Raw genomic sequence first — 57,671 nt, forward strand, 5'->3', positions numbered from 1 at the left:
GATTTATACAACAATCCCTTGCTACAAAACTGGGCGAAACGAAAGGGTACCTGCTCTCCACGCTTTTCTATACAGGAGTGCATATCGTCACCGGTAACTTTATGTTGATTATCGCAGCTCTGGTATGCGGTGCATTTTGGGGCTTTATGTACAAAAAAGAAAAAAGCCTTGTTCCCGTCATCATTTCACATGCTCTTTGGGATTTCACTATTTTCGTACTATTTCCATTGATCAAATAAAAGGAGGTGTCATTCATGATAGAAACGACTACAGGGATTGATTCTATATTTACTTCCATCGCGAGTAAATATGAACAATTGAATTCCATTTTAACATTCAATATAGATAAAAGTTGGCGAAAAAAAGCGATTAATCTTTGTCAGCTGAAAGCAGGCGATACGGTATTGGATTTATGCTGCGGCACCGGGCAAATGGTCGAGTATGCTTGTAAAATTGTAGGAAAAAATGCTCAGGTGATAGGTCTGGACTTTAATGATGCAATGATTAACGAGGCTCATAAGAAATTAAAAAAGCCCTTAAAGGGATACACCTATCAAATTATGAAAGGTAATGTACTAGAACTGCCCTTTTCAGATCATTCTTTTGATTGTATTACGATTGCTTTTGGAATAAGAAATATAAAAGATAAACGAAAAGTATTATCAGAAATGTACAGAGTGGTAAAACCGGGCGGCAATGTAATCTGTTTAGAATTGTCAAAGCCTGAAATGCCAATTATTAAAAACATCTATGCTATTTATTTCAATCACCTATTACCCATAATAGGATACGTAGGAACACAGGATAGAACAGCCTATTATTATCTTAGAAACTCCGTCAATGGTTTTATGAAAAAGAATGAACTGAAACAAGAATTTGATGCGGTCGGTTTCCAAAACACGGATTATATATCGTTAACGTTCGGTGTTGCATCCATCCATTACGGAAAGAAATAAAAAATTATTGAAGATAAAAATATAGCCTATCCCTCCCTATAGGGTATCTGAAAACGAATTTATTTTGCTAGTCAACACTTCAGGATTCATTTTCGGAATAAATCTTTTAGTAAATTTCGTTCTCGGCTTTCAGATAGAAAAGCAAACTCGCTGTGCTCAAACAGTGCTTTTCTTTGCATTTTATGCTCGCTGAAAGCCTTGTTCACAAAATTTGAAAAGATTATTATTCCTCAAAATATCCATCAGTATTGACTAGCAAAACTGTAGGCTTGTTTTCAGATACCCTACACAGAGGCATAGGCTAAAATATATTCTGAAAAATTGAGCAGTTTTTGTTTATAAACAGTGTCTTCCAGAACACCCAAAGAATTTTTAGCTTCCTTGATGTATTCTTCTGCTTCCTTCAATCCATCGTATTGGATGGAAACGATCTCTTGATCAATAAAATCATCGATCAATTGATAGGCCATACCTACATTCATCCCATAATTTTCTAGAGCGGTTATTTCCTTTTCGCTGCCTCCGGCAAGCATGGCACCAAATCGACAGCTATTCCCTATAAACACTGCTGTTTTCCCATTTATAATTTTTAAATATTCCTCTTTCGTAGGAATCGTTCCGGTTGATTTGAGCTGCTCTATTTCAGCTAAACCCATTGTTTCTATCATTTGAGCCAATCGATCGTGATAAACAACCGGCAATTGCCTCGATATAATTAAAAAAGCACGGGAATTTAAAATATCGCCGGCTAATACGGCTATCTTATTTCCAAATACATTATTTAACGTTTTCTGCCCTCGGCGTATACTGTCTTCGTCAATCACATCATCATGAATTAAACTTGCCGTATGTATCAGTTCTATGGCTGCGGATAATTGAATCAACTGGGCCTTTATATCCAGAGAAATTTTTGGGTTGACAGCACTTGCAGACAATAAGAGTAAAGCCGGTCTCATTCGCTTGCCCGGAATCTTAAAGGCGTGTTCAAGCACCTCTTTATTATTTGTCCCGCAAAGATTTTGAATGACATGGTCTAATTGTTCCTCTAAAAGTCGTAAATGATTGGATACCGGAGCATAAATTTCTTCAAGCTTTATTTGTTCGTTCATGATAATTCACCTATCCTATTTATTTAATCTAACAACTTTCTAAGCAAACTACTCATCATTTTGTGCTTATTCAGTCGATTAGTACTCATAGGTTCATCTTAATCAAAAGATATGAAGATTTCATGAAGCAAGGAATAAATGAGCCTTTATTTACAATAATTTTATTATGTATACTTTATTATTGTACCATATAGCAGCTGCTAAAATTTATATTCTATATTTTTTCTAAAATTGGAAAAGAATAAAAGATGAGAAAAATAACGGAGGTGAGTAAATGAACAATATGAATCATAGAAATGCAGTTCATAATATTAATTCAAGCAACAACATGCAGCAAACGAATTCCAGCAAAGAGCAGTCTGATGAAAATAATCATGAAGATCAGAATACTGCACAGAGCAAAATCAATATTAATAGCAGCACAAGATAATTAATCCAATAAAAAGTCCACTTTAAAAGTGGATTTTTTATTGAATTATGTAACAATGGTTTCCTGTTATGCTCATACCACGCAGGAATTAACTGTTCAAAAGTATTTCCAAATCCGATACCGACACATCCATGCGTTTGGAGGTTTCCGTCATTGATAACCCAGAATCAAGGAACCGTTTTACAACCATCTTCATATTCTCGCCAACTTCAATAATGTGGCCATCTAAATCGTAAAAACGTATGGAGCGTTGTCCCCAGTCAGCTTCCTTAACGCCATCCCCTATATACCTAATATCATTGCGTTGCTGTAATTTCGCAATAAAGTCATCAAATTTGTCTTCCTCAAAGTACAACTCCATATTGTGAGATTCTTTTAATATGCTATTCTTTGGAATATCTAACAGCCAGTCAAAGTCCTGCTGTAAAAACAATCCACCAAAGGAGACATTTCTGCCATAGTCTTGAAATACCTCCAGCTCAAATAAATCCTGATAAAACTTTTTGGAAAGACTTATATCTTTTACTGCAATGCAAACCCCTTGATATTTCATTTAAATTTCCTCCAATAATATAAATAATCCGCAGTTAAAAATTGCTCGACAAATTCCTGTTTGTCTGTATGCATAAGTCTTGAATCATAATACCACGATTTACAAAATAAAGAAAGGCATAGCCTCCACCAGGGGGAATCTATGCCTTTCTTTATGGCTCCAAGGGTGGGGCTCGAACCCACAGCCTATCGGTTAACAGCCGAGTGCTCCACCATTGAGCTACCTTGGAATAGTGTACAAAATTAGTTACTTATCTATTTTTTCTATTATTTAAAAATATATACTAAAAACTTGTTTTTGTTACGCTATTCACTTTATTGTAATAAAAAAGAACCTTAATTGCATTCTATTAAAGTTCTCTTTTACCTTGTATCATCTATTTGACTTTTAGTTTAATGATAACGCTTTATAAGTCTCATAACGTTGTTTTGAATACTCTTCAGCTTTTTCAAATAAATCATCTGCCTCATTCGGGAACAATCGTTGTAAAGAACTATATCGAACTTGCCCCATCAGGAAATCCTGAAAACTTTCAGTAGGCTCCTTAGAGTCCAGAATAAATGGATTCTTTCCCTCTTTTTTCAATTCCGGATTATAACGGTATAGATGCCAATACCCTGCTTTTACAGCCTTTCTAATGGTCTCCATGCTTCTTCCCATTCCTTCTTTGATCCCATGGTTGATACACGGTGCATAGGCGATAATGAGAGATGGTCCTTTATAGTTTTCTGCCTCACGGATAGCCTTTATTAGTTGGCTGTTATCGGCATGAATACCTACTTGTGCCACATAGACATTACCATATGTCATCATCATCATGCCAAGATCCTTTTTACCTAATTTCTTTCCGGAAGAAGCAAACTTCGCCACCGCAGCGGCTGGGGTTGATTTTGATGCTTGTCCGCCGGTATTGGAATAAACTTCCGTATCAAACACTAATACGTTAATGTCTTCTCCGGATGACATCACATGGTCCAGTCCTCCAAATCCAATATCATACGCCCATCCGTCTCCTCCAATAATCCAATGAGATCGTTTCATCAGATAATCCTTACGCAAAAGGATCTGGTGAATCAGTTGTTTTATAGTAGAATCTGAAGATTGATAGCTTTGCATGGTTTGAATCAGCTTTTCACTTATTTCTTTCGTTTTTTCTCCATCTTCTTTATATTTTAACCATTCTGCCATTAAAGTCTTTAAATGATCTTCTATATTGGTTTCTACTAATTGTTTCATGTTGTCTTCCAGACTTTTTCTTAGCTGCTTGGTAGCAAGATACATACCATAGCCAAACTCTGCATTGTCTTCAAACAAGGAATTCGCCCATGCCGGACCTTTCCCCTCTTGATTGCTTGAATAAGATGTGCTGGCCCCACTAGCTCCCCAAATAGAGGAACAACCTGTTGCATTGGCAATCATCATCCGATCCCCAAATAATTGGGTAACCAACTTAATATAAGGGGTCTCTCCACAGCCTCCGCAAGCGCCGGAAAATTCCATTAAAGGTTCTTTAAATTGACTATCCTTAAAGGAGTTGCTCAGCGGCAAATTTGATTTATATCCGATTTTGTCATGTGCAAATTTCCAATTTTCTGTTTGATCGTCTAGCTGCGAGTTCACCGGTTTCATGACTAATGCTTTTTCCTTAGCCGGGCATATATCGGCGCAATTACCGCATCCGGTACAATCCATCGGACTGATCTGCATTCTGAAATGATAACCTGCCAATGCTTTTCCGGAAGCTTCTATCATCTTAAAGGAAGAAGGCGCTTCGGTTGACTCCTCTTGAGTAAGCAGAAACGGTCGAAGCACGGCGTGAGGGCAAATATAAGAGCATTGATTGCATTGGATACAGTTTTCTTCAATCCATTCCGGTATATTTAACGCTATTCCGCGTTTCTCATAGGCACTCGTGCCGGAAGGAAACGTTCCGTCTGCTCTGTCTTTGAAGGCACTCACCGGTAATTTATTCCCTTCCTGTGCCTGCATCGGCCGCATAATATTTTTTATAAATTCCGGCTCTTCCTCCATATTTAATCTGTCGGTTGCAATACCATCCATCCACGCTTTCGGAACCTGTACTTTATGAATTGATTCAACCCCTTTTGCAATTGCTTCTTGATTCATTCGGACGATCTTTTCCCCTTTATTGTTATAGGAATAGGTAACCGACTTTTTTAATTCTTTAATAAACTCATCCTGGGGAAGAATTTTAATAAGCTTGAAAAAAGCCCCCTGCATAATCATATTAATGCGATTTCCCAAGCCGATTTCTTCGGCGATTTGAACGGCATTAATCGTATAAAACTCTATTTTCTTTTTCGCAATTATATTTTTATATTCAGCAGGCAGATACTCTTCCAATTCGTCCTCTGTCCATTGACAATTGAGTACAAAGATACCGCCAGGCTTAAGATCCTCTAACATATGATATTTATTGATATAGGATTGATTGTGACAAGCAACATAATCTGCATTTTCAATAAAGTAAGTGGATTTTATCGGTGTTTTGCCAAATCGAAGGTGGGATACCGTTAAACCTCCTGATTTTTTAGAATCATAATCAAAATAAGCCTGCACATAATGATCGGTCTTATTACCAATGATCATAATTGCCTGTTTATTGGAGCCAACTGTTCCATCGGAACCCAACCCCCATATTTTACATGAGATACGGTTTTGAGGTTCCGTTAACACTTTATTTTTTATATCCAGTGAAGTATCTGTCACATCATCTACAATTCCAAGTGTAAAATGCATCTTCGGATTTTCTTGCTTTAGATTTTCATAAACTGCTGTGATGTCACTTGGTGTTGTATCTTTCGAACCTAAACCATACCGTCCACCGATGATCAGCGGTGCTTTTTCTACCTTACTGTAACTGGTGCATACATCCAGATATAAAGGCTCACCGATAGAGCCGGGCTCCTTGGTCCGATCCAGTACAGCGATTTTTTTAACGGTACTTGGGATGCAATTTAAGAAATGTATCATTGAAAAGGGACGATAAAGATGTACCTTTACCAAACCATATTTCTCACCTCTTTTATTGTGATAATCAATGGTCTCCTCTATGGTTTGTGTAACCGATCCCATTGCAATGATTATATATTCCGCATCAGTCGCTCCATAATAATCAAACAAACCATATTTTCTTCCGGTTCTTTTACTTACTATTCCTAAATTTTCTTCAACGATAGAGATCAGATTTTTATAAAAAGGGTTGCTTGCTTCTCTTCCTTGAAAATAGATATCCGGATTTTGTGCCGTGCCGCGAATGACGGGATGATTTGGAGATAAGGCTCTATTTCTAAAATCATTGACCGCATCGTAATCAACCATCTGTGCATAATCGGAATATTCAAGAGCTTCGACTTTCTGAACTTCATGCGAGGTTCGAAATCCATCGAAAAAATGTACAAAAGGTACTCGGCCTTTAATAGCCGATAAATGAGCAATCGGAGCCAAATCCATCACCTCTTGTACGGAGCCGCTTGCTAATAAGGCACAGCCTGTCTGCCGCACAGCCATCACATCTTGATGATCCCCAAATATACTGAGCGCATGTGTGCTAATCGCTCTTGCGCTGACATGCAAGACGCCGGGTAACAATTCTCCTGCCATCTTATATAAATTAGGTATCATCAATAATAGCCCTTGTGACGAGGTGAAGGTTGTTGTCAATGCACCTGCTTGCAAGGATCCGTGTAAGGCTCCCGCCGCACCTGCTTCTGACTGCATTTCAACGATGCTGACCTCTTGATTAAAGATATTTCTTCTTCCTTTCGCAGACCAGTCATCTGTAAGCTCAGCCATTCCTGACGATGGCGTTATGGGATAAATCGCAGCCACTTCTGTAAAGGCATAGGATACATAGGCTGCCGCAGTGTTACCGTCGAGAGTTAAATTAATTGTAGACATAACGTTTCCCCGCTTCCTTAAAGTTGGCTTCCATTATCAACCCAATTCTTTGCCTTTTCGACACTATACTCTGATGTAATACTTAAATTGGTTGCTCTATTTATTTCATCTACATTGGACCAAGCTGCTGTATATTCACTGTTTGTCGCACTCACACTATTGAGTCTCTCATTTTCAAATCCAGTTAACGTGTTGTTCAATTTTTTATCCATTTTAAACCTCCTACTCTATAATTAAATAAAATTTCCAAAAAATTAGTTATTATTCTACCAGTTTAAATTTACTGAATAAATTATTATTCTTGTTCGAATACTACATTTAAAATTACTGTTAACTTCTCATTAACAGGTCATTTTTCTCCACACAAAAATAAAAAGCTACTTGTAGCTTTTTATTTTCTTATCCGACAATTCATTTTTCAAATTCTCTCATAACTCCTTTTCTAAAAAAATCATGTTTCGTGCAAACGCCCGAGCATGCGCTTCCTTTTCATCATCCATGAAAGTATGCTGATATCCCAGATGGCGTTCAGAAAGTGCACCGATAAATTGTAAATGCGAATGCTTGCAATACCGCTCTATCCCCGTTTGAAACAGATCAGCCCCTTTTTCCGGGCGATAACCGCAGGTGGTGATTAAAGCAACCCTCTTCCCTGCCCAAAGCGCCGGTCCTATTTTATCTCCATAGTATTTATTCATCCCATATACCAAACGGTCCAGAATAGCTTTCATCGGCGGCGTGCAATACCATGAATAAATCGGTGTCGCCAAAACAAGCGTATCACACGCCATAATTTTATCAAAAATCTCCTGTGCATCGTCATCAAATTGACAGCCAAACTGCGACCAATCTGCCTGACAGACTCTGCAGGCTACACATGGAGCGATCTTTTTATCATATAACCAAACTACCTGGTATTCATCTCCATGAGACGCCAGTTCCTCAAGAAAGGGTTTCAATAATGCGGCTGTGTTTCCGCTTTTTCTCGGACTTCCCATCAGTATGTAAACTTTCATTCTCGTTCTCCTTTCAAAACAATTATTCAGATACTATTTAATTTCTTTCGTACTTACTGCCATTAGTAATTTAAAGGAGAAGGCTATGGAACCTACCGCCATCAATAGACCTCCTGCAAAATAAAAAAAGATTGTATAGGGGGAAGAAGTCCCCGCTATTTCCAGTATTCCGTTCAAAAAACTGCCTACTGTCAGCGTTGCAATTCCGGAATTGTATAAATTATAGAATTTCCTATATCCGTTGATTCTATTGGCGGTCGGAATCAGCACGCCCATCACCACATAAAAAAATGCTCCTCCCAGCAATGGATATAGAAACATCCATGTCATTGCACCGGAACTTACACCATGGCTGAAGATTCCGTAAACACTATTCACCACTAGCGCCACTATAGATGCGATTATATAAACGAATACCGTTTTTCTATTGGACCGAACTTTAATATCCGATATAGACAATGTCACTCACCTCACGTTCTTTCATGCTTCTGCCATCTGTAGGATGATTCATTACTTTTCCATTAAAATACATGGTCGAAGACCCTCCTCCATCTAAATTATAGGCCGTAATGCAGCCTCTTTCTTTGAGTTCTTGGGCTAATTCAAGGAGGGAAATGCCTGCACTTTCTTCTGTTCTTCCGTCCGATACGATAATTATGTAATGTCCTTCTGAAATTTGACCAATGGCAGTTCTTGGGTTGCTTGTTTTGGCTCTTGATACTTCACTGGTTTCGTTGACCGTCAGCTGACCGTTTTCTACAAGTGAAGGTCCAAAGGATAAAATTTGCCATATGTTGTCATCGTTTAAAAGGGTGTTTATACTTACTTGATTTTCATGAATAATGGAGAAATCCCCATTTTCATCAATGACTAGATCTTCATCACTTTTATCGGATCTAGCGGTTTCCCTATAAACTTCACCATTACGTAAAACATATCCCTCCTCTCTAAACCCATAATAATCACCATTGATAGCGAAAATAGCATGATTTTCTTCTGCTATATTCGAAGTCTTATCTTTAATATTACGGCCATACGTATTATTGGCCAGTGCCGTTTTTAAATATTTCGGATCAGAGACCCAAATATCTGCAATATATAGGATCGAGTTATATTTTTGCTCTGTGTCAATCGTTATTTTGATCCAGTCATCTTCATAAGAACGATCTGTAACAACAGCTTCGGTTTTTGATTCAGATTGAGCCCATTTTGGGGAATTGTCTTCGACTTTTGTAAGGGATTTTTGAATGACAAAAGTATCTAGCAATACATAAGTAAAGGAAAAAATCAATAAAAAAGTAAATAGGACAGCCCAGCTATAGGGTCCTGTAAATCTTCTTATCATCTGTCTTCCACTTCTTTCTTTTTGATACGAAAATATATTTTTTTTGAATATTGTAACTCAGTATAAATAAAATACTGTCTACTAATATCTTAATAAAGGTTAGATTTAACGGTACATTCTTTAGCAGCGAAACAAATAACCAGCTTAAAAACATCTGCGAACAGAATAACGTAAAATAAGTTAACGTTTCACCGCCATACTTGTTTTTACTTTTAAAAACCCAGTGCTTATTCACTAAGTAATTAAAACTCCCTGATGTCAAGCGAGCAATAACAGTAGCAGCCAATAAACCGATCGTTCCTCTTCCGAAAACAAGATGCGCCAATATAGTAAAAAGCGAAAGATCTAACATGGCTGAAAGCAATGATGAAAAACTATATTTAAAAATATTTAAATAGATACGTACCGAGTCTTTCACCGGATGAAAGTGAGAGGATGCATTATCAGCCAGATATATTGTGTCAATCGGCACATAAATAAAAGGAACACCTTCACGTGCCATTTTAAACAGCATGTTCATTTCAAATTCATATCTGTCCCCCTCTACAGATAAGCAATTTTGCGAATAAGCCATAGGGATTCCGCGAAGTCCCGTTTGCGTATCAGGGCATTTTTTTGCTGTGCTCAATAAAAAGACAAACGAGGTGATACGGTTTCCCAAGTAGCTTTTTAACGGAATATTCTTTCCGCTAAAATCTCTTTTCCCTAAAATTAAACCGGACGAATTATTTTCTAGAAATTCAGCAACTTTGTATATATCCTTGGGACTATGCTGCCCATCCGCATCTGCTGTAACAAAGCCCGGCAAATTGGGGAAATGGGATAGTACATAAGAGATTCCTGTTTTAAGGGCTGCACCTTTGCCCATATTTTTCGAATGTGTACATATCATACATTGAAATTCTTCTTCTATCGTTTCAAAAATGCTTGAGCATTCCTGTTTACTTCCATCATTTACGACAATGATCTCTAAATCTAGTCTTTTCAAATCTTCTACTAGTGTAATTAATTTATCATCTGGATTAAACGCGGGAACTATGATTACTGGCTTCAAATTTATGACCCCCTCTTTCTTATAAAATATCCTATCAGAAACATGTGATGGAAGGTTGATTAAATAATGTTTATTCTATCAAATTATCCGTCTATATGGATATTTATTTTTTTATTTTACACACATTATACACGGAACATTCAAAAGCCAACAAAAGGATACCTATCAACGATGAAACATAACATCGTTTTAGTGTATCCTTTTTAGCTTGATTAGAAACCCTTAATTGAATAATCTCTTATTCAACAGTGATTTTTATTGTTCCTGTGAAACTTTCTCCCTCCGTATTGTAACCTGTATATGAAACTTGAGGTCACCTTTGAATCATAGTCTGACGACGAATTATGTAGGGCTGTTCATTATATCCAAAGGTCTATTCACTATAGTAAGGAATGGATATGATCTGTCCCGGATAAATGCTGTCAGCAGAAATACCATTTAAGGAGCAGATTTCATAAACCGTTTTTCTTGGATCGGTATGAGCCGGCCCATATTCAGCTGCAAGATTCCAAAGGGTATCTCCGGATTCAATTTGAATTTGAATCATCTGATTCTTTGTTAAGCTGCTCGCGTCATTTATGCCTAAAACGTTATTCACCATAAAAACAAATAAAAGAATGGTTATCGTAATAGATGTGGTAAATCTCAGCTTGGACTTAATTCTATAGGATTTTTTTGCGCTTCTCATAATACATTCCTCCCATTTCCATCCAGAACTTATGTTCTTAATCACATATTATACGAATACATGTTCTTTGTCAATAATTATATAAACATTTGTTCTTTTTTAATCGATAAAATTAAAAAGGCGGACTTTCGTTCCGCACTACTGTTTAACTTATTGATTAAACTTTCATTTTTTCCGCCATTTCAATCGCGTACTTAGCGATGCTTCCGGCATAAAAAAACACCGACAGTTGAACCGCCGATGTTTCCTCTTTATTTATCATTAAATAACGTATTACATACGTATGAGTTTATTATAGCATTGATCTATATACTTGGTGAGGTTTTCATGAAATTTGATACCAAGAACACATAAAACGGCTGCTATGAATGCTAGGATACCGATTCCTACATAACTTCCCTTGTTGAACATACTTCCTATCATAATGGAGCACATCATGGCCGGACTTCTTCCTATCAGGGATATCAGCAGGAAGGCTTTTAACCTCATATTTGAAACACCTGCTGCATAATTCAGCAAATCTTTTGGCAGTCCGGGCACCAAAAAAATGACGAACACGATAGTAAATCCGCGTTTACTATTGATACGTTTAACAAATTTGTTTATCCGCTCTTCTCCAAAGATGAGGTGAAGCGCATCCCTTCCAAGAAATCTCGCTAAATAAAAGGTAATGATTGCCCCTACTGCAGCACCAATGAGCGAAAACAGAAAGCCTAACCAAAAACCATAGGCATAACCCGCTGTAAACTGAAGGCCTTGTCCGGGAATAATGCAAATGATAATTTGTACGATCTGAAGCGCGATATAGACAAATATGCTTGCCGTTTTGTATTGCTCCAAGTATGCATTGACAGAGTCTAAGGTTTTAAACTGGCTGATAAAGTCTGCATGAAATAGTACAATATATATCGGTATACCAACAATAACGAGCAGCAAGAGTGCAAATTTTACAATCGTTAGTAAAACTCTTATTCTTCCTTTCGCTTTTTTTCTTTTTTTATTAACTTGCTTCATGCAGCCACAAACACCCCTTCTATTTTGACTTCAATAGTTTCCTATCATAAAGAGTTTGCAGGGCCTTTATGACACCAAATTTGGAATGCTCATAAGTAAGGCCGCCTTGAAAATAGATAATGTAAGGTTCTCTAAGAGGACCATCTGCACTTAACTCAATAGAAGATCCTTGTACAAATGCTCCTGCCGCCATAATCACTTGGCTTTCATAACCGGGCATGTCCCAAGGAATCGGTTTTACGTGTGCATCAATCGGAGCCGCTGCTTGAACGCCTTCCGCAAACGCACATAAAGCATCCGGATCGTTCAGCTTCACGGCTTCAATGATATCACTTCTTTTTTCAGTTGGTGTAGGACACACCTCATAACCTAAGTTCTGAAACGCCTGAGCGCATAAAATGGCCCCTTTAACAGCTGCATTGACCGTTTTAGGCGCAAGGAATAACCCTTGAAGCATGGTTCTGGTTTGTCCGAACATCAGGCCGCATTCGCCGCCGATTCCCGGTGAGGTCATCCGATAGGAAATGTTTCTTATTAAATCTTCTCTTCCCGCAATATATCCTCCGGTTAAAGCCAAACCGCCTCCCGGATTTTTGATGAGAGAACCCGCAATCACATCGGCACCGACATCGGTCGGCTCTTTGGTATCCAAAAACTCGCCATAGCAATTATCCACCATGCAAATGATGGACGGATTAATCGCTTTTACAAACTTCGCCCATTCTTCGATCTCCGGTATCGTAATCGCTTTTCGCCAGCCATAACCCGTTGCCCGCTGAACGGTTATCATTCTGGTTTGAGGGGAAATGGCACTTTTTAAAGCTTCAAAATCGATATTTCCATCCGCAGTAAGTTCCACTTGTTTGAAGGTGATCCCGAATTCTTTCAGGGAACCTTTTCCCTCTCCGCGGATTCCGATCACTTCTTCCAACGTATCGTAAGGGGCTCCCGTACAATAAATCAATTCATCGCCGGGTCTTAAGATGCCGGTAAGGGTCAGCGTCAACGCGTGGGTACCATTTACGATAATAGGCCGTACCAATGCTGCCTCTGTGTGGAAAATATCGGAATACACTTTTTCGATCGCTTCACGCCCCGGATCATCATAGCCATATCCGGTATTCCAGCTGAAATGCATATCGGATATTTTATTCTTCTGAAATGCTTCCAACACCTTATATTGATTGTACGCCATGATATCGTCCAGTTCTAAAAAGGTATTTTTGATCTGTTCTTCCGCTTCATCAATAATCTCAATAATTTCAGGAGAAATCCCCATCTTTGTTGTTAATAAATCATATGTATTTTTCTGCATGTTTCCCTCCGGTATATCGTTTAAGTCATTCAAGTCTATAAGTTTACATCACTTATCTATCGTTATCTTTGCGTTCCAATTCCCATTCCATATTATTGACCAAATTTCGTTTTACATTCTGTTTATGTTTCGCATAAAGCTGTGTAGTCGTTACCTGTTCATGATCCAGAAGGGCTTGAACGTCATAGATATCTTCCCCGCGGCCGATTAAACTGGTTGCTGCGGTTGCTCTTAATTTATGCGGGCTATATCCGGCTTTCTGTGATGTTTTCAGACCGAATGCAGAATATTTTTTAACAAGCTCCCTGATTTGGCGCTCGGTCATTCGCTTGCCCTGTAAAGATAAGAATAACGCATCTTTATCTTCTTCCGAAATGGAATCCGGCGACGGCCGTTCTCCCTCCAAGTACTCCATGATGACAATTTCTGTCGATTGATTAATCGGCATGATGGATTCTTTGCCTCGTTTTCGGTAGATTTTAAATTCTCCCCGATCAAAATTGAAAGAAGATACATTGAGCTGCTGCAATTCAGACAAACGAAGTCCATACGTCAAAAATAGAATCAATATGGCTTTATCACGCTTCTTGGTTTTCTGCCAGAATTCCTTCTGCTTATTAGTCAGTCCTATTCCTGTCGAAACAATATCCAGCATACGCATGACTTCATCATCCTGTAACGCTTTAATTTCATGTTCGCCGGGTTTTGGTACCCGAATCGGATCAAGACCTGCCGTAATATTGTGTGTCAAAATCTCATCGCGATAGAGGTATTTAAACAGCACAGATAAGGATGATTTCTTTCTGGCTAATGATTTATTGCTGTTTTCATATATGGTTACCGCTTTTTCGGTTTCTTTTTGATATTTTCTGGCATAATCCAAAAATACATTCACATCTTTTGCCTTTATTTTTTCAAAATCGGCTACCGTTATATCTTGCCTAACGGAGGCTGAAACAGCTCCCGATTCCATCAAATAGCCACAGAAGAAATGTACATCCCGGAGATAAGCCAATCGAGTAAGCGGCAGCACGTTGCCTCGAAGATAGATAAAAAAACCCCTCATAAAGGCAGGAAGCTCTTCTTCAATCGCCGTACACTGCATAAAAAGTTCCAGTTCTTTTTTGATAATATTATCGGGCTTCCCTGTTTTATTCTGAAATTTTATCTTTTTTCTCTCAGCCATGTGATAATCTCCTCAATTACATCTTCATCACTTGGATAATTTGAAATGTTAAACCATGTTATATCTTCATATCTTCTAAACCAGGTCATTTGCCTCTTGGCATAATGCCTTGTATTTCGCTTTACGAGATAGATCGCGTGTTCCAAATCATATTCACCTTTTAGATAGCCGATGATTTCTTTATAGCCGATCCCTTTCATGGAAATATTTTCTTCAGTCAGCCCCATGGATAAAAGAGAGCTGATTTCTTCGATTAACCCCATTTCCAAAAGCAAATCCACCCGCTGATTGATTCGGTCATACAGTTCTTCACGATCCCTGCTTAAACCGATTAATGTATAGTTGTAATCGTTTGTTTTCACGAAAGATTCTTCAAAAGGCTTGATACCGCTCTCTGTATTTTCAGCCACTTCAATGGCTCGAATCATCTTTTTTAAATTGTTTACATGGATGCGCTCCGCCGCTTTCGGGTCCACTTCTTTTAATCGATTATAAACTGCTTCGTTTCCCTGTTCTTCTGCCAATTTTTCAAGCTTTTCACGATACGCATTTCCCACCGGAGGTGCTGAAAAGTTCATATCATAGAGTAACGAATTTACATACAGGCCTGTCCCGCCTGATACAATCGGTGTTTTCCCTTTGTCAAAAATTTCAACAATCGCCGCCTTCGCTCTTTTTTGATATTCTGCTGCCGAAAACGGCTCTCTCGGATCAATTTGATCTACTAAATAGTGCTTGACCTCCGCCTGTTCCTGGGTGGTCGGTTTCGCACTTCCGATATCCATAAACCGATATAATTGCATCGAATCACACGATACGATTTCACCGTTCATGGCTTTTGCAATCTCAATGGCATATTTTGTTTTTCCAACTGCAGTAGGTCCTGCAACAATAATTATTTCTTTTTTCATCTTATACACGTTTGAACATTTTCTCCAGTTCATATTGAGTCATTTTTATAAACGTAGGTCTGCCGTGAGGGCACGAATAAGGATTCTCACACTTGGCTAAATCTGCTATCAGCTGCCTGCATTCCTCATCCGAAAGAACGTCATGTGCCTTCACCGCACTTTTGCAGGCTCTCATAATAATTTTATCGATTTTCGAGGCATTCTCTATGTCCACATTCTCTTCAATATTCTCCAGGAAATAATCGATAAACTGATTCGCTTCCTCCATTTCCATAAACATCGGAATGGCTTTGATGATATACGATTTTGTACCGAATGCCTCAATATCAAATCCCATTGCTTGCAGCAAATGTACCCAAGAAGATTCGCTGGATTTGATGGCATAATTCGCTTCCGCCACGATCGGTATCAAGATCGTCTGCTGCAATTTCTCTTCTGCTTTATACTGATGCAATAGCTGCTCATAAAAAATACGTTCATGAGCCGCGTGTTGATCGATGAAATAAAAACTGTTTTCATCGACAGCTGTAATATAGGTATGAAATACCGTACCAGTTAACTGTAAGCTTCCAAAAAAAGAAACTTTCTTTTTCTCTACTACTTCCGGTTCTACTTCTATATTTACCGGCGTTCCTACGGTACCATCATATGCTTCTTGTCGTTCTTTCGCTAGGCTTGACAATATCAATTTTATGTCAACTTGTTCTTGTTTGTTCTCTTCTGCCTTTATTTCTGTCCTGTTTTCGCTTAACTTATCCTGAATCTGCACATTTACTTGTTTCTGAGCCACTGATTTTATAGACATCGGTGCTGTATTTGGTACTTGAACTTCTTCCTTTTCCGTCTGCGCTCTAAACACATCAGAAGGTCCTTTTTCAGCCAACGGCTCCGAAAGCGCAGTTTTCGGCTTTTCCGAAAAGAGTGTTGCTTCGGACGTGAAATTTTTCTGAATCGGTGGAATAGCCTCTTTGGAAAGCAATGCTCTTTTGATAGACTGCGAAATAAAGATCTTTACTTCCATATCATCATGGAAGCGAACTTCCTTCTTATTCGGATGGATGTTTACATCCACTAAGTTAGGCTGAATCGTAAAGAACAGAAATGCAATCGGATATCGGCCTTCGAACAGCCTTTCCGTATACCCTTCCTGCACGGCTATATCCATAACTTTATTAGATATGACGCGTCCGTTCACAAAGAAAATTTGTTGTCTTTTATTTGTTTTACTATAGTCCGGCCTTGAAATATACCCTTCCAGCTTCATTCGTTCATTTTCACTTTTCAGATACATTAAGCCTTCTCCGACCGACCGGCTATAAACCGTTAAAATACTTGTATAACGATCCCCTTTTCCGTTGGTGGAAAATAAGATATTGCCATTATTGATTAAACGGATTTTTATATCGGAATAAGCCAGCGCAATCTTTGACATAAAATCAATAATGAGATTGCTTTCCGCCGAATCCGTTTTCATAAATTTTAATCGAGCAGGCGTATTATAAAATAGGTCCGAAACAATGATAGTCGTTCCTTCCGGGCAACCGGTTAAATTTTTTTCAAAAACCTCTCCGCCGTTTATTTTTAATGAAATCCCCGTTTTTTCATCCGCCGTTTTCGTGATGAGTTCTACTCGGGAAACAGCAGCAATGCTGGATAGAGCCTCTCCTCTGAAACCCAACGTTAAAATGCTGTTCAAATCCTCATCTGTAGCAATCTTGCTGGTAGCGTGACGCAAAAAAGCCATTTCCGCTTCTTCCTGAGAAATTCCGGATCCGTTGTCCGTCACACGGATATAGTTTTTTCCGCCGTTTCGAATTTCTACCGTTATGGAATCTGCACCTGCATCAATGGAATTTTCAACCAATTCCTTTACAATGGATAAGGGTCTGTCTACGACTTCACCTGCCGCAATCTTATCCGCTACAGACTTGCTCAGTAATTTAATCATTTGCAGCCACCTGTAATTCTTCCAATACTTTAAGAGCTTCCCAAGGGGCAAGCTTCATTAGATCAATATTTTTTAATTTTTCTATAACAGCGTTTGGAGCAAAATCAAAGAAAGAAAGCTGCTCGTTTGCTTCTGCAGATTTGCTCCCTTTTTCCTCACTAGTTTTAATCAGCGTATGTCCTTCTTCTGCACCGCCGGATTCCAGCGCAGTCAATTTATTCGCAGCAGCTTCGAGCACTGCTTCCGGAACGCCGGCCAATTTCGCTACATGAATGCCGTAACTTCTGCTGGCACTGCCTTCCACAATCTTATGTAAAAAGATGATATTCCCGTTTTCTTCCGCCACATCTACATTTAAATTCTTAACCCCCGGAAGCTCCTCCTCCAAAGCGGTCAATTCATGATAATGTGTCGCAAATAAAGTTCTGATCTTATTTTTTGCATTGCATAAATGCTCCACAACCGCCCATGCAATGGATAAACCGTCGTAGGTACTGGTCCCTCGACCGATCTCATCCAAGATAATCAGGCTTTTAGCTGTCGCCGTATTTAGGATATACGCTAATTCACTCATTTCCACAAAGAAGGTACTCTGTCCCTGTGCCAGGTTGTCAGAAGCACCTATTCGTGTATAAATCCGATCCACAAGTCCGATATTGGCCGTTTCACAAGGGACGAAGCAGCCTGCCTGCGCCATCAGCACAATCAGCGCCGTTTGACGCATATACGTCGATTTTCCCGCCATATTCGGCCCTGTAATCAGCAGCATACTGGAATTCTTATCATCTACATAAATATCATTTGAAACAAAAATACCGTCCTTAATCATTTGTTCAATAACCGGATGTCGTCCTTTTGTAATCGCAATGCTGTTTCCGTCATGTACTTCCGGTTTCGTATAGCCTAAAGCCGCCGATACATGGGCAAAGGAAGCCAATACGTCAATAATTGCAATCGCCGATGAAGACTTTTGAATCAAGCCGATATACGTCTGAATTTTATTTCGGATTTCTGTAAACAAATCATATTCCATTTGATTGATTTTGGATTCGGCATTTAACACCAGACTTTCCATTTCCTTTAATTCCGGCGTAATAAAACGCTCACAGTTCACCAGTGTTTGTTTTCGAATATAGTTCTCCGGTGCCATTTCCAAGTTGGATTTTGTAATTTCGATATAATACCCGAATACTTTATTGAATCGAACCTTTAAGTTCTTGATGCCGGTTCTTTCCCGTTCTTTGCCCTCCAGCTCTGCGATCCAAGCCTGTCCATCTTTAATGGAAAAACGAAGATGATCCAATTCCTCGGAATAAGACGCTTTTATTAACCCACCTTCTTTGATCGTAAAAGGAGCTTCCTCCACAATAGAAGCATCGATCAGGTCATAGACCTCCATCAGGGAATCTTCGATTTCCCCACACAAGGAATGAAGCAGTTCATTATCCAAGGATTTTAATTCAGCTTTGATCTCAGGCAATATGTATAAAGAATTGCGAAGTGCAATCAAGTCTTTCCCATTGGCGTTACCGCAGGCAATTCTACCGGATAAACGCTCCAAATCATAAACCGCCTTCAAGGCTTCTTTGATATTATTTCGGATGATGATTTCATCCATCAATATTTCCACGGCAGATAACCGCCTGTTTACTTCTTTGCTGTTGTTTAAAGGCTCCCGAAGCCACTGTTTCATTTTTCGTGAACCCATCGCGGTATGCGTCTTATCTAAAACGCCTAGCAACGAGCCTTGTACTTTCTTTTCGTAAAGGGTTTCGGTGATTTCCAAATTTCGAATGGTCGCCTTGTCTAACGACATATGACCGTCCAATTGATACACTTGGATCGTTGTAATATGGCTTAGATTATGCTTTCTGGTTTCAAATAAGTAGCTGAGCAGCGATCCCAGCGACACCGTAGATAATTTCAAATCCGCTAGTCCAAGTCCGACCAGCGATTTTGTCTGAAATTGTTTCAATATAGTCATTTCAGCCGTTGCCGGGTTATAATAATGCTCATTTAAAATATTAAAATATGCATTCGTGATTTTTTTCATTTCCTCAATAGAAAAGATGGCTTCAGCCGATTCGTTCATCAGCACTTCTTTCGCTTTGATCTTTACCAATTCATTGAGCAGATTCTCTATGGTATTGTTGCCTAAAAATTCCGTCGTATATAATTCGCCGGTAGAGATGTCCGTATAAGCAATTCCGGCGCCTTCCTCAGACAGATAAACAGATGCCAAATAGTTATTTTCTTTCTCATTGAGCATCGTCTGATTCACAATCGTACCCGGCGTAATGATCTGAATGACTTCACGCTTAACGATGCCCTTTGCAGTTGCAGGGTCTTCCACCTGTTCACAGATGGCTACCTTGAATCCCTTTTCCACCAATTTCGCAATGTACGTATCGACGGAATGAAAAGGAACCCCGCACATGGGGGCCCTCTCCTCTTGACCGCAGTTTTTACCCGTTAGGGTAATTTCCATTTCCTTCGATGCGACGATGGCATCGTCAAAAAACATTTCGTAAAAGTCCCCGAGTCTAAAAAACAGAATACAATCCTGATAATTTTCTTTAATCTCCATATATTGCTGCATCATCGGTGTTAGTTGCATAGTTTCTCTTACCCCTACCCTTTACTAAATCTCAATTTATCTCTTATTGTATGCTTCGAGGCCTAATCGAATCAATTCTACCCCTCGAACCATGTCTTTTTCATTTAAAACATAGGCGATACGCATTTCACTTCTTCCAAGCCCAGGCGTTCCGTAAAACCCTTCGGCAGGAGCGAACATAACAGTCTCGCCGTTATCATCAAATTCTGTCAGCATCCAGATGAGGAACTCTTCTGCATTTTCTACAGGAAGCTTTGCTGTGATATAGAAAGCACCGGACGGTTTTTCACAAACCAATCCTTCAATTTTGCAAAGTTCATCGTATACTACATTTCTTCTTCGTTCATATTCTGCTTTAATCTCATTAAAATAAGATGGATCCAAGTTGTATAAAGCAACAGAACCCACTTGATCGATAGTTGGGCAGCATAATCTTCCTTGGGCCAGCTTTAACAAATTAGAATACAGTTCTTCATTTTTAGTTACGATGGAACCGATTCTGGCTCCGCATGCACTGAAACGTTTGGACACGCTGTCTACTATAATCACTCTGTCCGCCACATCTTCATATTGACCAAAGCTTGTCATCTCGCCATTATCATAGATAAATTCTCTATATACTTCATCTGCGATAATAAAGAAATCATGTTTCTTGGCCAAATCACAGATCATTCTCATTTCATCTCTTGTAAGAACAGAACCTGTCGGATTACCTGGATTTACAAATACCATTGCTCTTGTTCTAGGTGTAATTAAGGCTTCGATAGCTTCCTTTTTTGCATAATGGTATCCCTCTTCTGCTTTAGTCGTTAACGGAACCACTTTACCATCTGAGAAACCGATGAATGTCGTATAGTTGGTGTAGTATGGTTCAGGTACGATCACTTCATCACCGCTGTCTAATATCGCTGTCATAATAAATGTCAAGGCTTCACTTCCGCCGTTTGTGATAAGAACATTTCCTCTGTCATAGTTCATGCCATATCTTGCATAGTATCCTCGAATGGCATCAATTAGTTCAGGAATGCCCTCTGACGGTGCATAAGCAAGGACTTTTTCATCATAGGCTCTCACCGCTTCCATAAAAGCTTTTGGTGTTTTGATGTCCGGCTGACCAATATTTAACTGATACACCTTTTTCCCTTGTTTTTTCGCCTCGTTTGAATAAACGTAGAACTTTCTAATTGGCGAATGTTGCATTTCCTGAATTCTTTTTGATAGTTTCATCTTTAGACAATCTCCTTTTTCTTTTTTTCGAATAACCTTAAAATGATAGTAATTTTTAGGTTATTATTGAAGAAATAATTAAAAATCAGCTATAACGAGGTGGATATAACCTTCCTCGTTGAAACGTACAGAGGTAAGAAAAATTTCTACATTCGAAATTTTTCTACTTAAACGTTATAACATTTTATGTGAACTGTTTACCACCTGCTCGATTAAGACATTGGTAAACAACTCATTTTCTGTCTTTTTCAGATAAAGCAAATATTCAATATTGCCTTTTGCTCCGGTAACCGGAGAAAATGTCAGTCCATGAGGATAAAGTCCCGATGCTGCAGCATATCCAATCACCTTATATAGCACCTCTCGGTGAACCTGAATATCTCGAACAATCCCTTTCTTGCCGACCTGTTCCCGTCCTGCTTCAAATTGAGGCTTGACCAGGCAAACGATACTCCCGCCTTCAGCGAGCAGCTTGCTTGCTACCGGGAAAACCAGCTTCAACGATATGAAAGATACATCAACGCTGATAAAATCCACATCTTTATCAATCATATCCACATCAAGATATCGGATATTTACTTTTTCCATATTCACGACTCTTGGATCGTTTCTTAATTTCCAATCCAATTGTCCGTACCCTACATCAATGGCAAAAACTTTCGATGCATTGTTTTTTAGCATGCAATCGGTAAATCCACCTGTTGACGCGCCGATATCAACTGCGACTGCGCCGTCTAAATGAAATTCGAACTCCGCAAGAGCCTTTTCCAGCTTTAAACCTCCGCGGCTTACATAGGGACAAAGATCCTCTTTGATTAAAAAGTCAGAAGAATCACTGACCTGTGTGCCCGCTTTATCAATTCGCTGTCCGTCTACATAAACGATCCCTGCCATGATAGAGGCTTTTGCCTTTTCCCTGGAAGCGAATAATCCCTTTTCAACTAGTATTACATCAAGCCTGTCTTTCAATAAAGTCACGCACCCTTTCATAAATTCCTGTTGCATCCAAACTGTATTTTTTGAATAACTCTTTATCTTCGCCGTGTTCCACAAAACAATCCGGCCATCCTATTACCCTGCATGGAAGATGAATATTGGAATCGGATAATAACGAAAGCACTTGTTGTCCAAATCCGCCTTCGATTACATTGTCTTCCAATGTCACAAGTGCATTGGTCCGCTCTGTTGCCTCTAAAATGGCCTCTTTATCCAACGGTTTCACGGAACGTACATTGATAAGCCCCGCATCTATGCCATATGATTTTAGCATCGTACAGGCTTCCATGGCGATAGAAACCATCTTGCCGACTGCTAAAATTTCAACTTGAGTGCCGGTTTGAATAACCTTGCTTTTTAAAATATTCCCATACTCTCCGCCATATACGCCGGATAAATCTATGGCCTCTCCCCGTGGGTATCGAATGGCACAAGGACCTTCCAAGGTTAAAGCAGAGGCTAACATTTCAGCCAATTCTCTTCCGTCACTTGGTGCAAGTACAGTCATGTTCGGCATATGATTCAAATAAGATAAGTCAAATACGCCATGGTGGGTTTCTCCATCCGCCCCTACATTTCCTGCCCTGTCAATGGCAAAAACAACCGGAAGATTTTGCATACAGACATCAATCATCATCTGGTCATACGCTCGCTGCAAGAAAGTGGAATAAATCGCGACTACCGGCCGGAAGCCGGATACCGCAAGACCGGCTGCAAACGAAACCGCATGTCCTTCGGCAATTCCCACATCGAAAATACGATCGCTGAACCGCTCCGAAAATTTATGGAGTCCGGTCGCTTCAATCATCGCTGCACTGATCGCCACTACATTTTTGTTTCTGTCCGCCAGTTGTATCATTTTACTGCCGAAAACCTGCGAATACGTAAAATTCGCCGCCGATTTTAAAGGAACGCCTGTCGTGGGATTAAACGGTCCGATTCCATGAAATTTATTGGGACTGGTTTCCGCATTTTTATATCCCTTGCCCTTTTTGGTCAGAACATGTAATACCACCGATTCTTCTGAATTTTGTGCAAGAGAAAAAGCAGCTATTAAATCTCTTATATTATGCCCGTCAAACGGTCCCATATATTTAAATCCCAGTTCTTCAAAAAGTGCTCCGTCAAACATCGCATATTTTACGGAATCCCTTACATGTTCAATGCCGGAATATAAATTTTCTCCGACCCCCGGAATCCCTTTTAAGGTCTTTTTGACTTGTTTCTTAAAATCCAGATAAGCAGGTGACAGTCGCAGCTTTCCTAAATGCTGAGATAAACCCCCGGTATTTTTAGAAATCGACATGCCATTATCATTAATGACAACGATGATTTTGGATCCGGATATGCCGACATTGTTCAGCGCTTCATACGCCAGACCTCCGGTCAATGCGCCGTCTCCGATCACCGAAATCACCGAAAATTGTTCACCGGCTAAATCTCTGGCCGCAGCTATTCCTGCTGCCGCAGAAATGGAATTACTGCTGTGCCCCGTATCAAAACAATCGTGAGAGCTTTCTTCCCTTTTAGGAAACCCGCTTATCCCACCGTACTGACGTAAATTGGAAAATCCATCGATACGCCCGGTCAGTATCTTATGAATATAGGACTGATGTCCTACATCCCATATAATTTTATCTTTAGGACTTTCAAATACAGTATGCAGCGCAATGGTAAGCTCCACTACCCCTAGGTTGGAGGCCAAATGTCCGCCTGTTTTTGAAACATTATCTATTAAAAAATCTCGAATTTCATACGATAGTAAATCCAATTCATTACTGGACATTTTTTTTAAATCGTCTGGGTAGTCTCCCCCTAACAGATTTGGTTTTGCTCTATATACCATTTACAATCTTGAGCCCCTTTGCTTACGTTATTTTACACGAACAGCCATGTCCTCAGCAAGCTTTGTAAAAAACTCCGCTTCATCATAATAGGATTCAAGGAAAGAAACCGCTGTTTCAGTCAGCTCACTCAAATATTCCTTACAGTCCTCTAAATCATATAGACAAGGATAGGTCGACTTATTTTTCTTTTGATCGTTATGTGCTTTTTTGCCCATTTCTGCTTCATCTCCACAGATATCTAAAATATCATCTGCAATTTGAAAAGCAAGTCCAAGATTTTCCGCATAACCGGTCAAATCTCGCAATTGTTGTTCATTCGCTCCGCCTAAATAAGCGCCTGCTCTTACGGCCCCTATAATTAAGGCCGCTGTTTTATTTAAATGAATGTAATCCAGCATTTCTTTCGAACATTGCTTATTCTCTGCTTCGATATCCGCAACCTGGCCTGCGATCATGCCACGGCATCCTGCACTTTTAGAAATTTCATAAATCGCCCGGATTCTTCTCTTCAGTTTAACAGGATCATCTAAGTATAACAGCATATCCTTATTCATTGCCTCAAATGCAGTCGACAGTAAGCCATCCCCTGCAAGGACCGCCATCGCTTCTCCGAATACGACATGATTTGTCGGCACTCCTCTGCGAAGCTCGTCATCATCCATAGCCGGCAAGTCATCATGAATTAATGAATAGGTGTGAATGTATTCTAAAGCACAAGCATAAGTAATTGCACCCTTTACGTCAGCTGAATTGCCGCCGACAAATTCACATGCTGCCAACAGCAATACGGGTCTTATCCGTTTGCCTCCTGCCGTCAAACTATATTTCATAGACTCATAAACAGTAATACTTTTATGATCAATCTCTGGAATAAAATCTAAAATGTGATTATCAATAAGATTTTTGTACGTAGAATATGAGATATTGTCCATGGTATATTTCCTTCTTTCCTACTCTTTTGAATATACTTCTATTTTTTGCTTCGCATTATTCAATATTGAACTACATTTATTATAATATTCGATACCTTTTTCAAAGCTTTTTAAAGCCTCTTCCAATGATATCTGGTCACTTTTTAAACATTCCGCAGAAGCTTCCAATTTTTCCAAAGCTTCTTCAAATGAAAGATTCTTCTTCTCAGCCATTAGTCCTCCCTCCTGATCTTCTCAACGGTACAATCCATCTTACCATCGGCAAGAACAGCGGTAAGCTTATCCGCTGCCTTAAAATCATGAATCGAATTTTTCAGCCGGCCGTCACTGCCTATAATAGCGCTATATCCTCTTTTCATAATATTTCTGGGATTAAGCGCTTCCAATTCGGCTAATACAGCATCCAACTTATTTTTTCTGTTGATTAGGAACAGATTCATCGCCGTCATCACTTCTTTATGATGATTTTCTATCTGCTTTCGATGCAGCTGAATCCTTTTTTCTAAATTTAATGACATCGCTTCTATATTATAATACCGCAGTTCCAGTTCTTTATGCCGAATTACCTGATGAAGCTGAACCTGAAGTTTGTCCCCTAACTGCGACACGTATTCTTTCAGAGCAAACACATCGGGAACTGCCATTTGAGCTGCAGCTGTGGGTGTTTCCGCTCGTTTATCGGCGACAAAGTCGGCAATGGTAAAATCAATTTCATGTCCGACAGCGGAAATAATTGGAATCTTCGACTCAAAGATACTGCGCGCCACCATTTCTTCGTTAAACGCCCATAATTCTTCAATCGATCCTCCGCCTCGTCCAACGATAATCGTATCCGTTTCAGGAAAAAGTAAATTTACTTGCCGGATCGCTTCCGCAATATCCGGTGCCGCACCCGGACCCTGTACCAGAACAGGATAGATTAACACATCTACAAGGTTATTTCTATTCTTTATAATTTTTAGGATATCTTTTACGGCTGCTCCCGTTTCAGACGTAATCACCGCAATTCTTTCAGGAAAGGACGGGATCGGTTTTTTATATTTTTCGTCAAACAGGCCTTCTTTGAATAGTTTTTCTTTTAATTTTTCAAAAGCGATACTCAGATTGCCTAAGCCCGCCACTTGAATATCTCGGATGTTTAAAGAATAGCTGCCGCCTTTTTCATACAGATAAATGTAGCCCTCCGCAGTAATCTCCATTCCATCCGCTAATTCGAAACGTAACCGCTGAAAATGCTCCGAAGGTAAAAAACAGCTTATCTTACTGTTTTCATCTTTCAACGTAAAATAAACGTGCCCCGTCCCGTGAAATTTGAGGTTTGAAATTTCACCAATGACCGATACGCTGTTTAAAAGTGGATCGGATTGAAGCACTCTCTTTATATAGGAATTCAGTTGCGAAACCTTTACGGGCTTTATAGCCATAGGCTTTTACCTCCCAACAAGGCCACCCCGACTGCATTATCACTTGCCAGTTCTTGGTTGCCAAAATCGATTTGAACAGCTGTATTTTCAAAGGCCTTTATTATTCTCTCACTAATGTACTTACTGCTTGATACGCCTCCTGCAAAAATGACATTTCGGATGCCTGTTTTTTCACTGGCTTTCTGCGTGGTTAAAATGATACAATCGGCAATTTGATCAAAAAGTTCTTTTATGAGCTTCCAATCCGGAATGAATTCACCGCTTCGGTCGTTTTCTGACTGGATCCATCGAGCACACTGGGTTTCTACTCCGGATAGGTTGAAAGATAAGCCGTCTAACTTAATTTTAGTCAGTCTTTCTTGTTCTCTATTGACAATAAATTCATTACGTAACCCACAGACTTTTACATCCATCGCTTCTCCGCACGGAAAATTCAAACCGTACAATACGCCGATTCGATCCAACACTTGTCCAAAAGAAATATCTTTACTGCCTCCAATGATTTCTATGAGGTGGTTGTCTACTTTTAACAGTTCACAGGTTCCACCGGATAAATGCCACGCCAACACCGTATCTTCGTTGTTAAAATGGCTATAAGCTTTTACCGCTTCTATATGACCTTCCTGATGTGAAAAGCAGTAAACAGGTACCTGCAATATTTTCGCAATGGATTGAGCAAAGGAAATTCCTGCTTTAAAACAAGGCATGTAAGAACCCTCTATCGGTCTGGGTTTATCAGAAACTGCTACCGCAGCTATTTGACTGCTGAGCGTTTTTTCAAAAACCTGATTGATTAAATTAGGAAAGTTCTCAATATGTTGAAAAAAGGCTTCTGATTGTCTCAAGCCTCTTGTTCCCTGTTTTACGGCCAGCAAGGTTCTGGCATCTTTTATGATTTTCCCTGATCGATCGACAACAGCCAGCGAAGTTTTATAATTACTTGTATCGATTCCGAGAACACAACCTTTGTCCATTTTATCCTTCAGTCACTTTCTTTGCAACCTTACCTAATAGGCCATTAATAAACTTGCCGGACTCTTCCGTTCCAAACTTCTTCGCCAGATTAATCGCTTCATTAATAGCCACGGAAGTCGGAACACTTTCAATATAAAGCATCTCACATACAGCCAGTCTGGAGATGGCTAAGTCTACTTTGCCCATTCGGCTGATTTTCCAGTTTTCACTGGACTCTTCAAGGATCTGATCGATTTGACTAATATGTTCTTTCACCGCATTCAACACTTCATCCATATAGGTTTGTTGATTGCCGAACTCTCCTTTATCCGATAGAAATCGGTCTTTAATTTCCGTATTATATTCATTCTGTGCTTCCATTTGAAATAGAAGCTGCATCATCAGCTCTCTTGCTTCGCTGCGAACCATATTTTTTCTTCCTCCTATTCCGGAAAGTTGATGCCCTGAACATGTATGTTCACCGCTTTTACCGGGATATCTATAATATTCATAATTTCGTTCTTCACATTTTTTTGAACATCCCAAGCAACTTCCGGTATCTTCCTGCCGTATTCCACAATTGCATATATATCTATCGTTATTTCATCGTCTTCCTTAGACAACTTAACACCTTTTTTCAGAGGATCCTTACCTAGAATATTTTTTGAAATGGTATCTGTCAAACCACCGCTTAAGCCTGCAATTCCTTTGGTTGATAACGCGGCGTTAATCGCACATATAGCAATCACATCGTCTGAGATTTTAACAGCTCCCAATTTTTCTTCTTGTTCCATACTCATTTTATTCACCTCCCATTTATTATAACAGAATTCATAAAAATACACAACAACTGCGAAATAAAATCCCCGCCGCACTGACGTGCGACGGGGGCTTTCTAAACTTTACTTTGTATAACAATTTGACTGGCAGGTCTTCCTGTTTCGCGGATAACAATATCACAAATTTTAGCGACATCCGTCTGTTCCAATTGCTGCTTATTGACCGTTACATTCACCGCATTGTCTGTAATCAATACTAAAGTTTCCGGCAGACCTTTGGTTGAGATAAGATTTTCAATGACTTTTTCTTTTTCCATGTATCCGATGATCTTTAGTTTTTGCTTGGTTGCATTTTCTTTTTCAACCGTGCTGTCGGTTTCCTCCAATACATCCGTAAGCATCGAAATCACTTGATTTCTATCTAGGTCTATCGTTGCTCTGACTTCCTCAAAGTATGTATTTGCATTGAAATCAGATATGTCGTCGGAAGTAACCACTTTCGAATCGGAGGCCTCCGATTGAACCGCACTATTTGTCGCCGGTATTTCTTTTATATTTAAGCTGTCTACCAGCACATCTCCGTCATGTTTCTGCATTTCTTTCTCTTCATAATTCGTGTATTCCGTTGAAGTAACCAAGCTCTGCTGATTATTGAGTGCTTGATTTGCCACTGCTAAACATAACACCAATCCCAACATACTAAACAGCACAATTTTTTTTCTTTTTGATAACTTATTCATTACTAGTTCCTCCATTCTCTTTTTCAAAGACCATCACATTGGAAACTGGAATATTGAATATTGCTGATACAGCATTCGTCAGTTCTCTTTTTACTACAGGACTTCCGGCTCCCTTAGCGGTGACAATTACACCGGTTACGGCATCTTTATCACCATAAGTAATCATCACATCAACATCTCCAACCCCTTTTATGTCTGATAAAATCATTGATAGACTTGCTTCTGTACCGCCGTCCTCATCAACAATTTGCTGTCTTCCGTCCTTATCATTTGTCATTACCTCAAACACCAGTAATGCCAGTGAGATTACCACAATCACAGTGATAAGCTTATATATCATTTCCTTGGCATTAAGAACGCCTTTGTACTTTTCCCACATGAAAATCCTCCACTATATATATATTTTCGAGTTGGTTCATTATTCCAGAAATATGATCAGTGGTGATAAAATTGTCGCCATGATGATTAATGAAAAAACGAATTTGATGTATTTTTGCATTTCTGTAGACGGAAGCAAGGTTTCTATAAAAGACAAAGCAACTACAATGATAAAAATGTTTCGAACCCACTCTTTTACAATTTCCATAAATTTATACGGCTACCTTATCAGACTGCCCCCTCCTATTCCGATGATAATAGTTAAAAAGATTAAGAACATCAATGCCCCTAAAAACATAACGACTGCCATTGATATGACCGAATTGCCCATTTCATTGATGCAATTTGAAATCTGTTTGTTTCCGATTGGTTCAATGATGATAGCGGTTACCTTATACAAAAATGCAATGGCTAAAATCTTAAGCAGCGGTATGGCAAGAAGCACAATAATCAATATGACACCGAAAATACTGATTCCATTTTTGATAATCCCCATACAAGATAACACCATATCAATGGAGTCTGCCGCAAACCCTCCCACTATCGGTACGAAATTGTTGATCGAATACCTTGCCGTATTAATCAAAATACCGTCCGCAGACTTGGATACAAATCCCTGTATAACAGTTAATCCGGCAAAGAACGTGACACACAGTCCTGTAGCAAAAGTGGCAATTCCTCTGATAAATACAGCCAATTTATGTACGTAATCTCGATCTGTCATGCTGTTAATCAGAATAAAGATGGATGAAATAAATATGGCCGGAAGGATAAACTTTTGCAGTACAGTGTTAAACATCGTGATTGAGCCTACAATGACCGGATTTAAAATACTCCCGCTTGTAAATCCTCCCATACTGATCAGCAACGGTATAAGTATCGGTAAAAGTAATTGCATGGTCAGCGTCATGGTATGAAGGGAATCCGCGCACAGTTCATATGTGTAGGAAAAATTCTTGAGACACAGGGCAATAACAAAACAGCTGCATACGATGATTCCGAGATTGGATACGGTTTTTTCACCAAATGAATTGGATAAATTCGTTAAAAGCCCCGTGACTATACAGATAAGTATTAGTTCGACTCCCAGCAGTAAGCTGCTTTTTATCTCATATAGAAACAAATCCATCATACTGCTGATAATGACCTGCGAGTTAAATAACGGCTGGCCATTTAAAGCCGAATAAATGACATCTTCAATAGACATACCGGAAAATATCCCATTGCTTGACCTTGCCGTCTCATTCATGATGTCTTGAAGCTCGCCCAGATTCAATTGCTGAAGCTGCTCGGCTATAATACTTTGGTAATCCATACTGACCTTCCTTATCTAAAGTAATGAGTTGATTAAGTCTAAGATAGCCATTAGAATCGGCGTGGCGAGATAAAAGATAATAATTTTGCCCGCCAGTTCTACTTTTCCCGCAATAGCCGATTCGCCCGAATCTTTGCATAGCTGTGAAGTAAAATCAGCGATATACGCCACGACCAATACCTTCATGATAATAGGGAAAAAAGTTTTGCCATAAGTGATTTCATCATAAATTGACTCTAAAAAGGCAAATACAGCGACTAGTTTTTCAATGGCCATAGAAAAGATGATAACGACTGTTGCTAAAACTACATAAATTGCAAACTCAGGCTTAAAACCTTTCACTATAGATGCACAGATAACACCGACAATTGCTATGACAGCGATCTTAATAATGTCCATGAAATCACCTACAATTGGAACAATGTCTTGACAGTATCAAAAAAGTCGCTGATCATTTGTATGATGAAAAATAAAACAACCACTATTCCGGCTAACGTTGTCATCAGTGCGTAATCTTCCCTGCCCGCCTTGTTTAAAATCTGATTGATCACAGCAATTGCAATACCAATTCCCGCAATCTTGAAAATAATATCAACATCCATTATCATCCGTACTCCTCCTAACTTTGTCCATGTTTCATGTATATTAGCAGTCCAAAATTATATGAATAAAAATTTGTCCACAAAGGAAAATTAGCGATAAAAAAAACAGACCTTGATAGGTCTGTTTAAATCAGTATAATCACAATCACCAGCCCGACCGATATTCCCAGGCTTCTATACATCTTTCCCTTTGTTTTGCAATTTTCCTGAGCCTGCTCAATTTGAGCTTCCAAAAGCTGATATTGTCTGGAAAATAACCGTCCCTGACTCTGGAGATCACTTTTCCCTAAGTCTAGGCCAATGTCTTTGATGATCTTTATATCCTGCTCGGTAAGGCTCCGATTCTTATACGCGTTATCTACAGCAAGGCACCAAGATTTGAAAAAATTATTTTCTTTTGAATCAGACAGCCGCTGCTGCAGTTCAGAAAAAAATAAAGTCGCAGTATTCTCTTTGTTTTGACTTAATCGATACAAGCAAACTTGTATCGTGTCTCGACGATACTGCATTTCTGATTCTAACGAAATCATTCCTTGAAGAAATTCTTTTAAATCCGTCTCCCTTTGGGAATAATTCAATGCAATAAAATATCCCAAAAGAGAACAAGACAGAAATGTGAATATACACAGTAAAATTTCAAACATGTTGTACTCCTTTAATGGTGCCGGTGCAAGGTACATTGGTCAGGTAAATAATTCGTTTAAAAGCTCCTTGTTTTATCACCTTTGCAATATTTGAATTCAAAATATCCTCAAAGCTATTGCCGTGTATTGTCGTTAATAGCTTCGTCCCGGCGCAGAGAGCCGTTTCAATGGCGCCTATATCTTCTTGTTTCCCGATTTCATCCGTTGCAATGATGTCCGGAGCCATCGAACGAATCAGCATCGGGATTCCGATACTTTTGGGGCATCCATCCAATATGTCCGTTCTGGGTCCTACATCAAAAGTAGCATTTCCTTGATGCATTCCGGCGATTTCCGACCTTTCATCGCACAGACCTACCCGTAGCCCGTTCGTGCTCAGATGCCTTACTATATCCCTTAAAAGAGTTGTTTTCCCGCATTTGGGGGGAGATACAATTAACGTGTTATACAGGAATCCGCTCTGTGGATCGATAATTTTATCCAAACATTTCTTTGAAATGCCGATCAACTCTTTGCTTCTTCGTAAATTTAAAGAGGAAATATCTTTTATCAATTTTACGTTTCCATTATCCAGTACGGCTTTGCCGCATATACCGACTCGATGACCGCCTTCTACCGTAATATAGCCCTTTGCAAGCTCTTCTTCATACGCATAGTAGGAATAGTCTACCAAAGAATTCAATACGTTCCCTAAATATTTTGAATCAATACTTAATTTGTTTTGAGTATCTAAAACATATTCTTTATTTCTTGCTATAATACTTATCGGGCTGCCCTGTCTCAGCCGTACCTCCTCTAAATTTTCCAGTATATTTGCGGGCATCACCATCAACGTTTCTTGAAGCTCAAGAGGAAGTTTCTTCAATACAATATTAAAACTATTCATCCTTCTTACCTCACCCATTACTTATCCATACAGTATCTTACCATTCAACTATATTAATGGGACAAGATTTTATGCTAAAAAATATGAAAAAAGTGGCTTCGCCACTCCGCACTTCCTTTTTTTATTCACTAGAAAACGATATTTCCTATTGAATAAAAAAACGCACCCTACTAGAGTGCGCTTTTATTGCCGCTTAAATTTACCATAATTTTATTAAGTAAACAGTCGATGGTTTACTCTCTATTTCTTCGTTCATAAGCAAGTCTGTCTAAATATCCTTGTAAAATTAAAATGGCCGCTTGCTTATCGATCACTTGTTTTCTTTTTTTTCTGCTGACATCCGCTTCAATCAAAACTTTTTCCGCCATAACAGTCGTCAAACGCTCATCCTGAAATACAACGTCAATTTTACCCAGACCGGAACTTTTCAGTTTATTATCCAGCATGGTTTTAAATTCATATACTTTTTCCGTTTGAATACTGTCCGACCCATCCAATTTTTTCGGCAGTCCTACTACCACCGTATCACAATCGTATTCTCGGATATAATCCATTACTTTGCCGGCATCTTTCCGGATACCGACACGTTCTATAGTAGTAACTCCATTTGCGGTCAACAATAATTCGTCGCTTACTGCAACGCCTATCGTCTTATCCCCAACATCCAATGCAAGTTTTCTCATTTTATTCATCCTTATAGTAAAAATAAGGCGGACTAACCGTCCGCCCTTACCACTTCATATGCAGAAAATCGCAAGCGATATTTCTATAAATTCGAGTAAGCCTCTTTAAAGAAATCTGCTATTTCTTTAAAAATGCTCTTAATAGTTCTTCTACCAAGTCATCTCTCTCAATGTGCCTTATGATATTTCTAGCATTATTATGACCAGTTATGTAGGAAGGATCTCCTGAAAGAATATAGCCCACCATCTGGTCAATTGCATTATAACCTTTTTCTTCTAAAGCATCATATACCGTCTTCAATATATCTTCTGTAGTCTTTTGTTCGCTTTTTTCTAAACTGTTAAACATTATGGTATTTCTATCCAATCCTACTCACCTTCTTTCTTATAATATATTATACACAAATTGCCAATCATAAAACAACTAAAAACGATTTATTTAATATTGTTGTAATATTTAAAACTAAATAAGCGATTCAGCCACTTTAAATGCATCCATAATTTTAGAAGCATCTTTTGCACCAGCTTGAGCCATATCCGCTTTTCCGCCGCCGCCGCCGCCTGCTGCTGCTGCAATTTGCTTAATCATATTTCCTGCATGGTAACCTTTTTCCAATAAATCATCTGTTACAGATACCATGAACGTGACTTTTTCGCCAACCTGAGAAGCAAACACAACGATAACGCCTTTATTATTCTTCTTGATATCATCTGATATGGCACGAAGATCATTGATATCATAATCTGTAAACGCTTTTGTAAGAAGCTTTACATTCTTGATTTCTTTTGCTTCCGCCAAAATGGAATCAAGTGAAGAACTGATTGCACTCTTCTTTAAGTCCTCCAGTTCTTTCTTTAAAGACTTCGCTTCTTCAGAGATGTTGGTAATCTTTGCTAACACACCGGACCTATTTGTTTTTAGTATATCCGAAGCAGCATGAATTAATTCCTCGGATTCCTCCACTTTTTTAAGAACACCCAATCCGGTCACCGCTTCGATTCTTCGAACACCCGCTGCTACTCCGGTTTCGCTGACAATCCGAAGCGCACCGATCAATCCGGCGTTGCTTACATGCGTTCCTCCGCAAAGTTCTTTACTGAAATCACCGACCGATACAACTCGTACTGTATCCCCGTATTTTTCACCGAACAATGCTGTTGCTCCGCTGTCTGCAGCTTCTTTCATAGACATTTCTTCCACTTTTACAGGTAAAAAATGTAGGATCTTATCGTTTACCAGCTCTTCTACTGCTGCAAGCTGTTCTTTGCTTACTGCCTCATAATGACTAAAGTCAAAACGAAGTCCCTCCGCCGTCACGCTGGAACCTGCCTGATGTACATGATCTCCCACTACTTCTTTTAATGCTTTTTGCAGCAAATGCGTAGCCGTATGGTTTCTTGCAATGCTGTTTCTATTGGTTACAGAGATTGCCGCAGTAACGGTATCACCGACATGTAACTGCCCCTTCAACACTTTAATTTTATGGGCAAAGTTTCCTTGTACTTTGGTGACATCAAGCACTTCCGCCATAAAGCCGTCGTTGTAAATGGTTCCGCAGTCATAAATTTGTCCGCCGCTTTCTGCATAGAAAGGAGTCTTGTCTAAGAAAATCTTAGCATCTTCCCCTTCTCCCACAGAGGCTGCATTCGGTTTAGCAGAAATAATCGCTTTTACAACTCCTTGATCTGTCACCTTTTCGTAACCGGTAAATTCAGTTGTTCCTTCCATGCTCACACTTAGATTGTCTTCAGCCCAACCGTCTTCTTCAGCAGATTTTCTTGCAGCTCTTGCCGTTTCCTTCTGCTTGTTCATGTGCTCGTCAAATTCTTCAATATCTACACTGCACCCGTTTTCCTCCAAAATTTCCTGTGTCAATTCCAGCGGGAAACCATACGTATCATGCAGCTTAAATACCTTCTCGCCAGATAAAACGGTCTGTCCTTCTGCCTTTAATTCTTCTACATACTGAGCGATAATGGCCGTACCTTGATCAATAGTTGTACTGAATTTTTCTTCTTCAATCGTAATAATCTTAAAAATATAATCTTTCTTTTCTTCCAATTCAGGATATGCCTGTCCGGAAGCTTCGATCACTTTTTTCGAGATTTCTGCCAAGAAAGCACCTTCAATATTTAAAAGCTTTCCATGCCGAGCGGCTCTTCGCAGCAGTCTTCTTAATACGTAGCCTCTCCCCTCATTGCTTGGAATAATACCGTCTCCGATCATAAAGGTTACCGAACGGATATGATCTGTAATAATTCGAATGGAAACATCCGTAGGAAATTGACCGTCCCCGTACTGAACGCCTGATTTAGCCACAATTGCATCTAAAATATATTTGATCGTATCAATGTCAAAAATAGAGTCTACACCCTGCATGATGCAAGCCAGACGCTCGAGGCCCATACCTGTATCAATATTTGGATGTGCCAAATTGGAATAGGTTCCGTCTTCTTCTTTACTAAACTGAGTAAATACATGATTCCAGAACTCGATATATCGGTCGCAGTCACAGCCGGGTTTACAATCTTCACTGCCGCAGCCGTATTTTTCACCTCTGTCAAAATAGATTTCAGAACAAGGTCCGCATGGGCCTGTACCAATTTCCCAGAAATTATCGTCTTTGCCGAGTCGGACGATTCTTTCTACTGGCATACCGATAACTTCTTTCCAAATAGTAAAAGCCTCATCGTCTTCTTCATAAATGGTTGCCCAAATTTTATCTTCCGGCATTTTTAGTACCTGAGTGATAAACTCCCATCCCCATGTGATGGATTCGGTCTTAAAATAATCACCAAAAGAAAAGCTTCCAAGCATTTCAAAAAAAGTGCCGTGTCTCGATGTGTATCCAACATTTTCGATATCGCCTGTTCGGATACATTTTTGACAAGTCGTCATTCTTTTACTTGGCGGCGTTTCCAGCCCGGCAAAATATGGCTTTAATGGGGCCATTCCTGAATTTATAATCAGTAAACTCTTGTCCTTTTCCGGAACAAGTGAAAAACTCTTCTTCTTATAATGTTCCTTGCTTTCATAAAAGTTCAGAAACATTTCTCTCAATTGATTCAGACCTAACTTTTCCATATATAATTTTCCTCCCGAAAATAATTTTATTCCGTAGAAAATATCGTAACCGATATTTTCGTAGTATCAAAAAAAGCACCTTAATTGTTGGCTAATAGTCAACATCTGCAAAGAGCAATCTTTGATTTCGTCATTTGAACTTTTTTTACAAATAACCCTGATATTATACCATATTCCATGTTACAATTAAAGAAAAAAACGTTAAAAGATGTTTTTTCGGAGGTTTTATGCAGAAAAATATTCTTGGAAATACAAAATTAGAAGTGACGCCCGTCGGTTTAGGCGTACTAACGGTAGGACAAACTCAATTGAATCTATCCTTGAATGAGGGAGCATCGGTTCTGCGTTATGCGCTTGAAAGCGGTATTAACTTTTTAGATACGGCACAATATTATAAGACATACCCTTATATGAAGCAAGCGTTGAAAGGTACTAACTTTGAGCCTGTCATTGCTTCTAAATGCTTAAGTCCTTCTTATAGCGATATGAAAGAAGCTATAGAAGAAGCGCGCAGAGAATTAGATCGGGATGTTATCGATATTTTCTTGATGCATGAAGTACGTAACGATCCGGACTTTAGTAACCGCGTGGGAGCATGGGAATATCTGAATGAAGCAAAAATAAAAGGACTCGTCAATGCCATAGGGATTTCTACGCATCATGTTGATGTTGCGGAAAAAATGGTCAACATCCCTGAGTGTGATATCCTTTTCCCGATTATTAATTTTAGAAGTATGGGTATCCGAAGAGGTTTCAATCCGGGGACAAAGGAAGACATGGCTGCCGCAATAAAGAAAAATGCCGATGAAGGGAAAGGGGTCTTCGCGATGAAAGTCTTTGGCGGAGGAAATCTTACCGGTCACTATTTAGAAGCGTTGGATTATGTAACTTCTTTAAAAGGAATTTCATCCATGATGATTGGATTTGGCTACAAACACGAAATTGACCGAATTATTGAATATGTAGAAGGGACCATTGACAAAAACTACTCGCCTGATATAAAAGATAAAAAAATACACATTGACGCAGGAGACTGTGAAGGCTGCGGAGCTTGTATACAGCGGTGCCCCAATAAAGCTCTTCGGTTTAATACGGACGGTCTCGCAGAGATGGATTATAAGGCTTGCTTGACCTGCGGCTACTGCGCCCCTGTCTGTCCTGTCAGAGCAATCATCCTATTTTAACATTTCCATTTTAAAAGCCGAAGGAAAACCCCTTCGGCTTTATATATAATAGTAAGAATTTATTCTACACCACAATGATCGTGCTCGTCTTCTTCGGCATTCGGATCAAAACCTTCTAAGCCTTTATATTCTTTACCGTTTTTCTGTGCATAATCATAAATAGCGGACTTGATCGCATGGTCTGCTAAAACAGAGCAATGAATTTTTATTGCCGGTAAGCCACCAAGCTCATCAATAATCTGCTTGTTAGTAATAGCAAGAGCTTCATCAATTGTCTTACCAATAATCATGTCTGTTGCTACGCTGGAGGATGCAATTGCTGATCCGCATCCAAATGTTTTAAATCTTGCATCAATGATGACATCGTTTTCCACTTTAATTCCAATTTGCATCATATCTCCGCAAACCGGGCTGCCATAAGTACCAGTGCCATCTGCATCGTCTAATTCTCCGACATTATGTGGATTCATAAAATGATCCATTACCTTATCATTATACATTGCCATAGTTTATATTACCAACCTTTCACACTTGAAACTGAAGAAATGCTTCTCAATTTATTGACAACTTCTACTAAGTTTTCTACTACATAATCAATATCTTCTTTTGTCGTAGGTTCTCCAATAGTAAATCTTAAAGATCCGTGGATTTTTTCTACCGGAATCCCTAAAGCAGAGAGGACATGAGATGGTACTAATGATGCTGAAGAGCAGGCAGAACCAGTCGAAACGGATATGCCTTTCATGTCTAAATACAGCAGCATTGCTTCCCCTTCTATGTACTCAAAGGTTAAGTTTGCATTTCCAGGATGTCTATGCTCTTTGCTTCCGTTAAGCGTTACATGTTCAATTTTTTCCATAACTTGATTGATAAAATAATCTCTTAGTTCACTTACTTTTTTGATATGTTCATCAAGATTTACTCTTGCGAATTCCGCAGCTTTACCGAATCCAACAATTCCCGGTAGATTCTCAGTACCTGCTCTTTTCTTGCTTTCCTGCGCACCGCCATGCATATAATTGGACAGTCTTACGCTTTTTTTTATATAAAGAGCCCCGATACCCTTCGGTCCATAAATTTTATGGGCAGACATGGACATCAAGTCAATACCTAACTCCTTCACATCAATGGGTACATTTCCAATTGCTTGTACCGCATCCGTATGAAAAATAATGCCATGTTCTTTCGCAATAGCCGCTAGTTCCTTAATTGGTTGAACAGTTCCAATCTCATTATTAACAAACATAATGCTGATGAGAATCGTTTTGTCTGTAATCGCTTTCTTTAAATCCTCCGGATTTACTCTACCGTCGGAGTCTACACCCAAATAAGTGACTTCATAGCCATGTTTTTCAAGATATTCACAAGAATGAAGCATCGCATGATGTTCAATTTTTGTAGTGATGATATGATTTCCTTTGTTTTTTAAGGAATCTGCTATTCCTAATACGGCCCAATTGTCGGCTTCCGTACCGCCGGATGTAAAAAAGATCTCTTTTTCTTGAGCGTTGATAAGCTCTGCAACTTGAACTCTTGCTTTGTCAATCGCTTCTCTTGAAGCTGCACCAATTGTATATAAGCTAGAGGGGTTTCCATACATCTGCGTAAAATATGGAATCATCTCTCGCATTACTTCTTCCTTAACAGGAGTAGTTGCTGAATAATCTAGATATACCTGTCGCATAATTAGCTCCTTCTATATTATATATATAAAATTAAAAACCCGATATAATATTATACCAACATTTTTTAAAATATAAACAATTTTTTTTACATTACCTAGTAAATAAATATGATATATATATCAGCAGCCAATAACGCGCGACTAAATGGCATTTAGACAAGAAATTTTATACAAGCCGTCACTCTTCTTTAAGACAATATTATAATTGCCTTCCATCGTATAATCTTTATCCAGACCGCTCATCTCCCACAATATTTTGACTTTATATGTACTATATTCTAATAAGTTTTTCTCTTGCTTTATATCAAGAAATTTCATTGAATTTACAACATCTATTTCTGTATTATCCCAATCTCTCAGTTCTTCAATATCTTTGGTAATTAAGGGATATGTCTCAATCTTCTCTAATGCTTCTTCTGCTTTCTCCTTGCTGATCTGATTATAAAAAGCTTTCTGCAAGATGCTTGTCCTCTGCTGCAATAATTGCTCTACATTGCTGTCACCGGATACAGATGGATCTGCAAAACCCGAAAAAACGCTGATTATGATAATCAATAAAGCCATTATCACAACCAGACTGCTGTATTTCTTCATAATTCTTCTCCTTATTGTAAGTAATTGAATTTACAAGAAATACTATAATAATAAAACGGCGAGAAATTTGTTACTTCCCGCTGTTTTTTTTAATTAAATTAATTCACTTTGATGTCAATTTCGACATCTTCTTCAATGGTATCAACAATTTCAATGTTTTCCAACTGAGCTTTAAAGCTTTCTCTAAACTTAGCTAAATATTCTTGTCTAAGATTGTTTTGTTCTATTTTTTCTTCTTCTGATAATCCTACCACTTTTGACTTTCGGGCAAGCTCATTAATTCGATCAATTTTTTCTTTTGACAGCATCTTCGTTTTTCCTCTCTATTTTATCATTCACTTTCTTATGCCCTTTTTGCACGTATCAGCGTACTTTTGCTGATACCCGTTTTTTCTTCTACTATTTTATAGCTGTTCGATTTTAGTAAATCTAATGCTTCATCAATTTCACTTCGGGAAAATTTCTTCGGCCGGCCTTCTTTAAAACCTTCCTTTGTTTTTGCAATGGCTTTGCCCACTTGAGTTCGCTCTATAATCATTGCCTTTTCAAATTCGGCAAGAGCATATAATATATTGAGTATCATTTTCCCGTTATGGGTCGCATCAATCATTCCCATGTTTATGACATTCACTCGAATGTTTCTCTCCATAGCAGTCTCAATAAACAGAATTCCATCTTTAATTGTACTGCAAAGCCGGTCCAATTTCGCTACGACAAGTGTATCTCCACCGTACATTTTGTCAATCAATTCGCATAATAAGGGGCGTTCTTTCAAATCGTCATATTTTTCAACCAAAATTTCGGCACTGGGATACCGCTGTTTAATTAATTTCGTTTGATCTTCAATAGATTTTGCCTCAAATTGTCCTTTTGCGGAAACGCTAGCATATCCATAAATCATATATAGTAACCTCTTTTACTTTTGAGTATAAGTTTTGACACATAAGATAGGATTTATTATATAATATTTCGATATAAATTGTCAATTGTATTATTTTATACAATCGGCAAAAATTAAAACCTCCATTTTTCTCCATACAAAATGGTACCTAAACGGTATCATTATTCTCGCCCATGTCACAGATATTTTATCATTTCATACTATAATTAGAGGTGATATAATGCCAAATAATAAACTTCACACTCATAGTTACGCTGGATCAACTACACTAGTAAATAGGCATGACCATGCATACTCTGGTAAAACAAGTATAGATAAAGACACGACCAATCATTCTCATTATATAGAAGGTATAACGTCATCTAGTAATGGTCATACGCATCACTATACGGTACAAACAAGCCCAGCCTATAAAGTTCTGGGCGGTCATTACCACTTTTACAGATGTACCACGGATACAGATACGCATGCTCACATTTTACAAGGTTATACCTCTGTTTATAGGGACAATTTATTAGAGACTACACTAAAATAAAAGAAGTTGAATATATGTATTCCAAGAGCATAGATGCAATCTATGCTCTTTTTTTAATATACAAGTTTCCTATTAAAAAGCTCCTTTTATTTAGTGGAGTTATCCAATAAATAAAAGGAGCTTATAGGTTACTTATTATATATTTATGTAATAATACCGACCAACATATAATATAAATTGTTTTTATTAGTGAAAAATACTGAAAAAGAAATAGTTAAGAAATTTTTCGTTCTAATCTCAGTTTGTCTGCTATAATTGCGATAAATTCAGAATTGGTCGGTTTGCCTTTATCGTTATGAACCGTATAACCGAATAAACTATTAATGGTTTCAATTTTTCCTCTATTCCAAGCAACTTCGATAGCATGCCTGATCGCACGTTCGACTCTGCTTGGGGTGGTATTGTTCAGTTTAGCTATTGCAGGATATAGTTCTTTGGTTACTGCACCAAGCAAATCCATATCATCAACAACCATGGTAATTGCATCGCGCAAGTATTGGTACCCCTTAATATGTGCAGGAACACCTACTTCATGAATGATATTTGTGATGTCAATTTCTAAATCATTGCTTGACTTTTCGGAATTATTAACTACAGTTCTTGTTACAGCAAGCTTTGTTATTCCCTCCGTTTCATCTTCTCCGAAAAGTCCGTTAATTCTTTTAGTCAGTACGCCGAGGTTGAAAGGCTTTACCACATAATACACGGCCCCTAATTTAATAGCTTTTTGGGTAATCGATTCTTGCCCTACAGCGGATAGCATAATGGTTTTGGGATATTTAGCTAATTCTAAACTGTTAATGTTCTCCAAAACACCTAATCCATCTAAATGCGGCATAATCATGTCTAGTATTAGGACGTCTGGCAAATATTTTTTAATGTTTTCTACAGTCTGAATTCCATCATTTGCTACGAAGGCGATATCAATATTTTCCTGTTCAGCAAAGTAATCGCTCAAAATTTCACAAAAATCCTTATTGTCATCTGCGATTCCTACACTTATTTTCGTCATCACTTATCCCCCTTAATTTCTAATAATCTGCTTGATTATTAATTCTTTAGCAATATTCATGCATAAACTCTAACATATATACTAATTTATACTTTTTAGGCAGGATATGCAACAGAAATAATTAGAAATATTAAATAATTATCCCTATTGCTCGACAGAATTCGACTTCTCCTCTTGCAGCATCCACTCGATGAATATGCCATATCCCTTCTGTGGATTCTTTACAAATACATGGGTTACAGCTCCTATGATCCTGCCATTTTGGATAATTGGGCTGCCGCTCATACCTTGAACAATTCCACCGCTTTTCTGCAAAAGTCTAGGATCAGTTACTTGAATCACCATTGATTTTGTATCCGGTTTGCTTTGTCTGTTTACCTTCTCTATTTCAATTTCATAGCTTTCAATCTTATCACCATCTAATGTCGTCAATATATAAGCCGGCCCGACTTTCACACTGTCCTGATACCCTACTACCAATGGTTGGTTATAAAAAGGATTCTCAATTTTTTCATACATCTTTCCGAAGATGCCAAATTCCGTATTGGTGTCCAATGTTCCTAACGGTTTATCTGCCTCATAAAAAATCCCTCTTATTTCTCCAGGATCGCCAACCTTTCCTTGTTTAACGGACTCTACCTTTGAATTTAATAGTTCACCTTCTGCTACAGGAAGTAAGGCTCCTGTTTCAGGATCTGTAATGGCATGACCTAACGCACCGAATGTATTATTGCTTGGGTCATAGTAGGTGAGCGTACCGATACCTGCAGTCTTATCCTTCACCCAAATTCCCAGCTTATACATATGATCATCTTTTGCTATAACAGGATCAAGCGTTATGTTGATTATTTCATCCTTACGCTGAATTTTAAGAAGGACTTCCCCCTTTATCTTATTGACCAGTTCCTGAACTTCAGAAGCTCTATATACCTTTTTACTGTTTATCTCTAAAATGGTATCACCGATCTGAAGTCCTGATAATAGTCCGGGATTTACAACTTCACCTGTTATGGTCTCGATCTCTTGAAGTCCTACGATCAATACGCCTTTCACATCCATCTTAACCCCTATGGAATGTCCTCCGGGAATAAGAACTTTTTCTGTCAGTACATTGACTGTTGCAGGTGCCGGTTCCGTGTTTGTGCCGCCATTAACAGCAATGGAAATGCCGGTTACAGCAATAAGCAATAGTAAGAATACACTTACCGCTTTCGCAATAGCATGATTTTTTTGATTATTCATATGCAAAATAACTCCTAGCTTTCAAAATCTTGTAATAATTCAAGTAACTCATCTTCACTATTCACAATGATACCTTTTCCGAACATCTGTTGATCTTCTTCACTCAATAAAGAGAATAGTATATCTGTTGTACGCAATAAGGTTTCTTTTCCCTCGCTGTCATAATGAAAAACTTTTATGAGTCCATCTGATTCCTTCACTAAATAATATTCACTACTTGAATCTTTTTGCTCATCATTCTGCATATTACTATCTAAATTTTGTTTTGTATCGTTATTTACTGTTTCTTGATCTGTTTTTGTGGAAGGTTGATCCGTAGGAGTTTCCAAATTCGTGCTTATTTCTTGATTTTCAGAAACACTTCCTCCCCAGTCTGTTACTAGATATCCCAGGGCAAGCACTACTGCTATCACAATATAGAACCCTTTTCTTTTTATAAAGCTTTTTTTTCTTGTAAACATAAAACCACCTCTAAAGATAGTTTTAACTGTTTTTTCTATTTTAAACCATAATTTTTGTTTTAAATTTTTGAAAGGTCTTTTCTCCTATGCCGCTGACCTTTGTAATGTCCTCAATTTTTTCAAATTTCCCTTGTTCCTGCCTATATACTATTATTTTTTCAGCTGTAGCAGGCCCTATTCCGGAGAGAGTCTGCAATTCCTCCGATGTTGCTGTGTTAATATTGATTCGATTGTCATTATTATTTCCTGTTACTGCATATTCATTCCCATTGCTTATCCCTGTAGATCCTCTTATAATTCCAGTGTTATTTGTTTTTGATGAGTTTGATTGAACATCTGATTTCGTTGGTACGACAACTTTATCCTGATCTTGTAATACTTGCGCCAAATTTAATGTACTCGTATCCGCATCTTCCGTCATTCCGCCTGCCTTTTGGATGCCTTCAAAGACTCTCGATCCGCTTGGCATTTCATAGACATAAGGTTTTTCTACAGCTCCGCCGATATCAACAAAAATGACCGAATCTTGATCTTGTTCCTGTTCATCCTGTGCTGAATCAGTCTCAGTCTCATCTTCTTCTGTTTGATTTTTAATTACTGGAGCGTTACTTTCCGCCAATTCAAATTTTGTTGTTTGATCATCTTCTCCTCGAATACAAAAAACAAAAAAGGCAGCTGCAAAAAATAATATTCCTGCACATGCCTTTACGATTGCTTTTTTATGATATTTAATAAAATTTTCAATATAATCCCTATTTAATATTTCCTTCAACATCCATACCCTCTTATAATTAATTTCCTTAATTTTACAATAGTATCGAGTGGATGTCAATAACTTATTTGGTATTATATGGTAAATCCATTATTGAAAATTAATTTGTGCCGAGTTACTTCGATGGAATCTCTTGAAATATCCAATCGGAGAAATTGCAAAATTGCTTCAATAAGCAATTCGGGACTTGCGTTTGATTCACTGCCTGCATCCAGCGTTACAGAAACCAGGAATCCTTCATTTTGACCGGTAAATTTTAATTCTCTTATCTTATTTTTAATGTCTACTTCCATCAGCTCTTTTGTCTTTTTCTGTTTTTTCTTCGCAACAATGTGTTCTTGTGCTAAAAACTCATTGCATAGCTGCTCAGCAGATAAGTTTTCCTTACCGACAGGGATCTTAATCCTATATTCAGCGGCTTCCGTTAAAGCGGCAAGGGTCTTGCTTTCCTTTGTATAGTCCACACACTCTAAGATATCCAACCCTTCCGGCATGATTGCGCGAAGTTTTTCCTTGATGTCAGCAGCATCAACCGGTATTGCCGTCTCAAATTCAAGAATCTCTCCTATACTGGAATAACCAAGAGACAGCGGCTGGGCGAATCCCATTTTCGGATGAGGATTGAAACCCTGCGAATACTGCAATTTCACACCGATTCTTTTAAAACTCCGTTTAAATAAACGCAATAAATCCAGATGAGACGTATATTTACAAAATCCTTCTTTAGAGAATTTCAACACATATTTAGCCATTGATACCCTCCATTTCACACTTCACATTGTTATTCATTCCGCAACCTACGCAGCCATTTCTGCAATCTTGGGTCGTTTCTTCCTTCCTAGCCTTTTCGTTTTCACGGATCAGAAAGTCCTTTGAGATACCTGAATCAATAATATCCCACGGCAAGACTTCCTCATAGCTTCTTTCTCTTGTGGTATAAAAATCCGGATTCACTCCAGTTTCCTCAAAAGCTTGCTTCCAGGCCGGATAATTAAAGTGTTCTGTCCAACCGTCAAACTTACAGCCCAGCTCAAACGCCTTGATAATTACCTTGCCTACTCTTCGGTCCCCTCTTGCAAATACGGCTTCTAAAACGCTCGTGTCTGTACCATGGTAATTAAACGTTACCCCTTTAATCGTTCTTAACTTGTCTTTTAAATACTTATGCTTTTCACTGAACTGCTGCGCGGAATCTTGAGCCATCCATTGGAACGGCGTATGCGCTTTGGGAACAAAATTAGATGCACTCACTGTCACATTAAAACGGCCTGACTTCGCATTAATCTTTCGATTCAATTCAATGATATTGTACGCGATATCATAAATACCATCTAAATCCTCCACGTTTTCCGTTGGCAGTCCAGTCATAAAATACAACTTAATGTTCTTCCAACCTAGTTCTAAAGCTTGTTCAACAGCACTATAAATATTTTCTTCAGTAATACACTTATTAATCACATCTCGCAGCCGTTGAGAGCCCGCCTCGGGCGCAAAAGTCAGTCCTGATTTTTTGTAGCCCTGTATCTGCTCCAACACTTTAAAAGAAAATGAATCCAGTCTTAAAGACGGCAAGGATAATGAAACATTATTATTTTTGCACATAGACATTAAGTTCATCGCAAGCTCTTCAAATCTTGAATAATCACTCGTCGATAAAGACAGCAAAGACAGTTCTTCATGTCCCGTATTTTCAAGTTGTTTTCTTGCTAATTCCTCAATGAGTTCCATTTTTCTTTCACGGACCGGCCGGTAAATCATACCGGCTTGACAAAAACGACATCCTCTCGTACATCCTCTAAACGTCTCCACTACCGAACGGTCATGCACCGTTTCAATGAAAGGGACAATCGGATTCGTCGGAAAGTCAACCGCGTTGATATCCGAAATAATACATCGCAGCACCCGATCCGGAGCGTCGTCATACAACTTTTCAATTCGTTCAATTTGACCGTTTTCTTCATTGTACATCGGCTCATAAAACTTAGGGATATATACGCCTTGAAGCTTGACCACACGTTTATAAAATTCTTCTCGAGTTTCCCCTGCGCCCTTTGAGGCCTGATATTCATTAAATAATGTTACGAGAATTTCTTCACCGTCTCCAATAAGAAAAATGTCAACGATATCCGCAAGAGGTTCCGGATTAAAAGCACAAGGTCCCCCAGCTATTACAATGGGGAACGCATCTCCGCGCTCTTCACGAAGAAAAGGAATACCGCTTAAATCCAATATATTTAATATATTCGTAAAGGAAAGTTCATACTGCAAGGTAAAGCCGACAAAATCCATTTCTTTTATCGGCGTTTTAGATTCCAGTGTGAACAGAGGAATGTGTTCTTCTCTTAATATGGCTTCCATATCGAGACCGGGGCAGTACGCCCGCTCACAAAAAATATGTTCTTCTTTATTTAATATATGATATAGAATTTGCATGCCCAAATAAGACATGCCGATCTCATAGGTGTCCGGAAAAGCGAAGCAAAACCGGGTAGTCGTCTCCTGCGGTTCCTTCGAGACGGAATTCAATTCCCCTCCAATATATCTGGCAGGCTTTTCCACCCTTTTCAATATGTTGTCCAAATTTAAATTCAAGCTCATTCAAACGACCCTTTCTTTTTCTTTCATTAGTTCATCTATTGTCATGCCAATTGTATCTTCAATCTCAGCCAAAAGAATTCTGGTATCCGCTATTTTTTGCGTAATTCTTCTTTCAGCTTCTTTATTTCCTCTAACCTTTTCCAGTATATATTGCATCCGCTCTTCAAAACCGACATATTGATCTTCTTTAACAACTCGGTCTCCTAAGCATACTAACTCCGTTTCCGTAAGCTCTGCAACCGTTTTCGGTAATTCATATGTCATATGAACAGCTATAATATTTGCTTCCGCTTCATAGCCCAGATTGCGGGCAATTTCAGCCCCTTTTTCCCAGTGCTTGTCCTCTACTCGGAGTATGTCATGAATAAGAGCTGCACCTTGAATTAATCGAATATCTAAATGACTGCCTGCACGATTCAATGCTTCCGCTAATGTCATGGCAGCATATGCCACTGCGTGGCAATGCCGTATCACATGCGTCGGAGTATGATATTGTTTTAGAAGGTTCTCACATTCCTCTACTGTTAAATGCTTTTGCCCCATCTCTTTCCACCAAACCTTTCAACAGACAGTATAACATAAAGTAAAGCTAATCCTCAAGTTCTCTATAGGAATCCAATGTGTCCTGTGTATACGCTATTGCAGCCTCTGCTTTTTGTTTTAACCCGGCGATGGTCTCAACAGTAGTCACTCCCATTGTTTTAATTTCTTCATAAGAATAGTCTTCCATCACTATGCTCTGAGCCTTCACCAAACAAGATTTTACCTTATTGTTATCGATCTGATTGATACCGATAGCAATAGCAGCTATGATCAAGCAAGCTGCAATTTGTTTTATAAATACCATAAGATACCTTCCATTTCTTAATAGATCCTTATTACGATACTATCCTCTTTCTAATCTATTAATATTGAAACTGATCCTTCTTTATACCAAAAAGCTGCCGGCTCCAAGAGGTTTTGGAACCGGCATCATTACATTCTACTGATTAAAATTCTTCCCAGTATTCAAATTCGTAATCAAATATTTTGATGGTATCGCCTTCATCAAGGCCTATTTCTTTTAATTGCTCAATAGCCCCATTCTTTTCAATATATTTGTATAAATATCTTAAAGAACCGCTATCGTTGAAGTTGGTAGAGTCAAAAATCTTCTTCAGTTGTTTTCCGTTCAGCACATACACACCGCTCTCGTCAACAGAAGCATAAATTTCTCTATAGTCTTCATCCACTTCATCCTTTTCAAAATCGAAGAATTCATAAGTCTCTTCTTCCGGTGCTTCCAGCTCAAGTTTCTCAAGCATATGATAGGCTTCTGTAAGCAGCTCATACGTACCTTCATTGAGCGGTGCAGCAATAGGAAATACCTTGATGCCTTTTGCCTCAATATATGCTTTAAATTGTAGAAATTCTGAACTGTTTTCGTCTACCATGTCCATTTTATTTGCAGCAACAATCTGAGGTTTCTGCGCAAGCTTTTCATTATACATTTTTAATTCATTATTAATTTTTTCAAAATCCTCCATCGGGTCACGGCCTTCTGAACCCGATGCATCAATTACATGAATCAGCAGCTTGGTTCGTTCAATATGCTTTAAAAATTCATGTCCCAGTCCGGCCCCGGTATGAGCCCCCTCAATGATGCCCGCGATATCTGCCATAACAAATCCGTTGTCAAAAATCTCTACTACTCCTAAGTTTGGAGTGATTGTCGTAAAGTGATAATTTGCAATTTTAGGATTTGAATTGGTAGAAACGGATAAAAGAGTTGATTTTCCTACATTAGGAAACCCTACTAATCCAACATCAGCAATTAATTTCATTTCTAGCAGAATGGAACGCTCTTTTGCAGTTCCTCCCGCTTCAGCAAAATTGGGTGCCTGACGAACAGAGTTTTTAAAGTGAACATTTCCCCTTCCGCCTTTTCCGCCTTTTGCCGCAACAAAACGGTCTCCCGGATTCACCAAATCCTTCATGACAAGTCCTGTTTCTTGATCTATTACAACAGTTCCAGGCGGCAGTTTAATGATAAGGTTTTCTCCGTGTTTTCCGAACCTTTTCTTTTTCATGCCGTTCTGTCCATCTTCAGCTTCATATTTTCTTTTATATCTAAAATCCATTAAAGTTCTAAGGCTGGCATCGGCCATGAAAATGACGTCCCCGCCTTTTCCGCCGTCGCCACCATCCGGTCCGCCTTCCGGCACATATGGTTCTCGTCTAAAAGAAACACAGCCATCTCCGCCTTTTCCAGATCGAATTGTTATTTTGGCTCTATCTACAAACATTAGCCCTCTCTCTTTCTGATTTTTTTGTACTACTGTATATGATGTTCAAAAAAATCATAAAACTCCATATATCTTTCTTCTTTCTAAAAAATATTTAAAAAAGTGGCTTCGTCACTCCGCCGGAGAACTCTCTGCACACCTCGGTTTTAATTCAATAGGGAAGGATATTCCTATTGAATTAAAAAGCCCCTATAAAATAGGGGCTCATGAATCAATTTAAGCTTCTTTCGGATAAACGCTTACTTGCTTTCTTGTTTTGTCATATCTTTCGAACTTTACAGCTCCATCAATTTTAGCAAATAAAGTATCGTCTCCGCCAATTCCTACGTTATTGCCAGGGTGGAACTTTGTTCCTCTCTGTCTAACTAAGATGCTACCAGCACTAACGTACTGACCATCGCCTCTTTTAACGCCTAAACGTTTCGACTCACTATCTCGTCCGTTTTTGGAGCTTCCTACTCCTTTTTTACTTGCCATAGACCACACCTCCTTTTTTCTTGTGCTGTCTTCGCTAAATAAATAGCTCATATTATAAGTTAGCTTATCAACAAATTATTCTGCTGCTTCAACTGCTTCAGTTTCAGCATCTGCTGACTTCGCTGACTTTCTTGCTTTTCTTGCAGAAACCTTTTCAATTTTGATCATTGTATAAGGTTGTCTGTGTCCCTGTTTCTTTCTATAGTCCTTCTTTGACTTGTACTTGAAGATGATAACCTTCTGTCCTTTACCATGTTCAACTACAGTTCCGGCTACATTGCAGCTTTCTACGTAAGGAGCGCCAACCTTGATTGTTTCTCCATCACTTACTAAAAGTACCTTATCGAAAGTAATCTTATCTCCTGCTGAAACGTCTAACTTTTCAACCGTGATTACATCACCTTCCTGTACTCTATACTGCTTTCCGCCTGTTTCAATTACTGCGTACATATGTTTTTTACCTCCTCTATCCAGTCTCGCCATCTAAGGTAACAAATAGGAGATTCCTTTTGTTTTACAACTACCCATTCTGAGCGGCTTACAATAAAATATGATATCATACAAGCCTGATAGTGTCAAACATTTTTTCCAGCTTAATGCTTATTTTTTCAATATAATATCCTATGTAATCTATTCAATAATAACTCCGTCTTCATCTACTTCAAGGGATTCTTCAACTGCTGCCTTTACAGGCTTTATAGACTCCAGCAATAAGGCTTCCATTTTATTCAATGTTTCAGGATTTTCCATCAAAAACCGTTTTACATTTTCTCTTCCCTGTCCGATACGTTCTCCGTTAAAGCTATACCAGGATCCTGCTTTTTCAACAATTTTGCTCTCTACTGCACAATCCAGAACATCGCCCTCTTTAGAAATCCCTTTCCCGTACATGATATCAAACTCTGCTTGTTTAAACGGAGGAGCGACCTTATTCTTGACAACTTTTACCCGCGTTCTGTTTCCTAAAACCTCATCTCCTGATTTGATGCTTTCTATTTTTCGAACATCCAATCTCATGGAGGAGTAGAACTTTAATGCGCGTCCGCCCGTGGTTACTTCCGGACTTCCAAACATGACCCCGACTTTCTCTCTTAACTGGTTGATAAAAATAACGCAGGTTTTTGTTTTATTAATTGCTCCGGCAAGCTTTCTCAACGCTTGAGACATGAGCCTTGCTTGAAGTCCTACGTGGCTGTCACCCATTTCGCCTTGGATTTCTGCTCTGGGAACGAGTGCCGCAACAGAGTCGACAACAATCACATCAAGCGCACCACTTCGTACGAGCATTTCACAAATTTCCAAAGCCTGCTCACCGGTATCCGGCTGAGAAACAATCAACTCATCAATGTCCACACCGAGATTTCTCGCATAATCCGGGTCCAACGCGTGTTCTGCGTCGATAAAGCCCGCTTTACCTCCGCTTCTCTGAGCTTCTGCAATAATATGTAAAGTCAAAGTCGTCTTGCCGGATGACTCCGGACCATATACCTCAATAATTCTGCCTCTAGGAACTCCTCCTATACCGGATGCCATATCCAAACTTACAGCTCCTGTTGAGATTGCTTCTATGTTAAGTTTTGCAGAGTCATCACCAAGCTTCATAATGGAGCCCTGTCCAAACTGCTTTTGAATCTGTGCCATAGCCGCCTGCAACGCTTTATCCTTTTCCTCGTTATTAATACCCATGGTATACCTCCTAAAAGTAGTGAACATTTGTTCTTATTTTATTATCATACTCTATCCGAACAGGACGGTCAAGAAATATTTTTATTGATTTTAAAATTTACAAGAACTGTTCACACATAATAAATTCATTTCTTGACCTTTCAATTATTTCTTTGTACAAATAAAATGGAAAATATTGTTATATATAAATATATCATCCAATATTTTCCATGTCAATTTTTATTGATAATCCGGATCTAAAATTATTTTTCGAACGATATTAAGCATGTATAAGGCGGTCGTATTCCTGTTCCATTTTCGATTAACATTTCGAGTTTGTATCTCTTCACATACTTGTTTATCATCAAAAATAACCCCTACATAAGAAAGCCCCACGGGTTTTTCTTCACTTCCTCCATCAGGTCCGGCGATACCCGTTACCGAAATACACAATCTGCTGCCGGATGCCTTTTGAACCCCTTGAGCCATCTCCATTGCTGTCTGAGAGCTCACGGCTCCATATTGTTCCAACGTTTCTTCTTTTACGCCTAATTCTTCGATTTTCGCCTGATTGCTGTACGTGACAAAACCTCTGTCGAATACGGCAGATATGCCGGGTATATCGATTAAAGTCTGCGCAAACAGTCCCCCTGTACAAGATTCAGCGCAAGAAATAGAAATATTGTTTTCCATAAGAAGTTTCGCAACTACTTCGACCAAATCCTCATCGTCACTGCTGTAGATGTATTCACCGATTCTTTCTTTTATCAGGTCCAGCATATCATTGACAGCTTGCTCTGCTTCTTCTAGCGTTTCCCTCTTGGAAGCAATTCGAAGACAGCATTCTCCCTCTTTTGCATAGGTTGCCAGCGTGGGATCGGTTTGATTGTCAATTAAATCGAGCAATTCTGTTTCAAGTTGAGATTCTCCTATGCCAATGGTTCGAATCATTCGATGATAAATCTTTCCATCGATCTTTGATTCTAAATAAGGTTTTACCTTACGTTCGAAAAGTCTGGTCATTTCTCTAGGCGGACCGGGTAAACAAATAATCGTGTTACCGTTTTCCTCCAATGCAAACCCCGGGGCTGACCCGGCATCATTATCAAAAACAATTGCTCTGGACGGCACATATGCTTGCTTCTTATTGTTTTCCGTCATCGTTTTTTTCATTCTTTTAAAAGCATCTTCTAACGCTTTCATGGTTGACTCATTCAGAACAAGTTCATCATGTAAAGTTTCACAGGCTACTTCTTTCGTCAAATCATCCTGTGTAGGTCCCAGTCCTCCTGAGGTGATGATTAGATCGCAATCTTTAAAAGCTGTCTGAATCGTTTCTTTTAACCGAATCGGATTATCTCCTACGGAATAATGATACAGAACATCACAACCTAATAAATTTAACTGCTGAGACAAATACACTGAATTGGTATTGGTAATTTCTCCAAATAATAATTCTGTTCCTACAGATAATATTGCAGCTTTCATAATAACCTTCTTTCTATAAAAAGTACAAATCACGAAATCAAAGATTTCTATTTGCGCCTATTGGCCGATTATAGTTTTATCATTCAGCCAGCTGTTTATGTGCTTTCTTTGATATCTGATCCATATCACAAGGATATTCACTACATAATAAACAGAAGCTGGCACAAGCATGGAACCAGCTCATATTAAATATGTGACAAGGAACGGCGTCACTCCCTGCTGTTTAACCTTGCCAAGCAAAGCTCGGGGTAAAAATCTTTATTATTCCTTCATCGAAAAAACTTGTTTGTTTTGAACAATATATTCAATGCCGGAGTAAATCGTCATGATGACAGAAATCCAAAGCATGATGTCTGCCACCGGAATTCCAAGATATTCGAACGGCCAGTTTTTCAAAAGAATTAACGTGACAGCAATCATTTGAGTTACAGTTTTAATCTTTCCTGACATTCCTGCCGCAATAACAATTCCTTGAGATGCCGCAACGGTACGTAATCCTGTTACAGTAAATTCTCTGGCTAATACCACAATCACCATCCATGCAGGAACGTCTCCCAATTCTACTAAGCAAACCAATGCCGAGATAACTAAAAGTTTATCTGCCAATGGGTCCATAATCTTGCCGAAGTTAGTCACTAAGTTATATTTTCTGGCAATTTGTCCGTCCAGCATATCGGTCAACGATGCTAAGACAAAGATAATCGCCGCCGCATAATAGTAGCCATACATTAAAACTACGATAAAAATAGGTACGGCTATCATTCTGCCAACTGTTAGTTTGTTAGGTAAATTCATTTTTTATTCCTCCACTCCCACTAAATCATAGTCAAATGCATCGGTAATTTTTACGTTCACCAGCTCTCCCGGCTTTAACACTCTATTCGTTTTAAATACAACCGAATTATCTATTTCAGGGGCATCGTATTGGGTTCGTCCAATATAAACACCTTCTTCATCCTGTTCTTCCACAAGCACTTCAACCGTTTTTCCGATTTTTTCTTGATTTTTCACCAAGGAGATTTCCAGTTGAAGCCGCATGATGGAATCTTTTCGTTTTTCCTTTACATCAGCTCGAACCTGTCCTTTCATCGTTGCGGCAGGGGTGCCTTCTTCCTTCGAGTAGGCAAAAATACCAAGACGTTCAAATCTCATTTCCTCAACGAAATCGTAAAGTTCATCAAATTCCTGCTTTTTTTCACCCGGGAAGCCTGTGATTAAGGTCGTTCGAATATGAATGTCCGGCATCGCTGTTCTCAGCTTTCCAATCGTAGAAACAATACTGTTGTGGGTTGATCTTCTGTTCATCCCACGCAATATAGCATCGCTGGCATGTTGGATCGGAATATCAATGTAATGACATACCTTGCTTTCCGTAGCCATGACCTCAATCAATTCATCGGTAATCCGGTCTTCATAACAGTACATCAGCCTGATCCATTTCAACTTTTCGATTTTACAAAGCTGACGAACCAGCTCGGCTAATGCAAATTTGCCGTATAGATCCTGACCGTATGCGGTTACGTCTTGTGCAATTAAGATCAGTTCCACACAGCCGCTTTCCGCAAGCTGCTGTGCCTCTTGCAGAATATCCTCCATCCGTCTGCTCCTATAATGTCCGCGTATGTGCGGAATAATACAATAAGCACAGACATTGTTGCAGCCCTCTGCAATTTTGATCGTTGCAGAGTACGGATTGTCCAGTAATCTTCTTGATTTAATCTCAACAAATTCTTTGTTCGCATCATAAAAATGCATTTCACGCTCTGCATGAAAATTGTCCAAGATCTCCGGCAGCTTATGGTATTCATTGACTCCCAGAAAAATGTCAACCTCAGGGAGTTCCTCAAACAGCTCTTCTCCATATCGTTTTGACAAACACCCTGAAACGATCAGGGTTCGTTTTCGTTCTTCTGTCTCCTTATAGTCTGCCATCTCAAAGATTTTATCTATTGATTCTTTCTTTGCATCATTAATAAATCCGCAGGTGTTTACTACAATAGCATCCGCTTCCATCGGATTGTCTACAACAATATGCCCGCTGTCCTCTAAAATACCCTGGGCCATCTCTGTGTCGTTTGCATTCTTCGGGCATCCTAATGTTTCAAAATATACTTTCATTCAATACTTCCTTTATTCTAAATTTCTTCCGGGACACCTTCCTCCAATGCAGACTGCCCCTCCTCGCGTATGCCCAGCAGTTCATCTAAGGTCAGAAGAACTTGTCTGGGTCTGCTTCCATCGGCAGGGCCGATGATGCCCCTAGCTTCCATCATATCAACAATTCTTGCTGCTCTGTTATAGCCGATTCGGAATCGTCTTTGCAGCATGGAAACAGAAGCTTGCTCCGCACGCACTACCGTTTCTATGGCTTCTGACAGCAATTCGTCTCCGTCATCACTCACTTCGTTGGTATTAGCTTTTTCAATACTGTGAATCACATCATGCGCATACTCCGTATTTGGTGCCCATTTTTTTAAATGTTCAATAACACTATGTACCTCCGAGTCCGAAATAAAATTTCCCTGCACTCGAACCGGTTTTCCCGAACCAAGCGGGTTAAACAGCATATCGCCTTTACCAACCAGTTTTTCTGCTCCGGCCATATCCAAAATCGTTCTGGAGTCAAACTGTGAAGATACCGCAAACGCCACCCTGGAAGGAATATTGGCCTTAATAACGCCCGTAATAATATCCACGGACGGCCTTTGTGTAGCGACAATCAAATGCATGCCCGCCGCTCTCGCCATCTGAGCCAGTCTGCAAATGGACTCTTCTACTTGAGAAGGTGCCGCCATCATCAGGTCAGCCAGTTCATCAATGATGATGACAATCTGTGGCATGAATCGGTCTGTTTCCCCTTTTTCTTTAACAGCCTCATTAAATGAAGCCAAATCTCTTACGCCTTCGTCGGCAAACTTCTTATATCGATCTGTCATTTCCGCAACCGCCCAGTTTAATGCTGCGGCTGCCTTGCTAGGCTCTGTCACAACGGGAATCAGCATATGAGGAATGCCGTTATAGTTTCCAAGTTCAACGACCTTCGGGTCAATTAAAACAAATTTCACTTCGTCCGGCTTGGCTTTATATAAAATACTGACGATAATGCTGTTGATGCATACACTCTTACCGGATCCGGTCGAGCCTGCAATCAGCAAATGCGGCATGGTTTTGAGATCCGCTACAATCGCCTTGCCCGCAATATCCTTTCCTACAGCAAAGGTGATTTTTGACTTCGATTCTTTAAATTCTTTTGAATCAATGATTTCCCGAACCGTTACCATGTTGATCTTTTCATTTTCTACTTCGATTCCTACCGCAGCCTTGCCCGGTATAGGGGCTTCAATTCGGATGCTTCTCGCCTCCAAATTTAACGCGATATCATCCGCAAGCCTTACAATGCTGCTTACCTTTACCCCTGTATTCGGCTGAATTTCATATCTCGTTACAGCCGGTCCCTGTGTAACCTGTACTACTTTTGCATTGACATTAAAATTGTGCAGTGTTTCTTCCAGTTTCACCGCTTTCGCTTTTAACGTATTTTCCAAAGCAGCATTATGTTTATTGCTGCTATTTTTATTTAATAATTCGATCGAAGGGAACTCGTAATTTGCCATCGCATCTACTTGGCTGTTTACATTGAATTCATTGGCATTCAATACAGAAGCCGCGGCCTCTTGTTTCGAAGGTTTGATTTCATGCCTTTCATTCTTTTTCCCATCCGGAGACTCCAGCCTGTCTTCTTCCGGCTTTGGAGCCAGCGTTTCCACTATTTCCATCACCTGTTGGTCTTCTATCGGAGGTTCCGGCTCGAATGCTTTTATTTTAAGACCGGATAAATCCACTTGCGTTTTCTGCACCGGAATAGGGATCACCGGTTCATCCGTCAATCCAAAACCTTCCGGAATAGGCTTGGCTTCTTCCAGACCGTAACTGATTTTTACTTCCGGCTCACTGATTTTTTCAGCTGCTTTTTCCTCTAACTCATGCAATCCTTGTTTAAACAGTTTATCATCTTTCATATAGCCTAAAATATTCTTTTTTCGTTCGTTTGCTTTCGCACTGTTTGCGACTGTGCCGATATCATCCTCTCCATTCAATGACACCGTCAAGTTGGCAGCTGATTTTCCATGTTCAGAATAGGCTTTCTTTAAATCCAGCTCCATCTGTTTTTGTCTTTCCGACAATTCTTCCGCCTCGGCCTCCGCCGCTTCTTCCGCA

At 39.1% G+C, this 57,671-nt stretch carries 60 protein-coding genes, 1 tRNA gene and 1 pseudogene (2 of these 62 cut by a window edge); 5 read left to right on the top strand and 57 right to left on the bottom strand.

Going from position 1 to position 57,671, the window contains the following annotated elements:
• Both JYB65_RS03920 and ubiE read left to right on the top strand, forming a co-directional pair.
• Nucleotides 1-239, top strand: the end of a protein-coding gene (locus JYB65_RS03920; protein WP_425331112.1) for a CPBP family intramembrane glutamic endopeptidase. 394 nt of this gene lie to the left of the window's left edge; the window shows 239 of its 633 coding nt (coding positions 395-633); its start codon lies off the left edge, out of view; the stop codon is at nucleotides 237-239.
• A gap of 15 nt (nucleotides 240-254) precedes the next feature.
• The gene (gene ubiE / locus JYB65_RS03925; protein WP_206581301.1) at nucleotides 255-956 is read left to right on the top strand and encodes a bifunctional demethylmenaquinone methyltransferase/2-methoxy-6-polyprenyl-1,4-benzoquinol methylase UbiE; all 702 of its coding nucleotides are present in this window, start codon (nucleotides 255-257) and stop codon (nucleotides 954-956) included.
• Between the two features lie 284 nt (nucleotides 957-1,240).
• Here ubiE and JYB65_RS03930 read toward each other — a convergent pair whose 3' ends face one another.
• A complete protein-coding gene (locus JYB65_RS03930) occupies nucleotides 1,241-2,065 on the bottom strand; it encodes a polyprenyl synthetase family protein (protein ID WP_206581302.1) in 825 nt (274 codons plus the stop codon).
• Between the two features lie 274 nt (nucleotides 2,066-2,339).
• Between JYB65_RS03930 and JYB65_RS03935 the strand changes: the two genes are divergently transcribed.
• Nucleotides 2,340-2,495, top strand: a complete 156-nt coding sequence (locus tag JYB65_RS03935; RefSeq protein ID WP_206581303.1) for a hypothetical protein — start codon at nucleotides 2,340-2,342, stop codon at nucleotides 2,493-2,495.
• 88 nt (nucleotides 2,496-2,583) lie between these two features.
• Here JYB65_RS03935 and JYB65_RS03940 read toward each other — a convergent pair whose 3' ends face one another.
• From JYB65_RS03940 to alaS, 35 genes are all read right to left on the bottom strand, one after another.
• Nucleotides 2,584-3,048: a VOC family protein gene (locus tag JYB65_RS03940; protein WP_206581304.1), complete on the bottom strand. Its 465-nt coding sequence runs from the start codon at nucleotides 3,046-3,048 to the stop codon at nucleotides 2,584-2,586.
• 154 nt (nucleotides 3,049-3,202) lie between these two features.
• Nucleotides 3,203-3,277, bottom strand: a tRNA-Asn gene (locus JYB65_RS03945).
• A gap of 158 nt (nucleotides 3,278-3,435) precedes the next feature.
• Nucleotides 3,436-6,969, bottom strand: a complete 3,534-nt coding sequence (gene nifJ, locus JYB65_RS03950) for a pyruvate:ferredoxin (flavodoxin) oxidoreductase (RefSeq protein WP_206581305.1) — start codon at nucleotides 6,967-6,969, stop codon at nucleotides 3,436-3,438.
• Nucleotides 6,970-6,986: 17 nt separating this feature from the next.
• Entirely contained in the window at nucleotides 6,987-7,181 is a 195-nt protein-coding gene (locus JYB65_RS03955; RefSeq protein ID WP_206581306.1) for a CDIF630_02480 family spore surface protein, read from the bottom strand.
• A 216-nt stretch (nucleotides 7,182-7,397) separates the two neighbouring features.
• Complete coding sequence (locus JYB65_RS03960; protein ID WP_206581307.1) at nucleotides 7,398-7,985, bottom strand: flavodoxin family protein; 588 nt, start codon at nucleotides 7,983-7,985, stop codon at nucleotides 7,398-7,400.
• A 33-nt stretch (nucleotides 7,986-8,018) separates the two neighbouring features.
• Nucleotides 8,019-8,444, bottom strand: coding sequence for a hypothetical protein (locus JYB65_RS03965; RefSeq protein WP_206581308.1), 426 nt, complete (start codon nucleotides 8,442-8,444; stop codon nucleotides 8,019-8,021).
• Nucleotides 8,425-9,330 (bottom strand): phosphodiester glycosidase family protein, encoded by a 906-nt coding sequence (locus tag JYB65_RS03970; RefSeq protein WP_206581309.1) that lies wholly within the window; start codon nucleotides 9,328-9,330, stop codon nucleotides 8,425-8,427. The genes JYB65_RS03965 and JYB65_RS03970 overlap by 20 nt, the downstream gene beginning before the upstream one ends.
• A complete protein-coding gene (locus tag JYB65_RS03975) occupies nucleotides 9,302-10,384 on the bottom strand; it encodes a bifunctional glycosyltransferase family 2/GtrA family protein (RefSeq protein WP_206581310.1) in 1,083 nt (360 codons plus the stop codon). The genes JYB65_RS03970 and JYB65_RS03975 overlap by 29 nt, the downstream gene beginning before the upstream one ends.
• Before the next feature lie 373 nt (nucleotides 10,385-10,757).
• Complete coding sequence (locus JYB65_RS03980) at nucleotides 10,758-11,072, bottom strand: LysM peptidoglycan-binding domain-containing protein (RefSeq protein WP_206581311.1); 315 nt, start codon at nucleotides 11,070-11,072, stop codon at nucleotides 10,758-10,760.
• 273 nt (nucleotides 11,073-11,345) lie between these two features.
• Nucleotides 11,346-12,086: a TVP38/TMEM64 family protein gene (locus JYB65_RS03985; protein ID WP_206581312.1), complete on the bottom strand. Its 741-nt coding sequence runs from the start codon at nucleotides 12,084-12,086 to the stop codon at nucleotides 11,346-11,348.
• Between the two features lie 19 nt (nucleotides 12,087-12,105).
• Nucleotides 12,106-13,401 carry a methionine gamma-lyase family protein gene (locus JYB65_RS03990; protein ID WP_206581313.1) on the bottom strand — a complete coding sequence of 432 codons (1,296 nt, stop codon included), beginning with the start codon at nucleotides 13,399-13,401 and terminating at the stop codon, nucleotides 12,106-12,108.
• A gap of 52 nt (nucleotides 13,402-13,453) precedes the next feature.
• Nucleotides 13,454-14,587 carry a tyrosine-type recombinase/integrase gene (locus tag JYB65_RS03995; protein ID WP_206581314.1) on the bottom strand — a complete coding sequence of 378 codons (1,134 nt, stop codon included), beginning with the start codon at nucleotides 14,585-14,587 and terminating at the stop codon, nucleotides 13,454-13,456.
• Entirely contained in the window at nucleotides 14,566-15,498 is a 933-nt protein-coding gene (gene miaA, locus JYB65_RS04000; RefSeq protein WP_206581315.1) for a tRNA (adenosine(37)-N6)-dimethylallyltransferase MiaA, read from the bottom strand. The genes JYB65_RS03995 and miaA overlap by 22 nt, the downstream gene beginning before the upstream one ends.
• Before the next feature lies 1 nt (nucleotide 15,499).
• Nucleotides 15,500-17,446 carry a DNA mismatch repair endonuclease MutL gene (gene mutL, locus JYB65_RS04005; RefSeq protein WP_206581316.1) on the bottom strand — a complete coding sequence of 649 codons (1,947 nt, stop codon included), beginning with the start codon at nucleotides 17,444-17,446 and terminating at the stop codon, nucleotides 15,500-15,502.
• A complete protein-coding gene (mutS, locus tag JYB65_RS04010; RefSeq protein ID WP_206581317.1) occupies nucleotides 17,439-20,063 on the bottom strand; it encodes a DNA mismatch repair protein MutS in 2,625 nt (874 codons plus the stop codon). Before mutS ends, mutL begins: the two co-directional genes overlap by 8 nt.
• Before the next feature lie 36 nt (nucleotides 20,064-20,099).
• Nucleotides 20,100-21,290 carry a pyridoxal phosphate-dependent aminotransferase gene (locus JYB65_RS04015; RefSeq protein WP_206581318.1) on the bottom strand — a complete coding sequence of 397 codons (1,191 nt, stop codon included), beginning with the start codon at nucleotides 21,288-21,290 and terminating at the stop codon, nucleotides 20,100-20,102.
• 174 nt (nucleotides 21,291-21,464) lie between these two features.
• Nucleotides 21,465-22,280, bottom strand: a complete 816-nt coding sequence (locus tag JYB65_RS04020) for a TlyA family RNA methyltransferase (protein ID WP_206581319.1) — start codon at nucleotides 22,278-22,280, stop codon at nucleotides 21,465-21,467.
• On the bottom strand, nucleotides 22,243-24,132 hold the full coding sequence (gene dxs / locus JYB65_RS04025) for a 1-deoxy-D-xylulose-5-phosphate synthase (RefSeq protein WP_206581320.1): 1,890 nt from the start codon (nucleotides 24,130-24,132) through the stop codon (nucleotides 22,243-22,245). The genes JYB65_RS04020 and dxs overlap by 38 nt, the downstream gene beginning before the upstream one ends.
• Nucleotides 24,133-24,159: 27 nt before the next feature.
• Nucleotides 24,160-25,065, bottom strand: coding sequence for a polyprenyl synthetase family protein (locus JYB65_RS04030; RefSeq protein ID WP_206581321.1), 906 nt, complete (start codon nucleotides 25,063-25,065; stop codon nucleotides 24,160-24,162).
• A gap of 18 nt (nucleotides 25,066-25,083) precedes the next feature.
• Nucleotides 25,084-25,278 carry an exodeoxyribonuclease VII small subunit gene (gene xseB / locus JYB65_RS04035; protein ID WP_206581322.1) on the bottom strand — a complete coding sequence of 65 codons (195 nt, stop codon included), beginning with the start codon at nucleotides 25,276-25,278 and terminating at the stop codon, nucleotides 25,084-25,086.
• Complete coding sequence (gene xseA / locus JYB65_RS04040) at nucleotides 25,278-26,489, bottom strand: exodeoxyribonuclease VII large subunit (RefSeq protein WP_206581323.1); 1,212 nt, start codon at nucleotides 26,487-26,489, stop codon at nucleotides 25,278-25,280. Before xseA ends, xseB begins: the two co-directional genes overlap by 1 nt.
• Nucleotides 26,480-27,463: a DNA-binding protein gene (locus JYB65_RS04045; RefSeq protein WP_206581324.1), complete on the bottom strand. Its 984-nt coding sequence runs from the start codon at nucleotides 27,461-27,463 to the stop codon at nucleotides 26,480-26,482. The genes xseA and JYB65_RS04045 overlap by 10 nt, the downstream gene beginning before the upstream one ends.
• A 1-nt stretch (nucleotide 27,464) precedes the next feature.
• Nucleotides 27,465-27,872, bottom strand: coding sequence for a transcription antitermination factor NusB (gene nusB / locus JYB65_RS04050; RefSeq protein ID WP_206581325.1), 408 nt, complete (start codon nucleotides 27,870-27,872; stop codon nucleotides 27,465-27,467).
• Nucleotides 27,873-27,886: 14 nt separating this feature from the next.
• Complete coding sequence (locus JYB65_RS04055) at nucleotides 27,887-28,243, bottom strand: Asp23/Gls24 family envelope stress response protein (protein ID WP_245156567.1); 357 nt, start codon at nucleotides 28,241-28,243, stop codon at nucleotides 27,887-27,889.
• Between the two features lie 95 nt (nucleotides 28,244-28,338).
• Nucleotides 28,339-28,962, bottom strand: coding sequence for a SpoIIIAH-like family protein (locus tag JYB65_RS04060; RefSeq protein WP_206581326.1), 624 nt, complete (start codon nucleotides 28,960-28,962; stop codon nucleotides 28,339-28,341).
• Nucleotides 28,955-29,341, bottom strand: coding sequence for a hypothetical protein (locus JYB65_RS04065; protein WP_206581327.1), 387 nt, complete (start codon nucleotides 29,339-29,341; stop codon nucleotides 28,955-28,957). The genes JYB65_RS04060 and JYB65_RS04065 overlap by 8 nt, the downstream gene beginning before the upstream one ends.
• A 39-nt stretch (nucleotides 29,342-29,380) precedes the next feature.
• The gene (locus JYB65_RS04070; RefSeq protein WP_206581328.1) at nucleotides 29,381-29,548 is read right to left on the bottom strand and encodes a stage III sporulation protein AF; all 168 of its coding nucleotides are present in this window, start codon (nucleotides 29,546-29,548) and stop codon (nucleotides 29,381-29,383) included.
• A gap of 12 nt (nucleotides 29,549-29,560) precedes the next feature.
• Nucleotides 29,561-30,655 (bottom strand): stage III sporulation protein AE, encoded by a 1,095-nt coding sequence (gene spoIIIAE, locus JYB65_RS04075; protein WP_206581329.1) that lies wholly within the window; start codon nucleotides 30,653-30,655, stop codon nucleotides 29,561-29,563.
• A 15-nt stretch (nucleotides 30,656-30,670) separates the two neighbouring features.
• Complete coding sequence (spoIIIAD, locus tag JYB65_RS04080; RefSeq protein ID WP_206581330.1) at nucleotides 30,671-31,054, bottom strand: stage III sporulation protein AD; 384 nt, start codon at nucleotides 31,052-31,054, stop codon at nucleotides 30,671-30,673.
• Between the two features lie 8 nt (nucleotides 31,055-31,062).
• Entirely contained in the window at nucleotides 31,063-31,257 is a 195-nt protein-coding gene (gene spoIIIAC / locus JYB65_RS04085; RefSeq protein WP_206581772.1) for a stage III sporulation protein AC, read from the bottom strand.
• 125 nt (nucleotides 31,258-31,382) lie between these two features.
• Entirely contained in the window at nucleotides 31,383-31,901 is a 519-nt protein-coding gene (locus JYB65_RS04090) for a stage III sporulation protein AB (protein ID WP_206581331.1), read from the bottom strand.
• The gene (gene spoIIIAA, locus JYB65_RS04095) at nucleotides 31,894-32,787 is read right to left on the bottom strand and encodes a stage III sporulation protein AA (RefSeq protein WP_206581332.1); all 894 of its coding nucleotides are present in this window, start codon (nucleotides 32,785-32,787) and stop codon (nucleotides 31,894-31,896) included. Before spoIIIAA ends, JYB65_RS04090 begins: the two co-directional genes overlap by 8 nt.
• A 233-nt stretch (nucleotides 32,788-33,020) precedes the next feature.
• Complete coding sequence (gene ruvX, locus JYB65_RS04100; protein WP_206581333.1) at nucleotides 33,021-33,470, bottom strand: Holliday junction resolvase RuvX; 450 nt, start codon at nucleotides 33,468-33,470, stop codon at nucleotides 33,021-33,023.
• Nucleotides 33,471-33,588: 118 nt separating this feature from the next.
• On the bottom strand, nucleotides 33,589-33,819 hold the full coding sequence (locus JYB65_RS04105) for an IreB family regulatory phosphoprotein (RefSeq protein ID WP_206581773.1): 231 nt from the start codon (nucleotides 33,817-33,819) through the stop codon (nucleotides 33,589-33,591).
• 114 nt (nucleotides 33,820-33,933) lie between these two features.
• A complete protein-coding gene (gene alaS, locus JYB65_RS04110) occupies nucleotides 33,934-36,555 on the bottom strand; it encodes an alanine--tRNA ligase (RefSeq protein WP_206581334.1) in 2,622 nt (873 codons plus the stop codon).
• Nucleotides 36,556-36,782: 227 nt separating this feature from the next.
• Here alaS and JYB65_RS04115 point away from each other — a divergent pair, with 227 nt between their 5' ends.
• On the top strand, nucleotides 36,783-37,739 hold the full coding sequence (locus JYB65_RS04115; protein ID WP_206581335.1) for an aldo/keto reductase: 957 nt from the start codon (nucleotides 36,783-36,785) through the stop codon (nucleotides 37,737-37,739).
• 59 nt (nucleotides 37,740-37,798) lie between these two features.
• Here the strand turns inward: JYB65_RS04115 and nifU are convergent, their stop codons facing one another.
• The 5 genes from nifU to JYB65_RS04140 form a co-directional block, all read right to left on the bottom strand.
• Nucleotides 37,799-38,239, bottom strand: coding sequence for a Fe-S cluster assembly scaffold protein NifU (nifU, locus tag JYB65_RS04120; protein ID WP_425331118.1), 441 nt, complete (start codon nucleotides 38,237-38,239; stop codon nucleotides 37,799-37,801).
• A gap of 14 nt (nucleotides 38,240-38,253) precedes the next feature.
• Nucleotides 38,254-39,423, bottom strand: coding sequence for a cysteine desulfurase NifS (gene nifS, locus JYB65_RS04125; RefSeq protein ID WP_206581337.1), 1,170 nt, complete (start codon nucleotides 39,421-39,423; stop codon nucleotides 38,254-38,256).
• A gap of 141 nt (nucleotides 39,424-39,564) precedes the next feature.
• Nucleotides 39,565-40,017: a hypothetical protein gene (locus JYB65_RS04130; protein ID WP_206581338.1), complete on the bottom strand. Its 453-nt coding sequence runs from the start codon at nucleotides 40,015-40,017 to the stop codon at nucleotides 39,565-39,567.
• A gap of 98 nt (nucleotides 40,018-40,115) precedes the next feature.
• Nucleotides 40,116-40,325: a DUF896 domain-containing protein gene (locus JYB65_RS04135; protein ID WP_206581339.1), complete on the bottom strand. Its 210-nt coding sequence runs from the start codon at nucleotides 40,323-40,325 to the stop codon at nucleotides 40,116-40,118.
• Between the two features lie 35 nt (nucleotides 40,326-40,360).
• Nucleotides 40,361-40,918, bottom strand: coding sequence for a recombinase family protein (locus tag JYB65_RS04140; protein ID WP_206581340.1), 558 nt, complete (start codon nucleotides 40,916-40,918; stop codon nucleotides 40,361-40,363).
• Nucleotides 40,919-41,003: 85 nt separating this feature from the next.
• Between JYB65_RS04140 and JYB65_RS15265 the strand changes: the two genes are divergently transcribed.
• Entirely contained in the window at nucleotides 41,004-41,453 is a 450-nt protein-coding gene (locus tag JYB65_RS15265; RefSeq protein ID WP_425331113.1) for a YmaF family protein, read from the top strand.
• A 214-nt stretch (nucleotides 41,454-41,667) separates the two neighbouring features.
• Here the strand turns inward: JYB65_RS15265 and spo0A are convergent, their stop codons facing one another.
• From spo0A to JYB65_RS04225, 16 genes and pseudogenes are all read right to left on the bottom strand, one after another.
• Entirely contained in the window at nucleotides 41,668-42,465 is a 798-nt protein-coding gene (gene spo0A / locus JYB65_RS04150; RefSeq protein ID WP_206581342.1) for a sporulation transcription factor Spo0A, read from the bottom strand.
• A 144-nt stretch (nucleotides 42,466-42,609) separates the two neighbouring features.
• Nucleotides 42,610-43,707 (bottom strand): SpoIVB peptidase, encoded by a 1,098-nt coding sequence (spoIVB, locus tag JYB65_RS04155; RefSeq protein WP_206581343.1) that lies wholly within the window; start codon nucleotides 43,705-43,707, stop codon nucleotides 42,610-42,612.
• A gap of 14 nt (nucleotides 43,708-43,721) precedes the next feature.
• Nucleotides 43,722-44,168, bottom strand: coding sequence for a BofC C-terminal domain-containing protein (locus JYB65_RS04160; RefSeq protein WP_206581344.1), 447 nt, complete (start codon nucleotides 44,166-44,168; stop codon nucleotides 43,722-43,724).
• 40 nt (nucleotides 44,169-44,208) lie between these two features.
• The gene (locus tag JYB65_RS04165; protein WP_206581345.1) at nucleotides 44,209-44,943 is read right to left on the bottom strand and encodes a helix-hairpin-helix domain-containing protein; all 735 of its coding nucleotides are present in this window, start codon (nucleotides 44,941-44,943) and stop codon (nucleotides 44,209-44,211) included.
• Between the two features lie 71 nt (nucleotides 44,944-45,014).
• A complete protein-coding gene (locus JYB65_RS04170) occupies nucleotides 45,015-45,692 on the bottom strand; it encodes a TIGR03936 family radical SAM-associated protein (RefSeq protein WP_206581346.1) in 678 nt (225 codons plus the stop codon).
• Nucleotides 45,685-47,538, bottom strand: coding sequence for a TIGR03960 family B12-binding radical SAM protein (locus JYB65_RS04175; protein WP_206581347.1), 1,854 nt, complete (start codon nucleotides 47,536-47,538; stop codon nucleotides 45,685-45,687). Before JYB65_RS04175 ends, JYB65_RS04170 begins: the two co-directional genes overlap by 8 nt.
• A complete protein-coding gene (locus JYB65_RS04180; protein ID WP_206581348.1) occupies nucleotides 47,539-48,081 on the bottom strand; it encodes an HD domain-containing protein in 543 nt (180 codons plus the stop codon).
• Between the two features lie 46 nt (nucleotides 48,082-48,127).
• Nucleotides 48,128-48,385, bottom strand: coding sequence for a hypothetical protein (locus tag JYB65_RS04185; protein WP_206581349.1), 258 nt, complete (start codon nucleotides 48,383-48,385; stop codon nucleotides 48,128-48,130).
• Between the two features lie 142 nt (nucleotides 48,386-48,527).
• On the bottom strand, nucleotides 48,528-49,823 hold the full coding sequence (gene obgE / locus JYB65_RS04190) for a GTPase ObgE (protein WP_206581350.1): 1,296 nt from the start codon (nucleotides 49,821-49,823) through the stop codon (nucleotides 48,528-48,530).
• A 216-nt stretch (nucleotides 49,824-50,039) separates the two neighbouring features.
• The gene (rpmA, locus tag JYB65_RS04195; protein ID WP_128745471.1) at nucleotides 50,040-50,300 is read right to left on the bottom strand and encodes a 50S ribosomal protein L27; all 261 of its coding nucleotides are present in this window, start codon (nucleotides 50,298-50,300) and stop codon (nucleotides 50,040-50,042) included.
• Between the two features lie 141 nt (nucleotides 50,301-50,441).
• A pseudogene (gene rplU / locus JYB65_RS04200) lies at nucleotides 50,442-50,750 on the bottom strand (50S ribosomal protein L21); the annotation flags it as partial.
• Between the two features lie 180 nt (nucleotides 50,751-50,930).
• Nucleotides 50,931-51,986 carry a recombinase RecA gene (recA, locus tag JYB65_RS04205; RefSeq protein ID WP_206581352.1) on the bottom strand — a complete coding sequence of 352 codons (1,056 nt, stop codon included), beginning with the start codon at nucleotides 51,984-51,986 and terminating at the stop codon, nucleotides 50,931-50,933.
• A 219-nt stretch (nucleotides 51,987-52,205) separates the two neighbouring features.
• The gene (locus tag JYB65_RS04210; protein WP_206581353.1) at nucleotides 52,206-53,453 is read right to left on the bottom strand and encodes a competence/damage-inducible protein A; all 1,248 of its coding nucleotides are present in this window, start codon (nucleotides 53,451-53,453) and stop codon (nucleotides 52,206-52,208) included.
• A 261-nt stretch (nucleotides 53,454-53,714) separates the two neighbouring features.
• Entirely contained in the window at nucleotides 53,715-54,248 is a 534-nt protein-coding gene (pgsA, locus tag JYB65_RS04215; protein WP_206581354.1) for a CDP-diacylglycerol--glycerol-3-phosphate 3-phosphatidyltransferase, read from the bottom strand.
• Between the two features lie 3 nt (nucleotides 54,249-54,251).
• Nucleotides 54,252-55,571, bottom strand: a complete 1,320-nt coding sequence (gene rimO / locus JYB65_RS04220; RefSeq protein ID WP_206581355.1) for a 30S ribosomal protein S12 methylthiotransferase RimO — start codon at nucleotides 55,569-55,571, stop codon at nucleotides 54,252-54,254.
• A 17-nt stretch (nucleotides 55,572-55,588) separates the two neighbouring features.
• Nucleotides 55,589-57,671 carry the 3' portion of an FtsK/SpoIIIE family DNA translocase gene (locus JYB65_RS04225; RefSeq protein WP_245156568.1) on the bottom strand. It continues 656 nt past the right edge of the window, so 2,083 of the gene's 2,739 nt are visible here — the last part of the coding sequence; its start codon lies off the right edge, out of view — the gene reads right to left on this strand; it ends in the stop codon at nucleotides 55,589-55,591.

Source organism: Clostridium aminobutyricum (assembly GCF_017255415.1).
Taxonomy (GTDB): domain Bacteria; phylum Bacillota; class Clostridia; order Peptostreptococcales; family Anaerovoracaceae; genus Aminipila; species Aminipila aminobutyrica.

Coding starts and splice junctions, on each gene's coding strand:
- ubiE (WP_206581301.1), top strand. CDS start 255: ATGATAGAAACGACTACAGGGATTGATTCTATATTTACTTCCATCGCG.
- JYB65_RS03930 (WP_206581302.1), bottom strand. CDS start 2,065: ATGAACGAACAAATAAAGCTTGAAGAAATTTATGCTCCGGTATCCAAT.
- JYB65_RS03935 (WP_206581303.1), top strand. CDS start 2,340: ATGAACAATATGAATCATAGAAATGCAGTTCATAATATTAATTCAAGC.
- JYB65_RS03940 (WP_206581304.1), bottom strand. CDS start 3,048: ATGAAATATCAAGGGGTTTGCATTGCAGTAAAAGATATAAGTCTTTCC.
- nifJ (WP_206581305.1), bottom strand. CDS start 6,969: ATGTCTACAATTAATTTAACTCTCGACGGTAACACTGCGGCAGCCTAT.
- JYB65_RS03955 (WP_206581306.1), bottom strand. CDS start 7,181: ATGGATAAAAAATTGAACAACACGTTAACTGGATTTGAAAATGAGAGA.
- JYB65_RS03960 (WP_206581307.1), bottom strand. CDS start 7,985: ATGAAAGTTTACATACTGATGGGAAGTCCGAGAAAAAGCGGAAACACA.
- JYB65_RS03970 (WP_206581309.1), bottom strand. CDS start 9,330: ATGATAAGAAGATTTACAGGACCCTATAGCTGGGCTGTCCTATTTACT.
- JYB65_RS03980 (WP_206581311.1), bottom strand. CDS start 11,072: ATGAGAAGCGCAAAAAAATCCTATAGAATTAAGTCCAAGCTGAGATTT.
- JYB65_RS03985 (WP_206581312.1), bottom strand. CDS start 12,086: ATGAAGCAAGTTAATAAAAAAAGAAAAAAAGCGAAAGGAAGAATAAGA.
- JYB65_RS03990 (WP_206581313.1), bottom strand. CDS start 13,401: ATGCAGAAAAATACATATGATTTATTAACAACAAAGATGGGGATTTCT.
- JYB65_RS03995 (WP_206581314.1), bottom strand. CDS start 14,587: ATGGCTGAGAGAAAAAAGATAAAATTTCAGAATAAAACAGGGAAGCCC.
- miaA (WP_206581315.1), bottom strand. CDS start 15,498: ATGAAAAAAGAAATAATTATTGTTGCAGGACCTACTGCAGTTGGAAAA.
- mutL (WP_206581316.1), bottom strand. CDS start 17,446: ATGATTAAATTACTGAGCAAGTCTGTAGCGGATAAGATTGCGGCAGGT.
- mutS (WP_206581317.1), bottom strand. CDS start 20,063: ATGCAACTAACACCGATGATGCAGCAATATATGGAGATTAAAGAAAAT.
- JYB65_RS04015 (WP_206581318.1), bottom strand. CDS start 21,290: ATGAAACTATCAAAAAGAATTCAGGAAATGCAACATTCGCCAATTAGA.
- JYB65_RS04020 (WP_206581319.1), bottom strand. CDS start 22,280: ATGAAAGGGTGCGTGACTTTATTGAAAGACAGGCTTGATGTAATACTA.
- dxs (WP_206581320.1), bottom strand. CDS start 24,132: ATGGTATATAGAGCAAAACCAAATCTGTTAGGGGGAGACTACCCAGAC.
- JYB65_RS04030 (WP_206581321.1), bottom strand. CDS start 25,065: ATGGACAATATCTCATATTCTACGTACAAAAATCTTATTGATAATCAC.
- xseB (WP_206581322.1), bottom strand. CDS start 25,278: ATGGCTGAGAAGAAGAATCTTTCATTTGAAGAAGCTTTGGAAAAATTG.
- xseA (WP_206581323.1), bottom strand. CDS start 26,489: ATGGCTATAAAGCCCGTAAAGGTTTCGCAACTGAATTCCTATATAAAG.
- JYB65_RS04045 (WP_206581324.1), bottom strand. CDS start 27,463: ATGGACAAAGGTTGTGTTCTCGGAATCGATACAAGTAATTATAAAACT.
- nusB (WP_206581325.1), bottom strand. CDS start 27,872: ATGGTTCGCAGCGAAGCAAGAGAGCTGATGATGCAGCTTCTATTTCAA.
- JYB65_RS04055 (WP_245156567.1), bottom strand. CDS start 28,243: ATGAGTATGGAACAAGAAGAAAAATTGGGAGCTGTTAAAATCTCAGAC.
- JYB65_RS04060 (WP_206581326.1), bottom strand. CDS start 28,962: ATGAATAAGTTATCAAAAAGAAAAAAAATTGTGCTGTTTAGTATGTTG.
- JYB65_RS04065 (WP_206581327.1), bottom strand. CDS start 29,341: ATGTGGGAAAAGTACAAAGGCGTTCTTAATGCCAAGGAAATGATATAT.
- JYB65_RS04070 (WP_206581328.1), bottom strand. CDS start 29,548: ATGGAAATTGTAAAAGAGTGGGTTCGAAACATTTTTATCATTGTAGTT.
- spoIIIAE (WP_206581329.1), bottom strand. CDS start 30,655: ATGGATTACCAAAGTATTATAGCCGAGCAGCTTCAGCAATTGAATCTG.
- spoIIIAD (WP_206581330.1), bottom strand. CDS start 31,054: ATGGACATTATTAAGATCGCTGTCATAGCAATTGTCGGTGTTATCTGT.
- spoIIIAC (WP_206581772.1), bottom strand. CDS start 31,257: ATGGATGTTGATATTATTTTCAAGATTGCGGGAATTGGTATTGCAATT.
- JYB65_RS04090 (WP_206581331.1), bottom strand. CDS start 31,901: ATGTTTGAAATTTTACTGTGTATATTCACATTTCTGTCTTGTTCTCTT.
- spoIIIAA (WP_206581332.1), bottom strand. CDS start 32,787: ATGAATAGTTTTAATATTGTATTGAAGAAACTTCCTCTTGAGCTTCAA.
- ruvX (WP_206581333.1), bottom strand. CDS start 33,470: ATGAGAAAACTTGCATTGGATGTTGGGGATAAGACGATAGGCGTTGCA.
- JYB65_RS04105 (WP_206581773.1), bottom strand. CDS start 33,819: ATGTTTAACAGTTTAGAAAAAAGCGAACAAAAGACTACAGAAGATATA.
- alaS (WP_206581334.1), bottom strand. CDS start 36,555: ATGGAAAAGTTAGGTCTGAATCAATTGAGAGAAATGTTTCTGAACTTT.
- JYB65_RS04115 (WP_206581335.1), top strand. CDS start 36,783: ATGCAGAAAAATATTCTTGGAAATACAAAATTAGAAGTGACGCCCGTC.
- nifU (WP_425331118.1), bottom strand. CDS start 38,239: ATGTATAATGATAAGGTAATGGATCATTTTATGAATCCACATAATGTC.
- nifS (WP_206581337.1), bottom strand. CDS start 39,423: ATGCGACAGGTATATCTAGATTATTCAGCAACTACTCCTGTTAAGGAA.
- JYB65_RS04130 (WP_206581338.1), bottom strand. CDS start 40,017: ATGAAGAAATACAGCAGTCTGGTTGTGATAATGGCTTTATTGATTATC.
- JYB65_RS04135 (WP_206581339.1), bottom strand. CDS start 40,325: ATGCTGTCAAAAGAAAAAATTGATCGAATTAATGAGCTTGCCCGAAAG.
- JYB65_RS04140 (WP_206581340.1), bottom strand. CDS start 40,918: ATGATTTATGGATATGCTAGCGTTTCCGCAAAAGGACAATTTGAGGCA.
- spo0A (WP_206581342.1), bottom strand. CDS start 42,465: ATGACGAAAATAAGTGTAGGAATCGCAGATGACAATAAGGATTTTTGT.
- spoIVB (WP_206581343.1), bottom strand. CDS start 43,707: ATGAATAATCAAAAAAATCATGCTATTGCGAAAGCGGTAAGTGTATTC.
- JYB65_RS04160 (WP_206581344.1), bottom strand. CDS start 44,168: ATGTTTACAAGAAAAAAAAGCTTTATAAAAAGAAAAGGGTTCTATATT.
- JYB65_RS04165 (WP_206581345.1), bottom strand. CDS start 44,943: ATGTTGAAGGAAATATTAAATAGGGATTATATTGAAAATTTTATTAAA.
- JYB65_RS04170 (WP_206581346.1), bottom strand. CDS start 45,692: ATGGCTAAATATGTGTTGAAATTCTCTAAAGAAGGATTTTGTAAATAT.
- JYB65_RS04175 (WP_206581347.1), bottom strand. CDS start 47,538: ATGAGCTTGAATTTAAATTTGGACAACATATTGAAAAGGGTGGAAAAG.
- JYB65_RS04180 (WP_206581348.1), bottom strand. CDS start 48,081: ATGGGGCAAAAGCATTTAACAGTAGAGGAATGTGAGAACCTTCTAAAA.
- JYB65_RS04185 (WP_206581349.1), bottom strand. CDS start 48,385: ATGGTATTTATAAAACAAATTGCAGCTTGCTTGATCATAGCTGCTATT.
- obgE (WP_206581350.1), bottom strand. CDS start 49,823: ATGTTTGTAGATAGAGCCAAAATAACAATTCGATCTGGAAAAGGCGGA.
- rpmA (WP_128745471.1), bottom strand. CDS start 50,300: ATGGCAAGTAAAAAAGGAGTAGGAAGCTCCAAAAACGGACGAGATAGT.
- recA (WP_206581352.1), bottom strand. CDS start 51,986: ATGGGTATTAATAACGAGGAAAAGGATAAAGCGTTGCAGGCGGCTATG.
- JYB65_RS04210 (WP_206581353.1), bottom strand. CDS start 53,453: ATGAAAGCTGCAATATTATCTGTAGGAACAGAATTATTATTTGGAGAA.
- pgsA (WP_206581354.1), bottom strand. CDS start 54,248: ATGAATTTACCTAACAAACTAACAGTTGGCAGAATGATAGCCGTACCT.
- rimO (WP_206581355.1), bottom strand. CDS start 55,571: ATGAAAGTATATTTTGAAACATTAGGATGCCCGAAGAATGCAAACGAC.